Annotated in this window: 47 protein-coding genes and 6 pseudogenes (2 of these 53 cut by a window edge); 26 read left to right on the forward strand and 27 right to left on the reverse strand. The window is 68.8% G+C overall.

Annotation, left to right across the window (positions count from 1 at the left end; all coding sequences use genetic code 11):
* Together IM697_RS22110 and IM697_RS22115 are read left to right on the forward strand one after the other, a co-directional pair.
* Positions 1–1,318, forward strand: the 3' portion of a protein-coding gene (locus IM697_RS22110) for an ABC transporter permease (RefSeq protein WP_194049422.1). 1,220 nt of this gene lie to the left of the window's left edge; only the last 1,318 of its 2,538 coding nucleotides appear in the window; its start codon lies off the left edge, out of view; its stop codon occupies positions 1,316–1,318.
* Positions 1,319–1,592: 274 nt separating this feature from the next.
* The gene (locus IM697_RS22115; protein WP_194049423.1) at positions 1,593–1,955 is read left to right on the forward strand and encodes an SRPBCC family protein; all 363 of its coding nucleotides are present in this window, start codon (positions 1,593–1,595) and stop codon (positions 1,953–1,955) included.
* A 1,204-nt stretch (positions 1,956–3,159) separates the two neighbouring features.
* On the opposite strand, the gene IM697_RS22120 is transcribed toward IM697_RS22115, so the two are convergent.
* The gene (locus IM697_RS22120; protein ID WP_194049424.1) at positions 3,160–3,687 is read right to left on the reverse strand and encodes a DinB family protein; all 528 of its coding nucleotides are present in this window, start codon (positions 3,685–3,687) and stop codon (positions 3,160–3,162) included.
* 268 nt (positions 3,688–3,955) lie between these two features.
* Here IM697_RS22120 and IM697_RS22125 point away from each other — a divergent pair, with 268 nt between their 5' ends.
* Complete coding sequence (locus tag IM697_RS22125) at positions 3,956–4,423, forward strand: DUF2690 domain-containing protein (RefSeq protein ID WP_194049425.1); 468 nt, start codon at positions 3,956–3,958, stop codon at positions 4,421–4,423.
* 903 nt (positions 4,424–5,326) lie between these two features.
* Here IM697_RS22125 and IM697_RS22130 read toward each other — a convergent pair.
* Entirely contained in the window at positions 5,327–5,824 is a 498-nt protein-coding gene (locus IM697_RS22130; RefSeq protein WP_194049426.1) for a transmembrane transport protein, read from the reverse strand.
* Positions 5,821–6,363, reverse strand: a complete 543-nt coding sequence (locus tag IM697_RS22135) for an RNA polymerase sigma factor (protein ID WP_194049427.1) — start codon at positions 6,361–6,363, stop codon at positions 5,821–5,823. The genes IM697_RS22130 and IM697_RS22135 overlap by 4 nt, the downstream gene beginning before the upstream one ends.
* Before the next feature lie 146 nt (positions 6,364–6,509).
* On the opposite strand from IM697_RS22135, the gene IM697_RS22140 reads away from it, so the two are divergent.
* The 3 genes from IM697_RS22140 (at position 6,510) to IM697_RS22150 (ending at position 8,182) form a co-directional block, all read left to right on the forward strand.
* Positions 6,510–6,863 carry a hypothetical protein gene (locus IM697_RS22140; protein ID WP_194049428.1) on the forward strand — a complete coding sequence of 118 codons (354 nt, stop codon included), beginning with the start codon at positions 6,510–6,512 and terminating at the stop codon, positions 6,861–6,863.
* A 3-nt stretch (positions 6,864–6,866) separates the two neighbouring features.
* Positions 6,867–7,205, forward strand: a complete 339-nt coding sequence (locus IM697_RS22145) for a hypothetical protein (RefSeq protein ID WP_194049429.1) — start codon at positions 6,867–6,869, stop codon at positions 7,203–7,205.
* A gap of 110 nt (positions 7,206–7,315) precedes the next feature.
* Complete coding sequence (locus tag IM697_RS22150; RefSeq protein WP_194049430.1) at positions 7,316–8,182, forward strand: alpha/beta hydrolase; 867 nt, start codon at positions 7,316–7,318, stop codon at positions 8,180–8,182.
* On the opposite strand, the pseudogene IM697_RS44745 reads toward IM697_RS22150, so the two are convergent.
* A pseudogene (locus IM697_RS44745) lies at positions 8,158–8,526 on the reverse strand (transposase); the annotation flags it as partial. The gene IM697_RS22150 and the pseudogene IM697_RS44745 sit on opposite strands and share 25 nt — an antisense overlap.
* A gap of 185 nt (positions 8,527–8,711) precedes the next feature.
* Between IM697_RS44745 and sigJ the strand changes: the two are divergent.
* On the forward strand, positions 8,712–9,602 hold the full coding sequence (gene sigJ, locus IM697_RS22160; protein ID WP_194049431.1) for an RNA polymerase sigma factor SigJ: 891 nt from the start codon (positions 8,712–8,714) through the stop codon (positions 9,600–9,602).
* Positions 9,603–9,762: 160 nt separating this feature from the next.
* A complete protein-coding gene (locus IM697_RS22165; RefSeq protein ID WP_194049432.1) occupies positions 9,763–10,683 on the forward strand; it encodes an NADP-dependent oxidoreductase in 921 nt (306 codons plus the stop codon).
* Here the strand turns inward: IM697_RS22165 and IM697_RS22170 are convergent.
* From IM697_RS22170 to IM697_RS22185, 4 genes are all read right to left on the reverse strand, one after another.
* A complete protein-coding gene (locus tag IM697_RS22170; RefSeq protein WP_194049433.1) occupies positions 10,670–10,861 on the reverse strand; it encodes a hypothetical protein in 192 nt (63 codons plus the stop codon). The genes IM697_RS22165 and IM697_RS22170 overlap by 14 nt on opposite strands.
* Positions 10,862–10,868: 7 nt before the next feature.
* Complete coding sequence (locus tag IM697_RS22175) at positions 10,869–11,138, reverse strand: hypothetical protein (RefSeq protein ID WP_194049434.1); 270 nt, start codon at positions 11,136–11,138, stop codon at positions 10,869–10,871.
* A gap of 194 nt (positions 11,139–11,332) precedes the next feature.
* Positions 11,333–11,782, reverse strand: coding sequence for a hypothetical protein (locus IM697_RS22180; RefSeq protein WP_194049435.1), 450 nt, complete (start codon positions 11,780–11,782; stop codon positions 11,333–11,335).
* Positions 11,783–12,536: 754 nt separating this feature from the next.
* The gene (locus IM697_RS22185) at positions 12,537–13,214 is read right to left on the reverse strand and encodes a helix-turn-helix domain-containing protein (protein WP_265582731.1); all 678 of its coding nucleotides are present in this window, start codon (positions 13,212–13,214) and stop codon (positions 12,537–12,539) included.
* A 279-nt stretch (positions 13,215–13,493) separates the two neighbouring features.
* Here IM697_RS22185 and IM697_RS22190 point away from each other — a divergent pair, with 279 nt between their 5' ends.
* Both IM697_RS22190 and IM697_RS22195 read left to right on the forward strand, forming a co-directional pair.
* Positions 13,494–15,011: an alpha/beta hydrolase gene (locus IM697_RS22190; protein ID WP_194049437.1), complete on the forward strand. Its 1,518-nt coding sequence runs from the start codon at positions 13,494–13,496 to the stop codon at positions 15,009–15,011.
* A gap of 420 nt (positions 15,012–15,431) precedes the next feature.
* Complete coding sequence (locus tag IM697_RS22195) at positions 15,432–16,085, forward strand: hypothetical protein (RefSeq protein ID WP_194049438.1); 654 nt, start codon at positions 15,432–15,434, stop codon at positions 16,083–16,085.
* 1,076 nt (positions 16,086–17,161) lie between these two features.
* On the opposite strand, the gene IM697_RS22200 is transcribed toward IM697_RS22195, so the two are convergent.
* On the reverse strand, positions 17,162–17,758 hold the full coding sequence (locus IM697_RS22200) for a hypothetical protein (protein WP_194049439.1): 597 nt from the start codon (positions 17,756–17,758) through the stop codon (positions 17,162–17,164).
* 1,156 nt (positions 17,759–18,914) lie between these two features.
* Here IM697_RS22200 and IM697_RS22205 point away from each other — a divergent pair.
* The gene (locus tag IM697_RS22205; RefSeq protein ID WP_194049440.1) at positions 18,915–19,541 is read left to right on the forward strand and encodes a class I SAM-dependent methyltransferase; all 627 of its coding nucleotides are present in this window, start codon (positions 18,915–18,917) and stop codon (positions 19,539–19,541) included.
* 252 nt (positions 19,542–19,793) lie between these two features.
* Here IM697_RS22205 and IM697_RS22210 read toward each other — a convergent pair.
* Positions 19,794–20,141, reverse strand: a pseudogene (locus IM697_RS22210) (hypothetical protein).
* A 140-nt stretch (positions 20,142–20,281) separates the two neighbouring features.
* Between IM697_RS22210 and IM697_RS22215 the strand changes: the two are divergent.
* Both IM697_RS22215 and IM697_RS22220 read left to right on the forward strand, forming a co-directional pair.
* Positions 20,282–20,782 carry a hypothetical protein gene (locus tag IM697_RS22215; RefSeq protein ID WP_194049441.1) on the forward strand — a complete coding sequence of 167 codons (501 nt, stop codon included), beginning with the start codon at positions 20,282–20,284 and terminating at the stop codon, positions 20,780–20,782.
* A 190-nt stretch (positions 20,783–20,972) separates the two neighbouring features.
* Positions 20,973–21,953, forward strand: coding sequence for a threonine ammonia-lyase (locus tag IM697_RS22220; protein ID WP_194049442.1), 981 nt, complete (start codon positions 20,973–20,975; stop codon positions 21,951–21,953).
* Between the two features lie 282 nt (positions 21,954–22,235).
* Here the strand turns inward: IM697_RS22220 and IM697_RS45465 are convergent, their stop codons facing one another.
* A complete protein-coding gene (locus tag IM697_RS45465) occupies positions 22,236–22,364 on the reverse strand; it encodes a hypothetical protein (RefSeq protein WP_265582764.1) in 129 nt (42 codons plus the stop codon).
* Between the two features lie 257 nt (positions 22,365–22,621).
* On the opposite strand from IM697_RS45465, the pseudogene IM697_RS22225 reads away from it, so the two are divergent.
* Positions 22,622–23,322 (forward strand): annotated as a pseudogene (locus IM697_RS22225) (IS5 family transposase).
* Positions 23,323–23,331: 9 nt separating this feature from the next.
* Here the strand turns inward: IM697_RS22225 and IM697_RS22230 are convergent.
* The gene (locus IM697_RS22230; protein ID WP_194049443.1) at positions 23,332–23,877 is read right to left on the reverse strand and encodes an FAD-dependent oxidoreductase; all 546 of its coding nucleotides are present in this window, start codon (positions 23,875–23,877) and stop codon (positions 23,332–23,334) included.
* Between the two features lie 61 nt (positions 23,878–23,938).
* Between IM697_RS22230 and IM697_RS22235 the strand changes: the two are divergent.
* Together IM697_RS22235 and IM697_RS22240 are read left to right on the forward strand one after the other, a co-directional pair.
* Positions 23,939–24,237: pseudogene (locus IM697_RS22235) on the forward strand (ATP-binding protein); the annotation flags it as partial.
* A 79-nt stretch (positions 24,238–24,316) separates the two neighbouring features.
* Positions 24,317–24,808 (forward strand): hypothetical protein, encoded by a 492-nt coding sequence (locus IM697_RS22240; RefSeq protein WP_194049444.1) that lies wholly within the window; start codon positions 24,317–24,319, stop codon positions 24,806–24,808.
* Between the two features lie 166 nt (positions 24,809–24,974).
* Here the strand turns inward: IM697_RS22240 and IM697_RS22245 are convergent, their stop codons facing one another.
* From IM697_RS22245 to IM697_RS22265, 5 genes and pseudogenes are all read right to left on the reverse strand, one after another.
* Positions 24,975–26,588, reverse strand: a complete 1,614-nt coding sequence (locus IM697_RS22245; RefSeq protein WP_228044847.1) for an ISL3 family transposase — start codon at positions 26,586–26,588, stop codon at positions 24,975–24,977.
* 472 nt (positions 26,589–27,060) lie between these two features.
* Positions 27,061–27,487, reverse strand: a pseudogene (locus IM697_RS45935) (carbohydrate kinase family protein); the annotation flags it as partial.
* Positions 27,488–27,568: 81 nt separating this feature from the next.
* Positions 27,569–29,032: a glycoside hydrolase family 32 protein gene (locus tag IM697_RS22255; RefSeq protein ID WP_194049446.1), complete on the reverse strand. Its 1,464-nt coding sequence runs from the start codon at positions 29,030–29,032 to the stop codon at positions 27,569–27,571.
* On the reverse strand, positions 29,025–30,404 hold the full coding sequence (locus IM697_RS22260; protein ID WP_194049447.1) for a glycoside hydrolase family 172 protein: 1,380 nt from the start codon (positions 30,402–30,404) through the stop codon (positions 29,025–29,027). Before IM697_RS22260 ends, IM697_RS22255 begins: the two co-directional genes overlap by 8 nt.
* A gap of 91 nt (positions 30,405–30,495) precedes the next feature.
* On the reverse strand, positions 30,496–31,473 hold the full coding sequence (locus tag IM697_RS22265; RefSeq protein ID WP_265582732.1) for a LacI family DNA-binding transcriptional regulator: 978 nt from the start codon (positions 31,471–31,473) through the stop codon (positions 30,496–30,498).
* A gap of 471 nt (positions 31,474–31,944) precedes the next feature.
* Between IM697_RS22265 and IM697_RS22270 the strand changes: the two genes are divergently transcribed.
* The 5 genes from IM697_RS22270 to IM697_RS22290 all read left to right on the forward strand — a co-directional run bounded on the left by IM697_RS22270 (position 31,945) and on the right by IM697_RS22290 (position 36,572).
* Positions 31,945–33,285 carry an ABC transporter substrate-binding protein gene (locus IM697_RS22270; protein WP_194049449.1) on the forward strand — a complete coding sequence of 447 codons (1,341 nt, stop codon included), beginning with the start codon at positions 31,945–31,947 and terminating at the stop codon, positions 33,283–33,285.
* Positions 33,286–33,346: 61 nt separating this feature from the next.
* The gene (locus IM697_RS22275) at positions 33,347–34,222 is read left to right on the forward strand and encodes a carbohydrate ABC transporter permease (RefSeq protein ID WP_194049450.1); all 876 of its coding nucleotides are present in this window, start codon (positions 33,347–33,349) and stop codon (positions 34,220–34,222) included.
* Positions 34,219–35,124: a carbohydrate ABC transporter permease gene (locus tag IM697_RS22280; RefSeq protein WP_194049451.1), complete on the forward strand. Its 906-nt coding sequence runs from the start codon at positions 34,219–34,221 to the stop codon at positions 35,122–35,124. The genes IM697_RS22275 and IM697_RS22280 overlap by 4 nt, the downstream gene beginning before the upstream one ends.
* A 45-nt stretch (positions 35,125–35,169) precedes the next feature.
* A complete protein-coding gene (locus IM697_RS22285) occupies positions 35,170–35,364 on the forward strand; it encodes a hypothetical protein (protein ID WP_194049452.1) in 195 nt (64 codons plus the stop codon).
* A 26-nt stretch (positions 35,365–35,390) separates the two neighbouring features.
* A complete protein-coding gene (locus IM697_RS22290) occupies positions 35,391–36,572 on the forward strand; it encodes a NosD domain-containing protein (protein ID WP_194049453.1) in 1,182 nt (393 codons plus the stop codon).
* An 81-nt stretch (positions 36,573–36,653) separates the two neighbouring features.
* Here IM697_RS22290 and IM697_RS22295 read toward each other — a convergent pair whose 3' ends face one another.
* From IM697_RS22295 to IM697_RS22320, 6 genes are all read right to left on the reverse strand, one after another.
* On the reverse strand, positions 36,654–39,449 hold the full coding sequence (locus IM697_RS22295; RefSeq protein WP_194049454.1) for a ricin-type beta-trefoil lectin domain protein: 2,796 nt from the start codon (positions 39,447–39,449) through the stop codon (positions 36,654–36,656).
* A gap of 296 nt (positions 39,450–39,745) precedes the next feature.
* Complete coding sequence (locus tag IM697_RS22300; RefSeq protein WP_322734570.1) at positions 39,746–41,962, reverse strand: exo-beta-d-1,3/1,6-glucosidase; 2,217 nt, start codon at positions 41,960–41,962, stop codon at positions 39,746–39,748.
* Positions 41,963–42,137: 175 nt separating this feature from the next.
* Positions 42,138–44,453, reverse strand: a complete 2,316-nt coding sequence (locus IM697_RS22305; RefSeq protein WP_194049456.1) for a glycosyl hydrolase family 65 domain-containing protein — start codon at positions 44,451–44,453, stop codon at positions 42,138–42,140.
* Between the two features lie 108 nt (positions 44,454–44,561).
* On the reverse strand, positions 44,562–45,449 hold the full coding sequence (locus IM697_RS22310; RefSeq protein WP_194049457.1) for a carbohydrate ABC transporter permease: 888 nt from the start codon (positions 45,447–45,449) through the stop codon (positions 44,562–44,564).
* On the reverse strand, positions 45,446–46,405 hold the full coding sequence (locus IM697_RS22315; protein ID WP_194049458.1) for a carbohydrate ABC transporter permease: 960 nt from the start codon (positions 46,403–46,405) through the stop codon (positions 45,446–45,448). The genes IM697_RS22310 and IM697_RS22315 overlap by 4 nt, the downstream gene beginning before the upstream one ends.
* Positions 46,405–47,742: an ABC transporter substrate-binding protein gene (locus IM697_RS22320; RefSeq protein ID WP_228044848.1), complete on the reverse strand. Its 1,338-nt coding sequence runs from the start codon at positions 47,740–47,742 to the stop codon at positions 46,405–46,407. Before IM697_RS22320 ends, IM697_RS22315 begins: the two co-directional genes overlap by 1 nt.
* A 527-nt stretch (positions 47,743–48,269) precedes the next feature.
* Between IM697_RS22320 and IM697_RS45940 the strand changes: the two are divergent.
* Positions 48,270–48,338: pseudogene (locus IM697_RS45940) on the forward strand (hypothetical protein); the annotation flags it as partial.
* 99 nt (positions 48,339–48,437) lie between these two features.
* Positions 48,438–49,268: a substrate-binding domain-containing protein gene (locus IM697_RS22325; RefSeq protein WP_228044993.1), complete on the forward strand. Its 831-nt coding sequence runs from the start codon at positions 48,438–48,440 to the stop codon at positions 49,266–49,268.
* Between the two features lie 231 nt (positions 49,269–49,499).
* On the opposite strand, the gene IM697_RS22330 is transcribed toward IM697_RS22325, so the two are convergent.
* The 4 genes from IM697_RS22330 to IM697_RS22345 form a co-directional block, all read right to left on the reverse strand.
* Complete coding sequence (locus IM697_RS22330) at positions 49,500–49,853, reverse strand: hypothetical protein (protein ID WP_194049460.1); 354 nt, start codon at positions 49,851–49,853, stop codon at positions 49,500–49,502.
* Positions 49,850–50,854 (reverse strand): MmgE/PrpD family protein, encoded by a 1,005-nt coding sequence (locus tag IM697_RS22335; RefSeq protein ID WP_194049461.1) that lies wholly within the window; start codon positions 50,852–50,854, stop codon positions 49,850–49,852. Before IM697_RS22335 ends, IM697_RS22330 begins: the two co-directional genes overlap by 4 nt.
* A gap of 172 nt (positions 50,855–51,026) precedes the next feature.
* Positions 51,027–51,746, reverse strand: coding sequence for a GntR family transcriptional regulator (locus IM697_RS22340; protein ID WP_194049462.1), 720 nt, complete (start codon positions 51,744–51,746; stop codon positions 51,027–51,029).
* 76 nt (positions 51,747–51,822) lie between these two features.
* A complete protein-coding gene (locus IM697_RS22345; RefSeq protein WP_194049463.1) occupies positions 51,823–52,797 on the reverse strand; it encodes a LysR family transcriptional regulator in 975 nt (324 codons plus the stop codon).
* Between the two features lie 161 nt (positions 52,798–52,958).
* Here IM697_RS22345 and IM697_RS22350 point away from each other — a divergent pair, with 161 nt between their 5' ends.
* The 3 genes in view from IM697_RS22350 to IM697_RS22360 are tightly spaced (each overlapping or abutting the next) and all read left to right on the forward strand, a layout consistent with a single transcriptional unit that may run on beyond the window.
* Positions 52,959–54,110, forward strand: a complete 1,152-nt coding sequence (locus IM697_RS22350) for a tartrate dehydrogenase (protein ID WP_194049464.1) — start codon at positions 52,959–52,961, stop codon at positions 54,108–54,110.
* The gene (locus IM697_RS22355; protein ID WP_194049465.1) at positions 54,107–55,762 is read left to right on the forward strand and encodes a hydantoinase B/oxoprolinase family protein; all 1,656 of its coding nucleotides are present in this window, start codon (positions 54,107–54,109) and stop codon (positions 55,760–55,762) included. The genes IM697_RS22350 and IM697_RS22355 overlap by 4 nt, the downstream gene beginning before the upstream one ends.
* A protein-coding gene (locus IM697_RS22360; RefSeq protein WP_194049466.1) for a hydantoinase/oxoprolinase family protein crosses the window boundary here: on the forward strand, positions 55,759–57,671 show its 5' portion. It continues 175 nt past the right edge of the window; 1,913 of the gene's 2,088 nt are visible here — the first part of the coding sequence; the start codon lies at positions 55,759–55,761; its stop codon lies beyond the right edge, outside the window. Before IM697_RS22355 ends, IM697_RS22360 begins: the two co-directional genes overlap by 4 nt.

The following is a 57,671-nucleotide window of genomic DNA, read 5'->3' on the forward strand; positions in this document are numbered from 1 at the left end:
GATCAAGCCCGGTCAGGCTCTCACCGAGGCGTCGGTGGAGCGGCTGCGGCCGGGCGTGATCCGTACGGTGCTGGGCCTTGGCGCCTTGGCCGGCGGCGGGTTCCTCACCGTCCTGGCCGCCCGCTCGGCCGGCGAGGACGCGGCCAACGCCGCCCTCGGCGTCGTCATGCTCTTCATGCTCGCCGTCGCCCTGCTCGGCCCGCTGGTGGCACGGCTGTGCGCGGCGCTGTTCGCCCTCGCGCTGAGCGGCGGCGGTGCTCCGGCCTGGCTCGCGGCCGCCAACTGCCGTACGAACGCCCGCCGGCTGGCCTCCGCGATCACCCCGATCGTGCTGGCCATGGCCTTCACCTCGACCCTGGTCTTCCTGCACACCAGCAACAGCCACGTCGCCGCACAGCAGCTGCGCGACGGCATCATCGCCGATCACGTCATCACCCACCCGGCCGGACTGCCCGCCGACAACGCCGACGCCGCCGCCCGCGCCCCCGGCGTGCAGGCGGCCGTGGGCCTGCTCGAGACACAGGTGCTGGTGCCCGTCGGCTCCGGCGCCGACCGGTGGCTGCAGAACTCCGCCACCCAGGCCATATCCGGTACCGGCGGACAACTCGCGCAGGTACAGGACCTCGACGTGCGCAGCGGCAGCCTGGAGCGGATCGGCGAGAAGCGCATCGCCATCGACACCACACTCGCCACCTCAGCCAAGGCCCAAGTCGGCGACACCCTCCCGGTGTACCTTCCGGACGGCACCCAGACCCGCCTCGAGATCGCGGCCGTGTACGGCCGTGGACTCGGCCTGGCAGCCGTGACCATGGACCGCGCCCTGCTCGCCGCCCACGTCACCTCCGGCTTCGACAGCACGCTGCTGGTACGGGGCGGACATGCCAAGAACCTCACCGCCTTCGGCGAGGTCACCGACGCCGCCGGCCACACCACCGCAAGCAGCACCGAGCGCGAGCTCAACGCCTGGGCCAACTACACGATGGCCGCCGTCCTCGGCGGCTTCGCCGCTGTCGCCGCCGCCAACACGCTCGTGATGACCGTCCTCGATCGCCGCCGCGAACTCGGCATGCTCCGCCTCGTCGGCACCACCCGGCGCCAGGTGCTGCAGATGCTGCGCTTCGAAGCCCTCCTGGTCGCCCTCACCGGCACCGTCCTGGGCACGGCCATCGCCACCGCGACACTGATCCCGATGATGCGCGGCCTGACCGGCCAGGCCCCCTACGTCCCCCCGCTGCTGTACGCGGCCTTCGCCGGGGGAGCGGTGGCCTTGGGCCTTGCGGCAGTGACCCTCCCGGCCAGGGCAGCACTGCGGCACTGAAACCGCGGGCCGGGGGCCGGGGGGCGGGGGGTCGGCCCGGCCTCGGGCGAGGCTCACCCCTCACTGTGATGTCTCCGCGCAGTTGTTGCGGTGGGAGCAGCTCTGCGACCCGCCATGCTGGAGATCGAGTGCGACGGCTGTCCAGTGCTTCGACCGGGAAGGTCTGCCGGATTCGCGGCTCCTGCGCGCGCGGCCAGGCGTTGTTGTACCCCCGGTGTGGCGTCGGAGCCGGAGGCACCCGGAGCTCGACGGCTCGGGGATGCTGCGCGGTGGTGTGTCCGGCCCCGTGGTCTCGGGCGTCGGGGACGTCTTCGTGATGCGGATGCACTACGAGCGCTTTGGCGACTATGAGATGAACAACCACGTCGTCGAGTACGAGCCGGACCGCCGCATCGGCTGGGAGCCGAGGCCCGGTCGCCGGCACCCGGACGCCACCGCGCCCGGGGCCGTGTGGGGCCACAGATGGATCTTCGACTTGCTCCCGGACGGGGCCGGGGCGACGGTGGTGACCGAGATCTTCGACGGTTCGCGCATGCCGGAGGACAAGCGCGCGGAAGTGGACAGGGGGCGCGCCTGGTGGCTGAAGCAGATGGCGAGCACCCTGGAACGCCTCGCTGAACTGTGCGCCGCCCGGTGAACCCCGAACTCGGTTCGCTCAGGGGTGCCCTGGACCGCCGACGCGAGCACGTCGTCGGGATCCTCGAAGGGCTCTCGCCTGGCGAGCGGTCGGCGGCATCACCCCGATCATGTCGCCAGAGCGCGACCCGACCAGGGCAGTTGGGCCAGAGTCTTCATCGACGACGCCCGCTTGGCGCGCGCATGGTCCCACCAGGAGCAGCTAAAGGCGAGCATGAAGCGCTGAGTCACCCTCACCTCTCTCAGAGGCCGACGCCACTGCTTCACGGACACGGCCTGTTGGCGTTCAAGTCGCATGCCAGGAACCAGAAGTAGACGAGGGCAGCTGCCACCGCCGTCACTCCACCCACCGGGGGCACGTCCAAAAGCGCCGTTGCGTGGGTCGGAGAGCACGCCGCGGTCAACAGGACCACGCACTCCCAAACCGTCGTACAAGGAGTACGACGCCAAGGACGCCGAGAACTTCGTGCGCCACCACATCGGCCGCCCGAGCGACAGACTGGAGGATCGCAGGCTCTACACCGCTCGCGAGATGGCCGAAGCTTTCTGGGATCAGCGGAGACACGATTGTCAGCGGACGCGGCAGACTCCCCGACGGCGGTCAGGTGGCCTGCCTGCTGGCGGACACGAAACCTTGAACGGGGAGCCACCGGAAGGCAGCCGAGCTGGCTGGCTGCGACTACCAAACGGTCCGGCGATATCTCCAGTTCCGGGCCAGGGGGCCGACCCGATCCAACGAGCCGGCAGGTCGAAGCTGATCTACGACTTCCTGCCGAAGGTGGAGTAACTCGTCGAGCGGTCGCGGGCGAGGTCGGCGCCGACGCCGTTCACAAGAAGATCGTCGCGATGGGGTCTACCGTCGCGGACCGGACGGCCCGCCGGGCCGTGGCTGCGGTGAAGGAGTCCTACCGCGCAGGGAACCATAGGGTGTTGGGGCCCTGGATACCGGAGCCGGGGGCATGTGGATGCAGCGGGGTGGGAGCGAGGCCCACGGATCGGCGGGCGTCGCACGAGCCTAGGGTGCCTGTGGCTGGCTTGGTCCAGCTTCCGGCTGGTCATCCCCGTATTCGACAAGACTCTGCCGATGGTGGTGGCCTGGCGTTCGACGCCGCAGAGCAGCCCGAGGAGATACGCACGCGCGACGGCCCGGGGCATTGGGTTCCGCAGGCGACTTCGACACGAGGAGCGCGAAGCTGGACCGGGATTCAGGCCAGGACCAGCCAACGGTGGCCGTCGATCAGCTCTCGGGCTGCGTCGAGGTGGCCGGCGTGGCACGCAGTCTCGGTGATGACATGCAGCAGGACGTCGCGCAAGTTGTGCAGGTGCGGTTCACCGAACAGGTCGTGGGGCCACCAGGCCAATGCAGCGTCGGCAGGGGTGGCGGTGATGACGGCATCGGCCAGTTCTGCCTCCCGCCGGTATAGGTCGAGCACGTCGATGGCCGGCACTTCCGGGGCCACCTTCCACGCATCGTCGCCGCTCGTCAGGACACGGATGACCTCCTCGTCCCCGGCCAGGACTGCGCGGAACCAGAACCGCTCCACATCCAGCGCGAGATGCTGGACCAGGCCCAGGCAGTGCCATCCGGAAGGCAGCACGGGCCGTCGCAGATCCTTCCCGTCGAGCCCGTCGAGGATGCCGAGAACGTGGCGCCGCTGCCCGTCCAGGACCCGAAGAAGCGCCCTGACCTCACTGCTCGGAGCTGCTTCGCTCAAATTTTCGGTCACGGTCACCCAGGATCCCCGAATCTCTGCGGCCGCGCAGGGAGTTACCCCGATATCCGGGACACGCAGCCGACTGAAGTCCGGTACCGCGTCCTCTGACCGTAGATCACGAAGTCGCACTGGAGTACGGGGTACTAGGAGGAGCGCAATCCTCGTACGCCGTGTTTCGGGCACGGCCGAAACACCTGGCCGACTGAGTGAACCGCCCGTCAAGCTGCCTGGGCGGCGACCAAAATGGGTCCGCGCTCGCGGATCCACCGTCAAACGGGGAGGAATCATGGCACGTGCCCGCCTGGCGATCGCAGCGGCATCGCTCACACTGGCTGCCGGATCGCTCGCTCTCGCACCCACCGCTACCGCAGCCGAGCAGGCACCCACCGGCGGATGCTGGAACTGGGGATGCGAGGGCAAGAACCCCGCGGCCTACTGCGGCGGTGACGCCCGCACCGTCGACAGCCTCCGCCTCGGCGGCAGGAACGGGGCTCTGCTGGAGCTGCGTTACAGCCCTTCGTGCGAGGCGATCTGGGCCCGACTGTCTGACGCCGCCTTCGACGAGATCAACGCAAAGGCCGGAGACGCCAAGGTCGTCCGCAATGGGTCCGGCAAGGACTACTGGTGCCAGGTGCCCGTCAACGGCTCGTCCTGCTACACGGAGATGCTGGCCGACCACAACATGACCGCGTACGCCTGGGGCGACTACGACACCTCGATCCACTACTACAAGGGGCGCACGGGCTCCTACTGACCTCTGGCCCGCGCGCACCGCCATGGCGCTCCGTCCGCGATGTGAGGGCGGCGGAATCGGCATCAAGGCCGGCACCAACTGCGCCAACCTCTCACGCGGAGATCTCCGAGCCGTTCGCGCGAGCGGACCAACACCCATGGGGTGCGTGCGGTCCGTGTGCGGGGGCTGCTGTGTAGTACTACCTCGCCAGCGCCGACAATGCGTACGCCTCGCGCAGGCACCGTGCTTACCTGCGCCGAGTCGGGATCCGCGTGCCGGTAGGGGTGACGAAACCGAGGATGTACTCGTGGACACCGTCCCCGGCACAGCGGTTGCCCGGCTCGAGGATTCTTCCTCACCGCATCAGCAGATCGATTCAACATGCATCACAGCCATACGATCGCGAGCACGACCGTGCGACGTGGCCCAGGGCCCCGGCGCACCGTCTGCTCGTGGCTGGCCGGCCCGGCCGATGCGGCCGTGCATTGGTGGGGATCGCGTCGGCGCTGGCGGTCGGCCTCGCCCGGGCGTCGTGGCGAGACCGGCCGAGTGCATGCGGATCAGGCTTTGCTCAAAGCAGGTCCCGTTCTATGAAGCCGTCCGCCTCATCCCAGTCGATGAAGCGACAAGACCCGGTCGTCAGACCGATCCACTGCGACGGGCAGGTCCCGCCGAGTGTGACCCCGCAGGCCGACGCCGCCAACGCGCCGTCCACCGGCAGCACTTGGACGGCACCACCTTTGACGACTGACTGCCCCGCTCACCCGACAGCGGCAAGCCGACCCCAACCGGCCATCCGAGCACACCACGGCCATCCGAGCACACCACGGCCATCCGAAGCGGCTCAATGGTCAACTGAAGCACCCAGTCACAGTGGTGGCTGAGCATCGCGCCGATGATTCCGAAACGGACTCGCTGTGTACCTCAGTCGGCTTCTTGCTGCAGGGCATCGCGTCGCCGCAGCAGTTCGCGGCGCCGGGACCGTGCTCGCACCAGGGCGAACCCCGCAGCCGTGACAAGAGCGACCGAGACCAGGGCTGCGACCAGTGCCTCGACCATCGTGCCGCGAGCCACGGCCAGGGCCGTTCCGCCCGCGCTGGTCGCCACGGTGGCCGCGAACGCGATGAGGGCCCCCAACACCCGGTCCCGGGCGAACAGCGGACGGCGCCGGCTCAGCACCCAGCCGGCGAAGCCGGCCCAGGCCAGCCCAATGGCGATCAGCCCGGCGAAGGCGACCTGCGTACGGGCCGGGAGCGGCTGCGGCTCGGTGACCCACAACACGGCGATCAGCACCGCGGCACAGCCTCCCGCCAGCCCTGCCGCCAGGTACCGCATCCGTGAGCGCAGCGACGTCTCGGCGGCCAGTACACACTCGAGCGTCTCGGGCACACCCCGTCGAGCTGCGGAGTTCTGCTCGCTCATGCCTCGTGTCCCCTCTCGGTGAGAATGTCGCGCAGCATGCGTCGGGCGCGGTGCAGCCTGCTCTTGACCGTGCCGGGCGGTACGTCGAGCACCTCCGCGCAGGCGGCCAGGGAAAGGTCCTGCAGATGGAAGAGGATCAGTACCTCGCGCTCCAGGGGCGGCAGCCGGGCAAGGCCGGCCTCGATCTCCAGCGTCGTCAGAACGCCGTTGAGCGAGTCGTCACCGATGCCGACTTCCGCCTCCTCCACGGCTGTTTCGAACCCTTTGTAGGACTGTCGCAGGTGATCGGTAACCGTCCGCCGGGCGATAGTGAACAGCCACGGGGCAAACCGATCCGGTTGCCGCAGGCGCGGCAGTCCGCGCACCACGGCGACCCAGGCCTCCTGGGCGAGATCGTCCGCGAGGTGATGCGAGCCGACCATGCCCCGCAGGTACCGCCACAGAGGTGCGTGCCAGACGCGCACCAGCTGCGGGAACGCATCGCGTTCTCCCAACTGGCAGCGCACCACCAGCAGCTCATCGCGCCCGTCGCCGCTCACAGCACCTCCCTGTTCCCATCACGTGTCACGAGAACAGTCGGCATTCGCGGCGAGAAGGTTCACGCAAGCCCACACGGGCTTGTCGCATCGACGCCGAACGCGATGGCGTCCGCCATCCCAACTGACGCAAAAGTAGACTCGTGTCCATGGATGCGTTCTTACCGTTCCTGGTCTTGATCGGTGGCCTTGCCGCAGTCCTGGGCTTCTTTGCGTGGCTTGCCGCGCGTATTCGACGTCGGGGCCTCGCAGGCGGGGCCATGAGCGCGGCCCTGGCCTCCTATGAGGAGGCGTTCCGCATCACTGCTCACGAAGCCCACGTGGAGATCCAGGCCCAGGCAGAACGCAAGGCGCCGCTCCTGTCGCCTGACGATCACTGGGGGCGAAGCCCTGGCGAGACCGGCCCACTCGGCGCAGCGGGCAATCGACCGCATCAGAGGCGTCCTCGCCGCTCACGACGGGCCCTTGGCCGGTGGGCCAAGCGCATGAAGTCCGGACGCTGACCCGTGCACACGGTGTTGCAGGGTGCAGGAGGAGTCGTTGCGCTGGGCGTCTTCGTGCTCCTCGCGGATCGTGTTCTGCTGGCGATGGAGGCCAGGGGCTGGATCTACTGGCGTAAGACCAAGAGCCTCTCGTCGATCGGTGTCGACCTGATCCAGGAGGGCGACCCCGGGGCCCAGGCAGTCAAGCGGGCCATGGAACAGGAGCGCGTACGCAAGAACGTCAGGCCGGCAGAGGATCCACCGTTCCAGGTGGACCTGACCGCCGGCACAGTGCACATCCGCCGCACGCGAGTCGACGGGCAAGAGGCATCGCGACGGCGGCAGCCACCGGATCTGGCATGACGCTCAGGAGAGAAAGGCCGGCCGCGGAGACCCGAGGCGGCAGCACAGAAGTGGTGGGGTGGTCATGAACCCCGTTGAGACCGTTCTTGATCTCTCCTAGGTTGGCCCGCGTGACGATCGAGGTGCCCTACCAGCCGCTTCCGATTCATCAGTCAGATGTGCGCTACGCCCATGGCCCCGACTCCGCCGTGCAGCCCGGCGTGCCCGCCGGCGAGACGATCGAGTTCGACTGGAGGGACAGCGCGATCTACCCGGGAACGTCACGGAAGTTCTGGGTGCATGTGCCCGCGCGGTACAACCCGTCGGAGCCGGCGTCGTTGATGGTGTTCCAGGACGGATGGTGGTACCTGGACCCTGAAGGAGAGGTCCGCGGCGCGATCGTTCTGGACAATCTCGTCCACCGCGGTGACATCCCGGTCACCATCGGCGTGTTCGTCGACCCGGGTGTCTTCCCAGATGCTGAGGATCGGAAGAACCGCAACACCGAGTACGACGCCTACGACGATCGGTACGTCAGTTTCCTCCTGACCGAGATCATCCCTGAGGTCACGAAGCACTACTCGATCGCCGAGGACCCGGACCGGTGGGGCATCTGCGGTGGCAGTAGCGGCGGGAACTGCGCCTTTACCGCGGCGTGGCTGCGCCCGGACAGATTCCGCCGGGTGATCGGGTACTTGTCCAGCTTCACGCAGATGCCAGGCGGCAACCCATACCCGGAACTCATCCCCGGCGTCCCTCGCAAGCCGCTGCGCGTCTTCATGCAAGCGGGCCATCGTGACCTGCGCTGGAACGAGCCCGAGGCAAACTGGCTCGCCAACAACCTGCTCGTCGCGGCCGCGCTCGCGGAAGCCGGCTACGACTTCCGCCTCGTCCTGGGCGATGGCGGCCACAGCCCCAACCACGGCGGCGTCCTGCTTCCCGACGCCTTGCGCTGGTTGTGGCGGTCGGACGATCACCCGGACCAACCGGTGGGCTGAGGCGCGACGACTTCGCAGAAGCGGCCGTCCCGGATCAGGGCCCACAAGACGTCGACTCTGTGCCGGGCGGGGGGGGCGATTACCGCCTGGGAGTGGCGTTTGCCCTCGGCGCCCTTACGGTCGTAATACGTCCGGGAGTTGGGTCGTAGCGCGCGCTCATCAGGGCGGACATGCAAAAGAGGCGCTGGAGACCCCGGTGGTAGTGGCGCGGCCGGTGCAGGTTGCCGTTCCGCTTCCCGGAATCGTGCGGTGCCGGAGCCAGGCCGGCGAAGGCCGCGAGCCCGTCCGGACTGGCGAAGTCCGAGAGGTCGTTGCCGATCGCGGCGAGGAACCCGGCCCCTCCGAACGAACTGGGCGATCACAGTTTCGCCGGGCACGATGGCGTGCTGCCGCTCTGCGGCCTCCACAGCCTTCTTCGCAAGCTCCTGTGGACTGCGTACGCCAGGCGTGCGTAGGCATCGGGTGAGCCGCCCGGTCCCGAGTTCGGTGGCTACGCTGGATCCGCAAGCTGGAGGAGGCCGCGATCTGTATGGGTGACGGGCACGGGTCCGGACGGTCTGAGCAGGAGGACTCCCTCCGAGCCGGATGGGAAGAGCACCGGCCTGCGGTTTTCGGTGTGGCCTACCGGCTGCTGGGGAGTGTGGCCGACGCCGAGGACGTGACCCAGGATGTGTGGTTGCGGGCCGCCGGAGCGGATCTACAGGGCATCGGTGATCTGCGGGCTTGGCTGGTGACGGTGGCCGCGCGGCGGTCGTACGACATTCTCAAGAGTGCCCGTTTCCGCCGGGAGACCTATGTCGGGCCGTGGCTGCCCGAGCCGCTGTTGACGGGGCCGGACGCGTCGCAGCCGGTACTCGTCGATGAGTCCGTCAGTTCGGCGATGCTGCTGGTCATGGAAGAGCTGAGCCCTCCGGAGCGGGTGGCTTTCGTCCTGCACGACGTCTTCGGTCTCGAGTTCGGCCGGATCGCCGACTTGCTGGACGTCTCTGCGCCGGGTGCCCGGCAGCTCGCCTCGCGAGCGCGACGGCGGGTGGCCAAGCCGAAGCAGTCCATGCCGCAGGCGTCGAAGGCGGAGCGTGAACGCGTCCTCGCGGTCTTCCGTGCCGCGTACGAAGCCGGGGACCTGGCCGGCCTGGTCAGGCTTCTGCACCCGGACGCGGTCTACGTCACCGACGGCGGCGGCAAGGCTTTCGCGGCACGCAAGCCCATCCACGGCGGCGAGCGCGTCGCCGAGGTCATGGTGCGTGTGGGGCGCCAGTGGCGTCCGGACCGCATCGACTTCGCCGAGGTCGGCGGCGAGCTCGCGCTGGTGTTCCACCGCGAAGGCCGGGTCTACTCCGTGGACACGGTCCAGATCACAGACGGTCTGATCACCGCGTACCGCCGGGTCATCAATCCCGAAAAACTCGTGCGCGTCTGAGCCGTCACACTCGCAGGGGCCACCTCGTCTCCCTGGTGAGAGAGCCAAACAGGCGACGAAGGAATGCGCCAGCGGATGAGATCGATCCGATGACGATCTGCTCTGACCCGGCGTGTGAACGGGCTGTGCGCTCCAGTCGCCCCTCCCAGTAAGGACCTGTATGCAAGCCATCACTGTGCGAGACCCTGACGCCGGCCTTGCAGGGATGTCCCTGACGGACATGCCCTACCCCCAGGCGGCCGAGAACGACGTCATCGTGCGGGTGCACGCCTCCGGCTTCACCCCTGGCGAGCTGGACTGGCCGGGAACGTGGACCGATCGCGCCGGCCGCGACCGGACACCGAGCGTGCCCGGGCACGAGCTGTCCGGTGTCGTCGTGGAGCTGGGGTACGGCACCACCGGCCTGAGCGTCGGACAGCGGGTGTTCGGCCTGGCCGACTGGACCCGCAATGGCACGCTCGCCGAGTACACCGCGGTGGAGGCCCGCAACCTCGCCCCGTTGCCGGCGGACATCGACCACACCGTGGCCGCCGCATTGCCGATCTCCGGGCTGACCGCCTGGCAGGCCCTGTTCGACCACGGCCGCCTCACCACCGGCCAGACCGTCCTGATTCACGGCGCCGTGGGCGGCGTCGGCTCGATCGCGGTACAGCTCGCCCGCGAGGTCGGCGCCCGCGTCATCGGCACCGGCCGCGCCCCCGACCGGGACAGGGCACTCGCCCTGGGCGTCGACACCTTCCTGGACCTGCAGGCCGAGAAGCTGGAGGACGTCGGCGAGGTCGACATCGTGCTCGACGTGATCGGCGGCGACATCCTCGACCGCTCGACCGCCCTGGTGCGCGCCGGCGGCACGCTCGTCACCATCGCCATGCCGCCCAAGGTCCAGCCCGAGAACGGGCGGGCGGTGTTCTTCGTCGTCGAACCCGACCGCGCCCGTCTCGCCGACCTCGCCCAGCGGGTGAGGGACGGCCGCCTCAAGCCGGTCGTGGGCGCCGTGCGGCCCCTTGCCGAAGCACCTTCCGCGTTCGCCCCCGGCACGCGCACTCCCGGCAAGACGATCATCCGCGTCACGGAAGACTGAACAGGAGACCGACCCTACTCACCGCAGACCAGGTCTCGGCAATCGCTTGGTCGGCAACCGTGATGAACCATGCAACCGCGTCGCGACCACCGCCGATGTCACCCGTCGACAGCCTGACCTGGACGGTGACACCGGTGGTGATACGGGCTGCCGAAGCCTCCACCATCGTGAAGGTCATAGTGGAATCAGCCGGGCGGCTCCTGTGGGCTGCCTCGGCGCACACAAGCTCGGAGACATCCGACCGGCGGACATGCATGGGGAACGGCCAGGGGAGCCAGGTCAAACCCCTTGACCATGTCGAGGCGGAAGGCGCCGTACGGGTTGACGTAGGAAGTCGGCTTCTTCGCCCACCCCGTCTCGGCCAGGGCCTGCTGGGGCAACAGCGTGTCGACGTGCACGAGGCTGGCCTGGAGCAGGTCCGCCGTCCCGAGCCGGAGCGCGGTGGCGTACTTCACGATCTGGTCGTACTGCTGCTCGATCAGGTGAAGGCGAGCCCGATCACGCTCGCGCCGTGCGTATCGCCGTGGTTGGACTCGATCTCGGCGTCCGGTCTGCGGCCGCAGTACATGCCGTAGCAGCGCCTCCGGACTCAGGTTCCGCCCTTGAGCCCTGATGCTGACGGGCCTGTCAGGCACCACAACGACCAGCTTCAGCCAGTGTTCCCAGACGCGGCGACACCGCTGGCGCTTCCAGGGATCGCGCGCTCTTGGGCACGGATCCTTGCGAGTTCGTCGTAGAGCTGAGCCAAGGCTTCGGAGCGTTGGTCAGGAGGCAGGACGGCAACGCGGTCAACTCGATCGACGAGGCTGGTGTAGCGGGCTCGCATGTTGAGGTGCCAGCGCCAACGGGACCCGAAGTCGAGGGCACGCAGCAGTGCGATGAGGAACGTGGCCACGCCGGACGCCACGCGGGCCCAAGTGGAGAAGTTGGACGGAAGAATGGTGGCGGCGGTGGTCGCGGCCAGGGCGAGGCCCGTTCCCGCGTTGTGCCAGACCGAGTCGATGCGTGCTGCGCGGGCATGCGGCCGTGCGGCCCCTTGCACGGTGGCGCGCAGATTGTCTGCGGCTTGAACGAGTCCGCCTTCGTCGGCAGCGGCCATGTGGCCCTCCCCGTGGACATCGATGGATGGTGTTGGCAGTGGTCTCCGACATACCCAGTTCTGGCCCTGTCAGCTACGGGTGAGGTCGGCGGCGTAAGTGGCGCGGTGCGCACGAGTTGTTGCGGTCATAGAAAATCTTGAACGGTTTCGGTACCCGGTACGGCCCGCTCGCCCGATGTATGGGGGTGAGGCGAGTTCGAGGAGCGGGGCGGTGCAGAGAGTGCAGCTGGCCCGCGAGCGCCGCCGGGAGCGTGATCAGGCACTCCTGGCCAAGATGGTGGCCGAGGTCGCCGACGGACAGCGCGAGGTTCGTGTCCACCATGGTGGTGCAGGCGGTACCTGGTCGCTGACCGGCTGCGTCACGGATGCTCGGCGCCGCGGCGGCGCAGGTCTGGCGAACGGCGGGGCTCGGCGCCCTTGGGGAGGGTGCTGGGTGGGAGGCGGCCGAGCTCGTCCACCGGGCTGGCGCGGCCGACTTCCCTGATGGCCCGCCGGGCGACTCCGGCGCTCGCGCCTGCAACTGCGCACGCATGGCCGACTCAGTCTTCGCCGCGGTCGAGGCGACGGACTCCAGCGGCGAGATGATCGAACGTATCGCCCCGGCTGGGCTGACCCGGAGCTGCTCGCGGCGCTCCCGGTGTCGATCCGGACGAACTCGCCGAGTGTTGCGGGGTCATGTGCACCAAGCGCGACGGTCGAGCCGCTCCGTCTCCGGGCCTGGGGCCTGAACCTGGGCCGGGGCCGCGTAGCGTCGTCACTTCCCGGCAGTGTCGTCCTGCGAGAGCAGTGCGTGCACGTGCCGTAGGACGTCGAGTTGAGCCTCGTTGTAGAACTCGCTCAATGCCTGCCCGAGAACCGACCGGGTGGTCGCTCCGTCCCGGCGGGAGGAGACTTCCAGGTCACGCAGGAACGGGTGGTCCTCCTGCTGTTTGCGGGCCTCGGGCGCGAGGCGTTGTGCGAGCTGTCGCCGCACGTCCTCGGGCGCGTCCGCAGGGAGGGCCTCGAACTGGGCGGCGACGTCGCTGCGAGGTCCTGAGAGCTGCTGCTGGATCGCGGACATCGCCGACGGGGTGAGAAAGCTGGAGTATGCCAGCAGGAGGGAGCGCTGCGCCTCAGGCAGGTCGTCGGTGAGTGGCTTCAAGCCCGTCGGCAGGTCGATCGAGGCCCGGTTGTCCAGGATCGCCGCCAGTTCCCGTCGTATCCGCTGCTGGCGTTCGATGCTCGCCGCGAGTTCTGCGTCCAGGGCGCGCAGGATCCGCTCCCCCCTCTCGTCGGAGGCCTCGAGCGAGGGGACGTCCGACAGCGGCACACCGAGGTCGACCAGCCTGCGGATACGCAGCAGGCGGACCAGGTGCTTGATGCCGTACTGCTTGTAGCCGTTGGCCGCTCGTTCCGGCTCCTCCAGCAAGCCGATCTCGTGATAATGCCGCACGGTTTTCAGTGTCGTGCCGGCGAGTTCGGCCAGCTGGCTTGTACTCCACGCCACCGACAGGCCCTTTCTGGGGTGCTGCGTTCCTGACCCGCCGTCGGCGTCCTGCCGGTCGGCGAGATCGTCGCGAGGCAGTCCATTGAAGACCATGCCCTTGGGGCATGGTCAACCCTCGGCCGCGCCGGTCCTTCACGCCGGCGCAACGGTGTTGACCATGCCCCTGGGGCACGCAGTGCGATGGGTGGCGACCGCAGCCGCGAGACGGGGTTTGGGAGACTGGACATGAAACGACAACGCAGGATCGGCCGGCGCTCGGCCCTGGCCGTCGCCCTCGGCCTCAGCGGCTCGCTGGCCGCGACGCTGGCCGTCGCCGACGAGCTGGTGGCACCGCAGGTGCGGTGGGGCACCTGCCCCAGGGATGTCGTGGCCGAAGCGGCTCCGACCGAGCTGCAGTGCGCCACCGTGGCCGTGCCGGTGGACTACGCCAAGCCCGAGGGCACTCAGATCGACCTCATGATCTCCCGGCTGGCCAGCAAGAACCCGGACAAGCGGCGCGGAACACTCATGCTCAATCCGGGCGGGCCCGGCGGATCCGGGCTGACGCAACCCGCACTGCTGGTGTCCCGGGGCCTGCCCGCCGGCGTCCTGGACAGCTACGACGTGATCGGCATGGACACCCGTGGCATCGGGCGCTCCGCACCGGTCAGGTGCGGGTTCACGGAGGACGGCCCCTACACCTCCAACATTCCTCCCTACGCGGTCGACGATGCGGCGGTCACCGCGCGGGCGAAGGTCGCCAAGCAGGCCGCCCAGCAGTGCGCGCGCCATGACCGCAACGGGCTGTTGCGCCACCTGACCACCGCGAACACCGCCCGCGACCTGGACCGTATCCGGGCCGCGCTCGGTGAGGAGAAGACCAGCTACCTGGGCTACTCCTACGGCACGGCGCTGGGCGCCGCCTACGCGTCGATGTTCCCCGAGCGCTCCGACCGGATCGTGCTCGACAGCAACATCGGCGGTACCCACCTCGACCGCGAGGGCATGCGCCGCTACGCCCTCGGGATGGAGCAGTCGTTTCCCGACTTCGCGAGGTGGGCGGCCGCCCGGCACGACAGCTATGGCCTGGGCCGCACTCCAGCGGCGGTCCGCAGGACCTACTTCACCCTCGCCCAGCGACTCGACAAGGCTCCGGTGGCCGGCTTCGACGGCAACCTGTTGCGGCAGTACACCTTCGGCAATCTCTTCAAGAAGACGCAGTACCCCAAGCTGGCTCAGCAGTGGCAGGCACTGGCAGCCGGCCACGACGCGGTCCACGACGCGGTGGCCCGCCTGCCGTCGCAGAACGTCACCGCGGGCAAAGCGTCGTCCGCAATCGACAACCCGCTGGCGGTGTTTGCCGCGGTGACCTGCAACGACGTCGAGTGGCCCGAGAACGTCGACACCTACCGGCACGGAGTCGCCAAGGACCGCGGGCGCTACCCGCTGTTCGGCGCCGCCGCCGCCAACATCACGCCCTGCGCCTTCTGGCCGCACACCCCGGCCGAGCCGCCGGTCGCGGTCAACGACGACGGACCGCGAAACGTGCTGCTCGTGCAGAACCTGCGCGACCCGGTGACACCGCATCAGGGCGGGAAGATGCTGCGCGAGAAGTTCGAAGAACGATCCCGGCTGCTCAGCGTCGATGACACCGGGCACGGCGCCTACGTCCTCGGCGACAACCCCTGCGCGTTGAACACCACCACGCGCTACCTCGTCGACGGCACGATGCCCGGAAAGGACACGCTCTGCCGCGCGGGCTGATTCCCTGACCGGTTGGCGCGCGGACGGTCCACGGCTGTGTCCGCTCCGCCGCGTCCATCACCAGTGGGTCTGTGGAGACTCACGTGGGCCGAGGAAGGTCTGGGGGTCGGGCCGCTGGTGCGGTCGACCGGCAGCGGAACCTCATTGGCGGGCCGGTCCTTGGCCGCCATCGGGCCGTGCGGATTCTGGCCGGTCAAGCCGGTCAAGCCGGTCGAGCCGGTCGAGCCGGTCGAGCCGCCGGCCCGGACCGGCGGCCGGAGCCCGCCGCGCGGAACGAGCGCGACCCGGGTACGCCCCTGACCGGCACCGAGAAGCTGCGGCGGGCGCTCGCCGCCACGTCAGCGTTCCTCCCACCGGACAGTGCCCGTCACAGGGGCGCACCTGCGCGGCCAGGCCGAGCAAGCAAACAGGAGCAAAAGCATGATCAAAGAGTGGCGGCGGCGTCGGGCCGTGCAGCGTGTCAAGCCCGGGGACGGGCGACCGTTGAAGTGTTTCCGCTGGTGGCAATTGCCCTTCCGCGCGCTGTTCCATCTTCGGCTGACGAGCGACGGCGGCAGGCACACGGTCTACGCCGTCGACGTCAGGCACTGGCAGAACCACTCATCCGACAGCCTCAAGGCCCACCTGTACCGTGAGGGCAGGCTGCACGCCATGTCCACACTGCCCGCTGCCTTCCCCGTCCCGGGCGGCACCGTCGAGGTGAGGATGAGCGCCTTCGGGGTCAAGCGCTGCCACTACGTCACCGACAACGGCCCCCAGTACCAGCTCGTCCCGGACCCCCACTCCGCCGAGGGGCGCCGTGCGCGCCTCGAACGCGAGCGCCCCGCGCTGAGCCGCGCGATCGGTCTCCTCTCGCTGTGCGTGCTCGTCGCCGCCCTGGCCGTCCTCATCCCGCACGTCGCCGAACAGCTCACCAAGTCCGAGGGCATCGCCCAGCGCACCGGGACCTTCACCTCGCCCATCGATCTGCCGAGGTGGGGCGACATCGCGCTCGGCTTCGCCGCGGTGGCAGCCAGCACCGAGCGGGCGTTGCGGCTGCGCTACAGCTGGCTGCTCGACGGGGGAGCGGGATGAACACGCCCTCTTCCCCGGCCGTTGGGGGACTCGAGAATCGTTGGCCCGAGGCGCCAGCGGGACAACGGCAGCCGGGCCGCCCCGAACCCGGCCCTATGCCTGCGCACGGGCTGTTCCGCGTGGCGCAGCTGCCTGTTGCCAATGCCGTGGGCGGTGCTGATCGCTGTGGCCGCTCGGCGCGGTCGCTGTCGCGGTCGCGGTCGCTGTCGTGCTGGTGATGCCGGGCGGACTCGAAGCATTAGCAACCGGCGTGACGATTGCTGGATCCCGGTTCACTCTCGCCGCCAAGATCGCGGTCCCGTGCTCAGGGTGACATCGGACCGTCCGGGCTCGCCCTGTGCGCCGGGCCTGCGCAACCGTCCCGTTGGGCGTATGTGAAGTACGACCATCCCCCTCGCTGGCCGGGTAGACCCAGAATGTGGCTGCTGGCCGGACAGTGGGCACCGGGGCGGCTGTCGCGGGCGCTGCGGTCCGGGCCTGCGGATACCTGCTCAGAAGGCGGGGTCGTGCCCGGGGGATGGCCCTGGATGGCGCAGGAGCTGTCCCTCCGAGGGAGATGGCCGAGGTGAGCGAGCCGGGCGACTCCGCGTGGAGTGTCCGCCGGGACGCGCGGGATCCTCAATGACGGCCCCGTCCGAGGAGGAGTTCGATGCCCTCGTTCCGCCAGTGGTACCGGCCTCTCCTGGCCCAGTCGATCCTCGTCTCCGGAGGGCGCCGCACCCTGGGCGTCGACACGGTGCAGGAAGCGTTCCTGCAGTACTGGGAGCGTTGGAACGCCCCGCACCTGGAACCAGTGAGGGCCTGGCCCGCGTGGCTGCGCGTTGAGTTACGGCCGCCCCTCGGTCAGCCGGTTAACCCGCCTACCCTCTCGGCCGCCCGAAGGGCCAGGGTGCGGCATGGTCGTGAGTGGGAGCCAAACTCGCGGAACCCGCACTGTAAGCAGATCAGCCGTCTTCGGTCACGATCCCGCGGAGGGCCCGGAGCGGCCTGGTCCTCGGCATGCCGGCTCGCTCTGGCTTGTTCCTGGCCGTGCATGAGCCACGAACGTGAGGTGCTGTGCTCCCGGGACGGCCGGTTCAGTGGTCGGCGCTTTCGGGTTGACTGCCGGCCGAGGGTGCTGCGGCAGGCGGCTTGGGGGCGGTGTAGAAGACGGAGGTGCCTTGCTTGTTGCGCTGGGCCTCGCTCTTGGCCACAAGGCCTTCGAGTGTGACGCGCACGACCTTCGTCTTGATGCCGCGTTCGGGGTGGGCTTGGTCGAGTGCTGTGGCGACTTCTGCGGCGGAGCGCGGTTCGCTCTGCTCGGTGAGGTGGCGGCGAATGAGCTCGACCAGGGTGGGCCGGGCCGTCTTCGTGGTGCCCGCGGCCTGGGCCGCGGTCTTCCTCGCGGTCGGCTTCCCGGGAGACCTGGTGCCGCCTTTCTGCCGGGGAGGGGGCACTGGGGCGCTCTCGGGCGTGACCGCGGGCTCGGCTGGTGCAGGAGCGATGCCGAGTGCCTGCTGCATGTTCACCAGCACGGTGTGGTCGTGCTGCAGGGCGGTCAACTGCTCTTGGAGGGAGGCGATTTCGGCGCCGATGCGTTCCTGCTCCTTGATGTTGCGTTCGAGGTCGTCCGTCACCTGGGTGATGTACTGCGATGCCAGCTCGCTGGTGGGCGTGGTGGTGGTCTCGGGCATGGTGCTGACCTTTCCTCGGTGTGCGGCCTCAGCCTCCGCGTGTGCCGTGAGAGCGCCTCCGGGCTCGGGTTCCGCCCTTGAGGCCTGATGCCGACGGGCGTGTCCGGGCACCGCAACTGCCGCACAGGACCTTGGGCAGAGATGGTACGGACAGGCGGGGCCGGTCGTTGCTCTCAAGTCGCTACCTTCTCCTCGGCGTCGGCTCAGGGCTGCGGTCTCTGGTGCTGTCGAGGCCATGGCGCGGGGCGGGTAGGTCCCTGCGGCTGAGGCGGCTGCCCAGGACACCTCGCCGGTATCCCGGTTGCGATGCCTACAAGGGTGCGCGTGGTCACCGGTCGTTCGAGAGGTTCTGCGGCCCTGCTGCGGACGGTGCCCGGCGCAGGCGGGCGAGGATGCCCATGTCGGGGGCCGGTTGGAACGCTGTCAGTGCGCCACGAGGCGCTGTTGTTCGGACGGAGGTGGAAGATCACCGTCGCTTCGCCGTCGTAGCGGCGAGGTGAAGCTGGAGGCAGCCTCGAAGACCTTCTCGCCGACCGGGGTGAGGCTGTACCCGTGATGGGGTGCTCTCGCCGACGTCCAGGCCGAGGAAGACGCCCTTCATGCTTCATGTGGTGGCGGACAGGGCGCTTGCGCCGTTTGCGCGCGGCATGCGCCAGGCCAGGCGGTAGTCGGACCTCTGACTTGTTGAATCGGACCGGGCCTACGCCCACCTTGATACTGAGGCCTTCCACGCGGCCTATCTGCACGGCCTTTTAGCCCCCGGCATCCGTCGACTCGCCTGTTCTGCCCGGCTCGCCGCTGTTGGGGCCCTGGCCAGTGTCCTCGCTCTGGTCCTGTTCCTCGACCTCGGTACCCGTGGTTTGCCAGGCCCGGAGCGCGGAGGGTGGGTGGGCCCCGGAGGGAGGGCGCGCCGATGCGGCCGGGCCGTCAGGAGCCGTTTGCCGGCGTAAGGATCACACCAGGCTGGGGTGCGCGGGGTTTGGATCGGACAGGTGCACTGCACACCCCGACCACGTTGGGGAGGCGGGTCGGCGGCCGCCTTCCCGGCACGGACCTCGGCAATTATGGGGAAGGCTGCCACATGCGACGATCAATGAGTGAGCTGTGGGCGCCGCGCTCACTCCTGTACCAGGGCCGACCGGGAGGTACGCAGGATATGACAAGGCAACGCGACCGCTGGGCGGAGCTGACAGGCGGACAAGCCGGAGAGGAGTACGCCCGACGGTTCGCGCAACTCGCTGAATCAGGCCACGATGTCCACGGCGAGGCCGCCTTCTGTGCCGCACTGTTGAAACCCGCCGCCCGGATACTCGATGCCGGCTGTGGCACCGGGCGGATCGCGATCCGGCTCGCCGAACTGGGGCACGACTGCACCGGTGTGGATGTCGACCGCTCCATGCTCGCCATCGCCCGCCGCGACGCCCCCGCACTGGCATGGCTCCACGGTGACCTGGCCCACCTGGACAGCCTTGCCCTGGAGCCCGGCTTCGACCTGGCGCTCGCTGCCGGAAACGTCATCCCGCTACTGGCCCCCGGCACCGAACCGGCTGTTGTCCGGCAACTCGCCGCTGTGCTGCGCCCCGGCGGACTGCTGATCACCGGCATGGGACTGGACGCAGAACACCTGCCGCTGCCGGAACCGACAGTAACGCTGAAGGATTTCGACCGCTGGTGCACGCAGGCCGGACTGACCCTGCGGCAACGCTTCGCCACGTGGGGCGGCGACCCCTACCACCAGGGCGGCGGCTATGCCGTCAGTGTGCACTCTCGCCCCATCACCTGAATCCGAGCCCCCGAGACTCTTCCGCCGCTGCTCCCCAGCCTCCGCCACCCAACCCACACGCGGTCGTCCATATCGAGAGGTTGACCTGGATCGGTCTCATCGGTCATGCCCTGAACAACGATCCGCGCGCCCTCAATTGACCACCGATGTCCGGGTCGTGTACGCCGAAGCCGCGCCGGCCACACCGCCGAAGGCTTGTCCCGCAAATGATCTAGGGCGCATGCCAGGTGCTCGGTCGTCGACATCGAGCTGTCACCCGGTGAGGGTGAGGTTGTGAAGCCGGGCGATGCCGAGCATGGCGTGGTGGACGCCATCGCCCTTCAGGCAGCAGTCGCCGAGGATCTTCCATGTCTTCATGCGGCCGCGTTCTTCGCATGCTCGGCCACTGTGTGGTCACCTTCGCATTGTCAGGTTCATACGCCAGCACGCCGTCACCAACAGAACTCGATCCGACAGGGGCAGGCCCCAGGGGCGTCCCCGGCGTGCCGTCTCGGCATCCTCGCGCCGCAAGGCGGGCACCAGCTTGGTGAAGCGGCGCGGGCTCAGTCCGGTGAACGGCGCTGTCCAGGATGGCTCCGACACCGTGATCACACCCAACATAGGAAGATCATCCACCCGCCGAAGCGCCACCGTCCGGGATCACCGATCGGAAAGAACCAGGATTGACGCCGATCGTCCATCCCAGGACGCTGGTGGTCCGATGACAGGGCTGTCGCGAGCCCGATGAAAGGTGACAGTGCGTGGGAAGTCTGTTGAAAGGCGTCTCTGGCGTCCGCTGGGGACAGCTGCGCGACGCGCGACAGCTCACCGCCGGGGACATCCCGCCGCTGCTCTCCCGGATCGCGTATGGAGGCGAGGACGCTGCCCGCCTCGCGATCGACGAACTGGGGGACCGTGTCTGTGCGTTGGGGTTCGTGGTCGGCGAGGCGACTGCCTTGACGGTCCCATTCCTCCTGGAACTCGCCGAGGCCCCCTATGTGCCCTGCAAGGCCGAGCTGTTCGATCTCCTGCAGAGCATCTACCGGACCGACAACTGGCACTCTTCGGCCGCGGCAGCTGGCGGCCCGAAGCGCACGAGCTTCCGGGAGCAGCCTGCCTGGGAGGCGGCCGCCAGGGAAGCCGTGCGTGCGGGCCGACCGGTCATCGAGGGCCTCGCCACATCCATGCGACCGGAAGAGGCCGAACCAGCACGGAAACTGCTGTTGACGATGGACGAGGCGCCACCGTTCCCGGACCTCTGAAGGGCAGTCGCGGCTCCCGAACCGCACAGCCTCGGAAGAGCCCAAGGACGACGCTCAAAGATCATTGAGGGACAGGCCTTAAAGGGTGTTGCAGAATGCCGTGATCAAGCAGCTTGAGCTGGGGCGGCTCTCCTGAGATGAGCTTGCCGGTCAGGCCAGGACAGCGCCGACGGCGCTACGCTGCCGCGTCATGCAGGAGACCCGCCTCGACACTGCTCGGATCCGGGAAGCTCGCCGGGTAATCGACCCGATGTTTCTCGACACTCCGCTGTACCGCTGCGAGGCGCTGGAGCCCGGCCTCGGGTGCACGGTGAGTATCAAGCTCGAAACGGCGAACCCGGTCCGCAGCTTCAAGGCCCGCGGCACTGAGATAGCCGCGAGCCTGCTTGCCGATCATGGCTCGCGAGCCGTGGTGTGCGCCAGCGCGGGCAACCTTGGCCAAGCCCTCGCCTGGTCCGGCCGCGGCCGGGGACTGGACGTGACCGTCGTGGCCTCCCGCTTCGCGACCGTGGCCAAGCTTGACCGCATCCGCGCATTGGACGCCCGGTTGGAGCTGGTGGACGGCGACCACGAGATGGCCCGTGAGCGGGCGGCGGCCATCGCCCGGTACGACGGTATCCGGCTCCTCGAAGACAGCCTGGACATCGAGACCTGCGAGGGCGCGGCGACCATCGGCCTGGAACTGGTGGACACCGCGCCGTCGTTCGACACCGTCCTGATCGCTCTCGGCGGCGGGGCGCTGGCCACCGGCGTGGGTCATGTGGTGAAGGAGCTGGCACCCGAAGCCGAGGTGATCTGCGTCCAGCCGCTGGGCGCACCGGCGCTGACACACTCGTGGCGCCGGCGACGCGTCGTCACCACCGACGCGACCAACACCATCGCCGACGGCGTCGCCGGCCGGTACCCCATCCCGGCCGTCCTGGACGACCTCCTCCTGGTCGCTGACGACGCCGTCCTGGTCCAGGAGGCGTCGATCATCGCGGGCATGCGGATGCTCCTCGACCACGCCGGCCTCGTCGTCGAACCGTCGGCCGCGCTCGGCATCGCGGCGGTCCTGGAAGACCGTGACCGCTTCGCCGGCCGACACGTAGTCACCATCGTGTGCGGCAGCAACGTCGACGTGGACGCCTATCACCGCTGGGTCGGTGCGGCACCCCTCCACCGGTCTTGATGCTCAGGCCAGGAGTTCGTAGCTGTGCTGGTTGGGCCGGGAGCAGAGGCGTTCGCGTTCTCTGCGAGTGTGGAAGGTCCAGTACTGAGTACTGCGGAAAGTCGCCGTTGCTGATGAGGGCCCGCAGGGTCAAGGCGGCTTAGGCGCCAGCCACGCTCCACGGGCCGCCGGTGATATCGAGGTCGTCGGCCACCAGATGACGTGCTGCGCCTTCGACGATGCCGCTGGCGATCGGCCATCCGGCCGCGAGGGCCTTGTCGTCGCCGGCCAGGATCCGGGCGGCTACGGCCTGGTTGGGGCTGTCGGCGCGAACCGGGTGACCAGGATGTCGATGATGCCGCCGCAGGCCAGGCACACGGCGAAGGTCTCGTCGTCGCAGTAGCCGAAGCCGGCGAACCTGGACTTCTGCACTGTGCTCGCCGAATGCTCCACCCCGAAGAGGCCGAACCGAGCGACGCTCCTTGGGCCCACTGGCCTGGACGACGGGCGACCGGCGACCGGCGACCGGCGACCTGCGACCTTGGCCATGCCTCGCGCTTGTGCACCGCGGTTGACCCGCTCCGCCTTCGACAGCAGCCCAAGCAGATGGGACGGGCACTCGCCCGGGGCTCGACTCGGCCGAAACGACCCGCGATCCGGGCCACGACTTTGTCGAACATCTCCCGCGGGTGGTGCCGCCGGCTCCGGGAACGACCACAGAGCGGGGGACGGCGCCGACGAGGTGACCGCGAGGTGTTGGCCGCGATCATCTTCGTAGCCACCTCGGGATGCACCTGGAACCAACTGACTCCAGGCTTAGGGCTGTCAGGAGTGACCGCCTTTCGCCGGTTCACCGAGTGGACCGAGGCCCGGGTGTGGGCCAAGCTCCACCGCCTGGTCCTGGACGAACTCGGTTCCCGTGGTGACCTGGACTGGTCCCGGTGCGCGATCGGCTCCGTCAGCGTCCGCGCCCTCAAAGGGGGCAACTGACGGGACCGAATCCGACCGACCGCGGCAAGAATGGATCGAAAATCCACCTGATCGTCGACCGCCGGGGCCTGCCCCTGCCGATCGGCATCTCCGCCGCGAACCTCCACGACAGCCAGGCCCTCATCCCGCTGGTCCGCGGCATGCCGCCCATCCGCTCCCGTCGTGGCCGCCTGCGCCGACGGCCCGGGAAACTGCACGGAGACAAGTGCTACGACTACCAGCACCTACGACTCGAGTCCTCCCGACGACTGGGACGGCACCGCTGGGTCGTGGAACGAACCGTGTCCCGGCTGTCCGGCTGCCGGCGACTCCACCGCCGCTACGAGCGCGGCCCGAACACTTCCTCGCCTTCACCGCCATCGCCGCCATCCCCATATGCCACCGCAGACTCACCAACTGAAATGGCCTTTTAGGAGCGATCGAACAGAGTGACTACGCTCTGCGGTGCCTCCCGGCCGAAGAAGACCTCCAGATTCTGCGCCGAGCGGTCGGCGGCGTCGCCACTACGCGGGAACAGCCGCTCTTCGTAGGCGGTGAGCGCGGCCTCGATGTCGCGTTGCTCAACCAGCTTGCTCGCTAGGTCGGCGCCGTCGTACATGGCGAGGGTTGCGCCTTCGCCGGCAAAGGGCGACATCAGGTGCGCGGCGTCGCCGACGAGCGTGACGCCGGGCACCCTGTCCCATTCAAGCCCGACGGGAAGGGCGTAGATGGGTCGGAGCCACGGTTCCGCGTCGCTCTCTGTCACGAAGGCGGTGAGCAGCGGCGACCAGCCGTCGAACTCTTCGGCGACTTGACGGAGGCCGGCGGACGGGTCGCCGAGGTCGATCGACCTCATCCACGTCTCGGGTTTGTTCAGCGCCACGTATCCGCGCACGTGCCCGTCGGCGTAGCGATGGGCGATGATGCCTTTGCCCGGCGCGACCGCCACCAACGTGCCGCTGCCGATCGCGGCCACGCTCGCCCGGTGGTTCTGGCCGCCCGAGGTGAGGGCGGTCTCGAGGAAGCAGGTCCCGCACCTCGAACTGGACCGCCGTGGCGCCGAGATGCTCTTCCAGGTCCTCACGGAACGTGAGGAGAAGGACAGCATCGCGATCGCCTCCAACGAGGCTTTAACCGGATGGAACCGCACCTTCACCGACCGCGGCTCTGCGCGGCGATCGTGGACCGGCTCACCTTCAACGCCGCCCTCATCGAGACCGGAACCGAGTCCTATCGCCTGGCCAAGACCAAGGGCCGAGGCCGGGCCGACACGCCGGGCACCAGCGGCCGAGCCGCTTACCCGCAGACTCGGAAAGCAGCCGCGGCGGACGGATGAAGACGCTGGTCCCGGTCCAATGTCAGTGGCTGCCCCTACGCTTCCGCGCGATCACTGACGAGCATGGGGAGAGGCTGCCGTGACCACCGAGGACAAGACCATGAAGCGCATCGAGGAAGCCATGACACTGCAGCACACAGGCGACCTCGACGGTGCTCGGCAACGATTCACCGAGATCTGGGCAGAGATCGTCTCGGACGGCGACCCGTTCCACCGCTGCGTCCTCGCCCACTACATGGCCGATCTCCAGCAGGATCCGCAGGACGAACTGGCCTGGGATCTGCGCGCCTTGGACGCCGCAGGGTCGGTGACCGACGACCGGGCCAAGCAACACGACTCGTCCTTGGCCATCCGCGGTTTCTACCCGTCCCTGCACCTCAACCTCGCAGCGGACTTCCACAAACTGGGAGACACCACGCAGGCCCGCACGCATCTGGCCCAGGCCCAAGAGCACCTTGATGCGCTCAACGACGACAGCTACGGCCAGGGCATCCGATCAGCAATACAGCGGCTCGCCGGCCAGCTCGCCGCGGAAGATCCCACGAAGCTGAAGAGCGCCGAAACGAAGTAATTCATCACGCCACAGTGCCTCAGGTGGTCCCAGCGCAAGCCAATCCCGGGGCCACTTGAGGACGTCCAGACGGCCCAGGATCTTCACCAACCGGGGCCGCTGGAAGCCAACATGCCGGGGCCGCTGAACGGCTCTGTCACAGATCTTGTGGAGCGGTTGCTGAGCGTTACTGAAGCAGGATCATCTTGCGGAGCAGTTCGAATCCGGCTCGCCCGTACAGCTGCCTCTTGATCTTTTTCACCCTATTTACGGCGCCCTCCGTGCCGCCGGAACTCCAGTGCACGGTGAGTCCGGCGATCACGGCTTCGAGGTCGGTGGTGAGTCCGTGAGCGAAGCCGGTCATCCCCGGCAGCCGTGCGGCGCGGGCGGTGCTGATCCAGTCCGGCAGGTCGGCGCCGGTGCGACGGGCGAGCATTTGGGCGAAGTCCCGTACGAGGGTGTGGGTTTGATTCAGCTCGGGGCAGGCGTCGAGGACGGCCTTGAGCTGGGTGGTTTCGTCTTCGGTGAGGGTGTCGGGGTGGCGGGTGATCCAGCCGACGACGGTGCGCACGGACGGCGCCGCAGCGGCTGGCACGGGTGCATCGGGCCACTCCAAGCGGCTGCGGGCCCAGTCTCGCAGGCTGCTGTAGGGCACTTGGTAGCCTCGCGCGGCGAGTTCTTCGCGCAGGTCCTTGATAGTGATCTCGCCGTCGGTGTCGTCGATGCGCCGTTGCAGGTAGGACTGGTGCATGTCGAGGTGGCTGGAACGGGTTCGGCGTCCGGTGACCATGTCTTGCCAGCGGGCGGCCCGTGCGTATCGCTGGACGGTGTGCCGTCCCCAGCCCAGGTGGCGGGCGATGGCCCGCAGCCCCATTCCCTCGCTCAACAGGCCGTGGACCAGGGCATGGTGGGCGCGCATCCGCTCGGCCCGGCGGCCGGCGGGTACCACGGTGACGGGCAGCTCGATCTCGTTCTGGCCGGTCTGCGTACTGGTGGTCGCAGGATCCGGTGGTGGGGCGGCGGTGCGCAGGCAGTCGCGATGAGCCGCGACGCACTTCTCGACGGCCTGGTTGAGGTTCTGGAGAATATGGAACCGGTCTGCGACCTGCAGCGCGTCCGGGGCACCGAGCGCGGCGCCCTCGGCATACGCCCCCGCACGGTCCCTACAGATCACTTCTACTCCTGGATGCGCCCTCAGCCAGGCCGCCAGCGGCGCCGCCTCGCGGCGGGGCAACACATCGATGGGGTGGTGGCGTTCACCGTCCGTGATCACGGTGGCGTACGAGTGGCCGCGGCGGGTGGCGAAATCGTCGACCCCGATCACCCGCGGCGTGTTGAACGGAGGATCCGGCAAGGCCATCACCCGGCGCAGAAGCGTCATCCGCCCGGCGCCGAGGCCCAGTTGGGCCGCCATCCGGGCGCCTGCCCGTCCGGCCAATGCGAGCCCGATGTGCTCCAGGAGACGGCCAAGCCGGGTGGTGAAACGCGAGTACGGGCAGGTCAGCCACGCGAACGATTCGACGAACGTGCGCCGCGGACAGGTCCTTGCGTCACAGACGAAGCGCCGGACCTTCAGCAGGATCACTACGCTCCGCTCACCGAGCGGTAAATCCCGCAGTCTGCGCTGGTAGGAGCCGTGCACGCGCTCTGAGTGGCGACCGCAGCCAGGGCACGTCGCACCCGTCGTGCGGCCTTTGGCCACGATGTCGATCGTCCCGAAGGCGGCGGTCACCTTCTCGACGTCCAGCTCGTCGACCCCGTCGAACACGAGCGTCTTCCAGAACAGCGCGTCGGTCTGCATGACCGGCACCGTCACTGGCGGCCGCCCCGGAGCGCGGAACTCCGCACCGACTTGATGGAGCGTCAGCAACCGTTGTGCGGGGGCACGGCGCACGCGGTCTCACGAGACAGCGGCCCTCCACAATCGAACACCGCAGTAACGCTCAGCAACCGCTCCACAAGATCTGTGACAGAGCCCGCTGAACAACGTCAGAGCCACCGACAGCCGCCGCGACCAGCTCGGCGCTGTCGTTGGGCGTGGTTGTCCGAGTGCTATCCGAGTGCTACTGGAAAGTGATGGCACTGACTCGCCGGCCCGGGCCGTTTCCCGCCGGCGGGCAGGCTGAGCCGGGGCGCTGGGCAGGCGAGTGAAGATCACCCGCCTGCCGTGTCCACGGTCGGCCAGGCTGCCGCACTGGTCCACCTGGCGCCGACGCCACGACCAGGCGACAGCCCGACGCAGCCACCGCCGACGACGAACCCGACGAGCCTACTGGACAGATCACGAAACCAGCGTGGGGTGAGGCTGCGGCGAGGAACTCCTCGACGGCCGCCGAGCGGGGTTCTTGGACCAGTGCCAGGGAGCCGGTGTGCACACAGGCCGGCCGTCTCGGTCAGGTCCGCCTTGGCCAGTTCTTCCGGGGCCACGGCCAGTCGGCGGTGTTCTGCGCGTGGGAGGAGAAGGCGGCCTGACCGGTGGCGTCCAGTTCGGCCACGGCCAGTGTGCTGGGTTCGGGGGCGGTGACGGCGTACGCAAGGTCGACGCCGGACGCCTCGAGGTGGGTCTGCCACGGCGACCGCAATGTTCGCGGGTCCGCCGCCGGGCGGTACTCGCAGGGTGAGTTCGTTCGAGGTGGTCGTTGGTTCGGTGACGGCATGGGCGGCGCACTCTCCCAGGCCGGTGACGTGACGCGGGCTCATGGACTGCTCTTCTCCCAGGAGGTAACGGGGCTCGGGGCGCTTCGCGGACTTGCCGCTGGTCCGAGGCATCTCGTACCGGTGTCATGCGCAGGTGGGCCGGCCTTCGCGCTGTCCGGGCGGTGTCAGGTCCCATGCGCCGACCGTGTACGCGGCCTCGGCGCGGCCCGTGGCACCCATCTGCACGCGCCAGGGACCGTCGCCGACGGGGTAGAAGCGCAGGGTGAGCGTGCGGCCGGCGGCGGTGAAGATCTCGGCGACCGAGTGGTCGAGGAGGATCCGCAGGGTCGTGGTGGATCCCTCGGAGGGCAGACGCCAGCTGCCGCGCTTGGCGCGGGAGTCGAGGGAGGCGTGATCGCGGTCGACCACCACTTCGCCGGTGACCAGGTGGTGCACGATGTCGAGGTACTCGGTCCCGTCCGGTGAGGTGAGCAGCCGGAGGCGTCCGCCGCGTTCCAGGTTCAAGGTCAGGTCGGTGGCCCGTGCCACTTCGCCGAGGACGACCGGCTGTTCGGCGCTCGCCTTGCCGGCGGCGGCGATACGGCGTTCGCCGCGCAGGGCAAGCAGTTCGCGGGCCGGTTGCTGGATGAGCTCGCCGTCCGAGCCCGGTGTCAGTTCGCGGGGCACTGACAGCATTCCGGCCCAGCCGGCCTCGTCGGTCCAAGTGCTGGGGGCGCCGACGCGTTCCTCGTCGCGGGCCTCCCAGACCCAGGCCCACATCAGCCAGCGTCCGTCGGGTGCGCGGAGCAGTGCGGGAGCGTAGAAGTCGGGCCCGTGGTCCAGGAGCCGGGGGCTTCCAGCGTGGAATGCGCCGTCCTGTGCGCGGCCCGGCCAGTAGATCGCGCAGCTTGCCCCTTCCTCCGGGTTCCAGGCGCTGGCGAGGACCGCGCCGGTGCCGTCGGGGAAGGCGGCGTACTGGGCGCACTCCCAGCCTGCCTCGGTGTTGCGGCCACCGGGGAGGGGATGGGGTGGGCGGGCTAGGAATATGCCCTGGTAGGACCAGTCGTTGAGGTCGTCGGAGGCGTACTGCAGGGCCGCGCCGCGACCGTCGGCCAGGGCCGCGCCGACCAGCATCCGCCAGCGGTCACCGTCCCGCCATACGTACGGGTCGCGGAACATGGTCGTGCCCTCGGGCGCGTCCGGGATCAGCAGACGGTCGTGCTTGGAGAAGGTCGTACCGCCGTCGTAGGACACCGCCGCGGTGACCGGCTGGTGCCGGCGGCCGGGATGGTGGGCGGAGTAGAAGGCGGTGAGGCGGCCGTCGTGCGAGACCGCGTTTCCCGACCAGATGCCGCCCTCGTCGTGGCCGCCGGGCGTGGGGGCCAGCGCCACGGGCATCGGCTCCCAACGAACGAGGTCCGGGCTGCGGAAGTGGCCCCAGTGCATGTCGGCGTGGCGGGCACTGTGCGGGTTGTACTGGAAGTAGACGTGGTAGTGGCCGTCGTGGAAGACCAGGCCGTTGGGGTCGTTGATCCAGTGCGCCGGCGGGCGGAGGTGGACCGCCGGGAAGTGGGAGTCGAGCGTCACCGCCTGTCGCATGTCAGTCATGGGCCCGCTCGTCGTAGCGGCGGCGGACGGCGGCGGCCTGCCTGACGTTGGCCTCGGACTCCTGCAGCGAACGCTCGCCGCGTCGGCGGGTGCGCTCGGCGAGGCGTTCCATGTGGCGCTCGAAGCGGGCCTGGTATCGCTCGCGCATCACGGCGATCTCCTCGGCGACCGCACCGGTGCGCGTGGCGGGAACCGGCATCGGTTGTCCGGCCGGGCGCACCGGCAGGCGCTGCTCCAGCGGCAGGATCGTGGCCTTCGGAGAGGGAAGGGTCTGGTACCAGTACGCGGTCGAGGCCCAGTCGTCGGCGAGGTGGTTGCCGTGGCCGTGCTCGATGGAGACCCTGACGCGTTCCTCGAAGCGGATCGGATCGGCCACATGGAGGCGGTAGTTGACGGAGTAGCCGGGGACGTCGGCCTCGTGGACGATCGCGCCGTGGTAGAGGTAGGCGTTCTTCTGCATCCCCCAGGCGTGGTTGAAGTAGTCCTCGGTACCGGTGCCGTGCAGGGAGGGCGGCCAGCTGGTGGAGCCGTCGGGCAGGAAGTCGTCGTCGATCCAGATCATGTCGTTGCCCTCGCCCCACCAACTGCCCTGGCGGTGGTGGACGGAGAGGTTGCAGCCGACGTAGTGGCCCTTGCCCTCGGTGTCGAGGATGACGTAGTTGTCCTCGCCGGTGACGTCGACGATGTTGACCTCGGGGCTGTTGGTCTGGATGTCGGGTGCCCAGCCGTTGCAGGGGTTGCTGCGGCTCCAGCGGGCGTGGAAGTAGAGCGTGTCCTCGGGAAGCTCCTCGTGAAACAGCTCGTAGTCGATGTAGAAGTACTGCTGGATCGGCAGGTCGTTCTCGTTGACCAGCTCGATGCGCGCCCGCTTGTTGAACGGCATCGGAGCCCAGCAGTTCAGAGCCGCGCTGCCACCGAAGATCAACGACTCCTCCGGCTTGGCGGAGACGGTGAACAGGGCCGACTGGTAGCTGTTGGGCATGCAGTGGCCGATACCGAAGAAGTCGCCGAGCGGGACGAGGACGGCGGGTTCCTCCTCGTCGTCCCAGGTGATCCGGATGAGGACCTTGCGGTAGTAGTCGGGGTCCGGCTCCTCCCAGTTGACGCCGAGCGCGTTGTGGATCTCCATCACCGGGGCCACGGTGTCTGCTTCCAGCGGGTCGATCAGGGCGGGGCCGAGGGTCTTGCGGCAGAACTGGGTCATCCAGATGTGCGTGATCCGGCCCGGACCTTCCAGGTCGGCCAGGACTCGCGAGGAGTGTGCCGGGGTGGTCCAGTAGTCCTGGTTGCGGCCCCGCTGGTCCCAGCTGGAGACACGGGCGGTGCGGGCCCGCGTGGGGCGAGTGAGGTGATCGAGGGCATGCAAGGACATGGGAGACTGACCCCTTCAGTGATGGTTCGCTGAACTCGGGCGGCGGGAGACTGGACCTCTCCCGCCGCCCCCTTGATGTCGTGGATGTGGCTCAGGCCGGGCAGCCGCAGGACTCGCGGTAGGTGATCTCGGGCTCCAGGCGGACGGTGCGCGGGCGGGACGTGAGACTGCCGTCGATGCGGCGGAGCAGCAGCTCCATCGCCGTGGCCCCGATCTCGTGGGCCGGCTGCGCGACCGCGGTGATACCGGGGCGGAACAGATCGGTGTGCGGGAAGCCGTCGAAGGTGGCGAAGGCGAAGTCCTCGGGCGTGGTCAGGTCCAGCCCTTTCGCCGCCGCCAGCACGCCCACCGCTGTCTCCGTGCTGGCGGCGACCACCGCCGACGGCCGCTGCCGCCGTAGGACACTCGTCATGCGCTCGCGGGTGTCGCCCGCCCGTCCGCTGCCGGTGACGATCAGGCTTTCGTCGACGTCGATTCCCGCCTCGTAGAGTGCCTCGAGGTAGCCGCGCCGCCGCTCGGCGATGGTGGACACAGCGGTGTCGCCCGCGGCCAGGGCGATCCGCCGGTGGCCGTGCCGTTCCACCAGGTGCAGCACCAGCTCCCGCATGGGTGCGGTGTTCTCGACGCCCACCTGGTCGGCCTTGGCTCCGTTGAGGCGGTCGATCAGGACGACCGGAGTGCCCTGGTCGATGACCGCGGTGATGGCCTCCAGGTGGGACCGGGCGACCGGCGCGATGAGCAGGCCGTCGACCCGCCGCTCGGCGAGGACCTCCAATGCCCGGGCCTCCAGCTCCGCGTCCTCGCCGGAGTTGGCCAGCAGCACGGTCAGGCCGGCTCCCATGGCTTCCCGCTCGACACCGCGGGCCATCGCCGCGAACGCCGGCTCGGACACGTCCGTCAGGATCAGCCCGATGGAGTCGGTGCGTGAGCGGCGCAGCGCGCGGGCCAGGCTGTCCCGCCGGTAGCCCGTGGCCCGGATCGCGTCCTCGATCCGGGTGCGGGTCTCGTCACGGACCGGCCGTGTGCCGTTGATGACGTGGGACACGGTGGACGTGGAGACGCCGGCCATCCGTGCAACGTCGGTGATCGTGGCCACTGCTGCTTCGCCGCCTCCTCGTGTCGTCGGACCCGATCCGCGATCCGGTCCGTAACTGCATAACTCGATACGGCCCACCGGTCCATGTGGTTCGCCGGTTCGCCGTCCACTCGTTCCGCTCACCCAGAGGTTAATCGAAACGATTGCGCAGACCATCGCACGCCGCGGCTTGGAGCGTCAATGGCCGTGGCCAGCACAGGGCGTGCCACCGTGAAAACTCATCTGGCACACGGTATTGACACGCAAGGTCTCCCAAGGCACCTTTCATCGAAACGTTTGCGCCTCGACCGCAGAGCCGCCCTTATGCCGAGCCGAACATTCGAGCGCACCGGACCATCCGCGCCGGAACAGGCGGCCTGCGCCCATACCGAACATCTCCCCGGAGCCCTGTCACCCCCACGCCGGTTCCGCCTCCCCATCCAGTTTCCGGAAGGCAGCAGCACGATGGCGACCTCCCCACAGCCCGCGCCCCTGACGTCGAGACGGCACTCCGGCATCTCGCGCCGACTCCTGCTCACCGCCACGGCGAGTGCCCTGTTCGTCACCGCCACGGCCTGCGGTTCCGCGGTGAACACGGCGGACGGATCCTCGTCGGACGGCCTGATCACGCTGTCCATGCACAACCCGGACAGCAAGACCCAGGACCCGGCGACCTGGCAGATGGTGCAGGAGTTCAACAAGAAGCACCCCGACATGAAGATCAAACTGGAGGGCCAGCCGGTCGACCAGCACGAGCAGCGGATGACCATCGCCGCGCAGAGCGGCACGCTGCCGGAGATCTTCTGGGTCTACGACTCGCTCGCCAAGACCATGGTCAAGAGCGATGACCTGCTGGACCTGAGTCCGATCCTGGCCGAGAACGATCTCAAGGCGAAGTTCGCCCCGAGCATGCTCGCCGGTTTCCAGCGGGACGGCGTCCAGTACGGTCTCCCGTACCAGGCACTGGTCACGGGCTTCTACTACAACAAGGCCATCCTGGACGAGCACAAGATCGCCGTCCCGGAGACCTTCGAGGACCTGCTCGCCGCGGTGAAGAAGCTCAAGGCGGCCGGCGTGGTGCCGATCGCGCAGGGTGCGAACAACTCCTCGTTCAGCGTGTGGGCGTTCCTGACCATGCTCGACCGCTTCGGCTACGAGTCGAAGTACCAGGACATCCTGTCCGGCAAGGCGAGCTACGACAACGCCGACTTCCTGCGCCTGTACCAGCACGTGCAGGAGCTGGCGAAGGCCGGCGCCTTCCCCTCCAACATGAATACCCAGACCTACGCCCAGGCCGTCGCCTCCTACACGGACGGCAAAGCGGCCTTCCTGGACGCGGGCGTCTGGGAGGCGGCGAAGATCCAGAAGAGCACCGTGGGCGAGGACACCGGCTTCTGGGCCGGGCCGACCTTCTCCGACGGTGTCGGCGAGCAGAAGCTCGTGATGAACGTGCCCTCGGCGCCGTTCGTCGTCAGCGCCAAGGTCAAGGACGACAAGAAGAAGTACGCCGCGGTGAAGGCGTTCATCCAGTTCTACTACAGCGACGCGGGCCAGAAGATCCTCGTCGACAACGCCCAGCCGCCGGTGACCACATACGAGCCGGCCGTCGACGCCGAGAAGAACTCGGTCTTCGCCGCCGTCCTGGCGGAAGCCTCGAAGCCCGGCTGGAAGAGCCCGAAGGCCCAGCCCGACCTGGTCGTCTCCGCGGCCACCGCGAGCGCCATGTACGACAGCTTCTACGGCGTGATGGGCGGCAGCCTCAGCCCCGAAGAGGCCGTGAAGAACGTCCAGAAGACCATCAAGTAGTCACGCTGCCGGCGCCCGCGTGCCGCACGGGGCGGCCGCGGGCCCGGACGACGGGAACGGCATGAACTGGCTCACCACGCGCCGGCACTTCACCCTCATGGTCGCGCCGGCCCTGATCATCTACAGCCTGTACATGATCTATCCGATCCTGTACTCGCTCTACTACAGCTTCACCAACTTCGACGGCGTCTCCGCAGGCGGCTTCGCGGGCCTCGACAACTACCGGCAGATGGGCCAGGACGACGCGTTCTGGACCTCGATGCGCAACACCGGGATCATCCTCGGCATCGCCCTGTTCCTGCTGATCCCCCTGGGCTTCCTGCTCGCGATCCTGCTCAGCGGCCGGGTGAAGGGCAGTGGTGCGATGCGGGCGCTCGTCTTCGCCCCCGCGATCATCGCGCCCATCCTCGTCGGACTGATCTGGATCTTCATTCTGGACCCGAAGATCGGCCTGGTGAACGCCTTCCTGCTGGCGATCGGGGTGCCCGCGCACCCGCAGTGGATCGGTGGCCCCACCCTCAGCCCGTACTCGATCGGCTTCGTCTACCTGTGGCAGCAGATCGGGTTCGTCCTGACCATCTTCTACGCGGGCCTGCGCATGCTGCCCCGTGACGTGATGGAGGCCAGCAGCCTGGACGGCGCCAGCCGCTGGCAGCAGCTGCGGCACATCCAGATCCCGATGATGCGCGAGACGTTCGGCATAGTCACCGCCCTCGTCGTCACCGGCGTCTTCAAGGTCTTCGAACTCGTCTACGCCCTCACCGGCGGCGGTCCCGTCCACCTCTCCGAGGTCATGGTCAGCTACATGTACCACATCACCTTCACCACCCAGCAGTACGGCTACGGCATGGCCCTGGCCGTGGTGGTGTTCGTGGTCGGCGCGCTCGCCTCCGCGGCCACGTTCCTCGGCAACCGCCGCAAGGGAGAAGTCCGTTGAGCATCGACACCGAGGTCAAGGTGCCGCTCGCGTCCCCGGCGGCTGCCGGCGGGACTCCGAGCAGGCCGCGACGCCGCAGCCGCGGCAGGATCGTGGTCTCGGCGGTCGCCTACCTGATCACCTTCGTGATCCTGTTCCCGCTGCTGTGGATCGTGCTGCTGTCGTTCCAGACCAACGACAACATCCTCAACGACCCGTTCTCGCTGAGCAGCCTCACCCTGGCCAACTACCAGCAAGCCCTGGAGACCCTGAACCTGCTGGTGATGTACAAGAACACCCTCATCCTGGCCGTCGTGTCGGTCACGGTCGGGCTGGTCATCTCCTACATGGCCGCATTCGCGCTCACCCGCATGGTCTTCCGCAGCGGTCGGCGCCGCACGCAGAACACCCTGCGCTTCTACTTCCTGGCCGGGCTCGCCATCCCCGTCTACATCCTGCTGTTCCCGGTGTACCGGCTGGACATCGCCTTCGGCCTGTTCGGCACCTACTTCGCGCTGATCCTGCCGTACATCGCCGTCACGATCCCCTTCAACATCCTGCTGCTGACCGGCTTCCTGCGGGACTTCCCCGAGGAGATCGAACAAGCCGCCGTGATGGACGGGGTCGGGCTGTGGCGCATGGCCTGGAAGGTCGTCTTCCCGCTGATGCGGCCGGTCATCGCCACCCTCGCGATCCTGAACGTCATCTACGTCTGGAACGAGTTCCCCTTCGCGGTCACCCTCATCAACGACCCGAACATGACCACCGTCTCCCTCGGCGTCTCGCAGTTCCAGGGCGTCTACAGCGTCAACTACGGCGCCATGATGGCGTCCGCCACCCTCGTCCTGCTGCCGCAGCTGGCGATCTACGCGGCCTTCCAGAAGCAGGTCATCGCGGGCATGACCGCGGGCGCCGTCCGCTGAAGCCTTCTCGCGCCCACCCCCTTTCCGCTTTCCGAAGGAGCCGCCATGCACCCTGCCCAACCACCCGCCCCCTCCCGCCGCACCCTGCTCAGAGGAGCCGCGGTGACGGCCCTGACCACCGTGGCGTTCCTGTCCGCCGCACCGCCTCGACCCGCCGCCGCTGCCGTCCCGGAGAGGCCCAAGCCGGGCAGGCACGACGCCGAGGCCCGTCCGTACACCGCGATCGTCGGCCTCCTTTGACCCGACCACCAACCGGAAGGACACCCGTGACCAACACCGTCTACGACGTCACCACCTTCAACGGCACCGTCTCCCCGCAAACCGACATCGGCAAGGTGATCAACGAGATCATTGCCGACATCAAGTCGAAGCAGACCAGCCAGAACACCAGACCCGGCGCCGTCATCTACATCCCGCCGGGCCACTACGACCTGCTCACCCGCGTGGTCATCGACATCAGCTTCCTGACGATCAAGGGCTCGGGCCACGGCTTCCTGTCCCGGGCCATCCACGACGACACCTCTGACACCAGCAACTGGTTCGAGGTGCAGCCCGGCTCCAGCCACATCCGGGTCAAGCACACCGACGGCAACAACGAGGCGTTCCTCGTCCAGCGCTCCGGGGCACCCGCCGAGGTCGGCCGGCTCAACGGCGTCGTCTTCCAGGACTTCTGCATCGACGGCGTGGCGTCCACCAAGCCGTACGTGGAGGGCAACCACAAGATCGGCATCTCGGTCCAGTCGGACAACGACTCGTTCCGCTTCGAGGGGATGGGCTTCGTCTACCTCACCCAGGCCATGGTCGTCCGGGGCGCCGACGCCTGCGGTTTCACCAACAACTTCGTCGCCGAGTGCGGCACTTCGATCTCCCTCACCGGTGCCTCCCAGGTCGCGAAGATCACCAACAACTACCTGATCAGCGCCTGGGCGGGCTACTCGGTCTTCGCGGAGAACGCCGAGGGCATCCTCATCTCCGGCAACACCGTCCTGTGGGCCTGCAACATCACCCTCATCAACTCCAACCGCTGCACCATCTCCGCGAACAAGCTGCTGAGCAACTTCCCCAGCATGATCGCCCTGACGAACGGCAGCTCGGAGAACCTGATATTCGGCAACCACTTCCGCCGGGTCTACGGCGACGGCACCAGCACCCGCTACGACGACCTCTTCGGCCTCGTCCACATCAACGGAAGCGACAACGCCGTGACCGCCAACCAGTTCTCCTACTCCGTCCCAGCCGCCGACATCACACCGTCCGGAGCCGCACCCACGATCATCCTCGTCGCCGGCGGCAACCGGAACTACCTGGCCACCAACAACATCAGGGCCAACCTCGACGTGAAGGTCGTCCTCGACTCCTCCACCACCAAGACGAAGCTCCTCTACACCGCCAACGGCGACCAACTCCAGGCGCACACAAACGACTACGCGCTCGTAGCCACCCCCTGAAGGGGCCACCAGGTCCACCCGGAGCGCGCCTCGGGGCTGTGCGGCACCTGATCGGGGTGCCGCACAGCCGCGGCTGGAGCCTCAGGATGGCAGGCGCCACTGTTGGCTGGTGCCGCCGTTGCAGGTGTCGATCACGAGCCGGGTGCCGTTGCTCGTGCCGCCGCCCGAGGAGGTGAGGCACTTGCCGAGGGCTTGCAGCTCATCGGTGTCCTGGTCGTACGTCCACTGCTGTGAAGGGCTGCCGTCGCAGGTGTGGATCTGCACGGGTGTCCCGTCGGCGCCGGCGTCGTCGCGCACGTCCATGCACTTGCCCGCGGCCATCACGGTGCCGTTGCCGGGACGCGTCCAGTCCTGCGCGACGGTGCCGTTGCAGTCCCAGATCTGGAGCGGCGTCCCGTCACTGTTGTCGCCCCACTGGATGTCCACGCAGCGACTGCTGTCGTCGGCCGGGGTGATCGGCCCGGTGCAGCTGAACGGCTGGGGCGTCGAAGTCGGATGCCGGGTCGGGATCTGCAGCGGCGCGGCGGCGGTGACCCGATGCAGGGTGCCGGCGCCGTCGCGAACCGCCACCGGAGGGCCGGAGCGCAGGGTCAGCGTCGTGCTCCGCTGTCCGACGGAGATGTCGAAGGTGCTGCCGTGCCACTTCACCCCGGTGACATCGACGCCCGGCAACTGGGTCGGCAGGAACGGATCGACGGTGACGGCGTCGGTTCCCCAGCGCAACCCGGTGAACCCGTAGAGGAATTCCTGGAGGTAGCCGCCCTGGCCGGTGGTGAAGTTGAACGCTCCGCCGTTGCGGGTCTCGTACCACTGGTTGAACGGGGCGGCCTGGTACGGATCCACGCTGTGGCGGAGGTAGTCGTAGACCTGGCAGCCGGGCGATCCGAGGGCCGCGCTGTCGATGGCGGCGATCGCGTCCGTCATGGACGGGCCGCCCGGATCGGTGCGCCCCTTGTAGTAGTCGAGGTCGTTCTGGGCCAGGCTGGGCGACATCGGCACGGCCCAGGGGTACTGCAGCAGTGTGACGTCGGCCTGCTTGACCGTCTGTCCGTTGTAGCCGTCGAACTCGGGGTGGATGTTGAGTGCCGTGTCCACCGGGATCTTCAGGCCGTCGGCGACCTTCTCCCACGCCGGGTCGGCGGTCCGGCCCACCAGGTGCGCGGCGCGGATCGCGATGCGCAGTGACGCCTGTGCGCCGGCGTTGGTGGTCACGCTGTTGTCGACCGGGTAGTGGTACTCGTCCGGCCCCATGACGTCGTTGATGTCGTATCCGCCGGAGGAGTCGGGCACGGCGCGGGTGGCCCAGTAGTCGGCGATGCCCTTCAGCACCGGCCACGCCTTGTCCCGCAGCCACGCCCTGTCGCCGGTCACCTGGTAGTACTGCCACTGCGCCAGGGCGATGTCGGAGTTGATGTGGATCTCGTACGTGCCCCAGGGGTCCGGGGCCGTCTCCTTGCCGGTCAGCGCGCTCTCCCAGGCGAACTTGGCGCCCTTGATCGGCTGGCTGGGCGTGGACAGCTTGGCGGCGTTCTCCCGCGCCACGGACAGCGTCCTGTGCCGGTAGGAGTTCGCCCCGGCCGCTATGTCCGGGTACTGGGCCAGCAGCGCCGGGTACATCCAGGTCTCCATGTCCCAGAACACGTGACCGTCGTAACTGTCCGCGGACAGCCCGCCCGGACTGGTGCTCCAGTCGACACCGGCGCGCATGCTGGCGAGCAGGTAGAACATGGACGCGTGGATCTGCGCGGTCATGGCGGTGTCACCGGGGATCGAGATGTTCGCCTGCCACAGGCGCGCCCATGCCTGGTTGTTGCGGGCGAGCGCGCGCTGGTAGCCGCCCTTGGCGGCGCGGGCCGCGGCGATCGCGGCGGCCTGCTGCGGGCTCGCGGCTGCAAGCTTCCGGTCGGTGTCGACACTGGAGGCGATGCCCACGAACTTGGTGATCTGGATCGGGCGGCCGGCGCGGACGGGGAAGGCCGCGCTCTGCCCGGCGGTGCCGTCGCCGGCTGCCGCGATCGCCTGGGTGGGCACGGTTTTGCCGTTGACGCGCAGGACGGAGTTCAGCCCGGCGGTGACCAGTTTCCCGTCGGTCACGACGGTTTGGGACAGGGTGCCGGTCCTGCCGTTCACGTGCGACTTGGTGGCGGAGGCGTGGTGGAGTCCCCGGCCGTCGAACTCGTCCACGGCGGTGGCTGTCCCGCTCCAGTGCGGCACGACCCGCAGGCTCACCGTGCCGAGATGCCCGTCCGCGCGGTTGGCGTTGACCTCGTAGTCGAAGCTGGTGGTGTCGCCCGCGGGTGAGGTCCAGTCGTACGACGTGGTCAGCACTCCGGTGCGCAGGTTCAGCGACTGCCGGTAGTTGCTGGTGGTGCCGTCGGTGGTCGGGTCGATCGTCGTCGGTGGCTGGGCGTCGCCGTCGGTGCGGCCGAAGCGGAGCGTGGTCCAGGTCGGCAGGCCGGCCCGTTGCTCGTTGTGCTCGGTGCCCTCGGCGTAGAAGCCGGCCAGCTGGGACTGGGTGACGATGGGCGTGCTGCTGTATCCGTGACCTGCCGCGGGCACCCGCGCGGCGAGATAGCCGTTGCCGACGAACGTCGGTGAGTAGTTCCTCGACGGGTCGTTCGTGCTCAGCACCCAGCTGTCGTCGCCATGGTCCTTGCCCGGTTCGGATGCGGGCGAGGCCGGCACCGCGGCCGTGCCCAGGAGCAGGCAGCCGAGGGCCAGTCCGATGGGCGTTCTCCTCCAGGTCTGGTGTGAGCGGGCGTGCGGATGGACGGTCGCCGACCGCCCCGTGGACTCCGCAGCGCGGTAGCGGCCTCGGGTGCCGGATCCGGCGCGGTCACTCGGCCGGATCACCATCGCTACCGCAGCAGTCGCCACGGCCGTTAAGTGGCACCAGGCCGACCTTCGGTGTGAGGGACCGAGCCTCACTCCTACGTCGCCCAACGCCTCGCCGTACTCCTTCATGGGAACGCCACCTCCTCGTGGTGGGAACGCGTGGCTGTGTCACGACGGCCTGCCGATGCCGCTCACGGAGCGACATGGGTGGTGTGTGGCGCAGACCACAGGGGGGAGCTGTGGGATGGGGATTCTGGCCAACCGCGACGGGACGATGCACTTGGCGAAGAAGTCGTAGCTGCACCGCAGCTCGCTGAACCGTGGCAGCGCGGCGGATGTCATGGCCGGCTGAGGGTGAAACGGGCGCGAAGCAGGTCGGCGGCGCGTGAGCTGGGGCCGACGAGCAGGTCGAACGCTCCGGGCTCGACGATCCGGCGCCCTTCGGCGTCGACCAGGGAGCATGCCGCGGCGGGGATCGCCAGCCGGACCCGCACGCTGTCACCGGGTGGGACCGTGACCTGCCGCCAGGCCTTGAGTTCCCGCTCCGCCCAAGTGACGCTCGTGACCACGTCGCTGATGTAGGCCTGCACGGTCTCCAGTACCGGCCGGGCGCCGGTGTTGGAGACGGTTACCTCGGCGCGCACCACGCCGTCCCATGCCACGACGTCGTCGAGAACGGCCAGGTCGGAGTACTCGACCGTGCTGTAGGACAGACCCTCCCCGAAGACGAAGAGGGGTTCCTGGGTCAGGTCGGCGTAACGGTCACCATGCTGGCCGCGCACCTGGTTGTAGTAGACGGGCTGCTGCCCGACATGGCGTGGCACGGACAGGGGCAGGCGTCCCGACGGCTCGATGAGACCGAGGACGAGCTCGGCCACCGCCTGACCGCCTCGCATGCCCGGGTTGAACGCCTCGATCAGCGCTGCCGCCGCCAGCACGGCGTCGGGGAGCACCGAGGGCTTGCCGTGGAGCAGCACCACGACGACGGGTGTGCCGGTGGCGACGAGTGCCTCGAGGAGGACGACCTGTCCGCCCTGCAGCTCCAGGGTCGCGGTCGAGCAGGTTTCACCCGTCAACGCGACGGTGTCCCCGACGACGGCGACGACGTAATCAGCCGCGCGCGCGAGGCTCACCGCCTCCGCGATCTGAGCCTCGTCGACGGGCGCGGGCGCGAACAGGGGCGGACGGGGCTGCCCGTCGGGGTACACCGGTCCTTGCGGGTCCGGCACGAGGCGCCCGATGTCGGCGCCGCGGGCGTAGGTGACCGTCCAGCCGTCAGGGACGGCCGCGCGGAACCCGTCGAGCACCGTCGTGATCGTCTCGCGCGGGTGCCCGTCCGGCATCCAGTCCACCTGACCGGATGCGCCGGCCCAGTCGCCGAGCATGGCCTGCGGGTCGTCGCCGTTGGGACCGATCACGGCGATCGTGCGAGGGGCCCCGGCGGTGACGGTGTGACCCTGACCGTCTACGGCCTGTCCGCCGTCGAGGGGCAAGGTGCCGTCGTTGCGCAACAGCACCAGGGATCTCCGGGCGACTTCGAGGTTGAGGGCGGTGTGCTCGGCGCACCCGATCACGTCGGCCTGGCGTGCCCGGTCCGGCGCGCGGGGGTCCTCGAACAGGCCCAGTTCCAGTTTCAGTTTCAGGATCCGCCGGACCGCCTCGTCGATCTCCTCCTCTCGCAGTCGCCCCTGCGCGACTGCTTCCTGGGCGCCCCCGAAGAAGTCGGGTGTGGTCATCACCAGGTCGTTTCCGGCCTGCACCGCGACCGCCGCGGCCTCCACGGCGTCCGCGCAGACCTTCTGCTCCCACACCATCCGGCCCACGTTGTCCCAGTCGGTCACGAGCGTGCCGGTGAACTCCCATTCGCCCTTGAGGACATCGTTCAGGAGCCACGTGTTCGCCGTGATCGGGACCCCGTCCATCGCCTGGTAGCCGAGCATGAACGTGCGGCAGCCCTCGCGAGCGACCCTCTCGAACGGCGGCAGGAACCATGAGCGCAGCTTGCGCCGACTCAGGTCCGCCTCGCTCGCGTCGCGTCCGCCCTGCGTCTCCGAGTAGCCCGCGAAGTGCTTGGCGCAGGCCAGAATTGCTGTCGGGTCGTCCAGTCCCGCTCCCTGGTATCCGCGGACCATCGCGGCGCCCAACTCCCCGATGAGCAGCGGGTCCTCGCCGAAGGTCTCGTTCACACGGCCCCATCGCAGGTCGCGGGTGACGCACAGCACCGGCGAGAAGGTCCAGTGGATACCCGTCGTGGCGACTTCGACCGCGGTGGCCCGGGCCATGCGCTCGACGAGCTCGGTGTCCCAGGTGCAGGCCATCCCCAACTGCGTGGGGAAGATCGTGGCACCCGGCCAGAACGAATGGCCGTGGATGCAGTCGTCAGCGACGAGCAGCGGTATCCCCAGCCTGGTGGCTGCCGCCAGCTCGACGGCAGCGTGCATGCGCTCGGGCGAGGCATGAAGGATCGACCCGGCCAGCTTCGTGGCCACGATGTCTTTCAAGTCGCCCCGGGCGTCCAACTGCAGCATCTGTCCGACCTTTTCCGGCAGCGTCATGCGGGCGAGCAGATCCTCGAGGCGTTCCTCGAGCGGTCTCGAAGGGTCCCGGTAGGGCGGCGCGGTCGCGGTCCCTGACCCCGCAGGGTGATCTGGGCGGGAGGAGAACTCTGATCCTGACCCATGGCACGCGGTTGCCGGGTTCCGGTGTGCTTCTGAACTCATGAGTTCGACCTCACGCTCTCCTCGACGCGTTGCCGGCAAGCTCACTGCTGGGCAGCAGGTCAGGCCGGCGGGTCGGCAGGATCAGCGGCGCGCCCTGACGCAGTGGGTGTGTCGCGCCCGCGATCTCGACTGTCGTCGGGAGACCTCCGGTCAGCGTGATCGTGGTGTCCTCCGGGCCGATCGCCACGTCGAACTCGCGTCCCTGCCACACCATCCGGCGCAGGGTGAGGCCGTCCAACTGAGGCGGCAGGGTCGGGTCGAGCCTGAGCCGGTCCGCACGCCAGCGCATCCCGCTGAATCCGTAAAGGAACACCTGGAGGAAACCGCCCTGTCCGGTGGTGAACGTGAACGCGCCTCCGTGACGCTGCTCGGCGAACTGGTTGAACGGCCCGCGTATGAACGGGTCCACGCTGCGCCGCATGAAGCGGTAGGCGGCGGACCAGGGCGTACCCAGTGCGGCGTGGGCGATGGAGTGGATGGAGTCGGTCATGGACGGGCCGTCGGGGTCGGTGCGCGGCACGTAGTAGTCGAGATCGTTCCGCGCGACCTCGGCGGGCATGGGGTGCTCCCAGGGGTACTGCAACATCACCACGTCGGCCTGCTTGACGGTGTCGCCGTCGTAGCCGTCGTACTGCGGATGGATGCCCAGATCGTCGTCGTACGGGACCCGCAGGCCGTCGGCGACCCGGTCCCACTCGGGGTCCGCGGCCACGCCCACGACCTTTGCCGCCCGGGTGGCGATCCGCAGGGTCTCCGCGGCCGCGACGTTGGTGTACACGCTGTTGTCGACCGGGAAGTGGTATTCGTCCGGACCCATCACCTGCTTGATGTCATAGCCGCCTTCGTCATGAGGAACGGCGGAGCTCACCCAGAACTCGGCGGCACCCTTCAGCACCGGCCAGGCCTTCTCGGCGAGCCAGCCGCGGTCGCCGGTGGCGAGGTAGTACTGCCAGTGGGCGAGGGCGACGTCAGCGGTGATGTGGTGCTCGAGGTCCCCCATTTCGAAGCCGGGTGGAGTCTGTTCGTCTCCGTGCAGCGCGCTCTCCCAGGGGAACCTCGCACCCGCGAACCCCGTTCGGGTCGCGTACTCCTGGGCCGCGGCCAGACGCTGCTGCCGATAGGTGTTCACACCCACCGCGATGTCCGGATGCTGGGCCAGCAGCGCTGGATACATCCAGGTCTCGGTGTCCCAGAAGACGTGCCCGTTGTAACCGTCGCCGGACAGGCCGCACGGGGACAGGCTCCAGTTCACCCCGGCGCGGGTACTCTCCAGCAGGTAGAACATGCTCGCGCGGACCTGCAGCTGCAGCACCGGATCCCCCAGGACCTCGATGTCGGCCCGCCACAGGTCGGCCCACGCCGCCTCGTGCTCGGCCACCAGCTCCCCGTACCCGGTGTCCGCCGCGTCCGCTGCGGCGGCGCGAGCAGCCGACAGCGGGTCTGCGGAGTCTTGGGAGTCGGCCACGCCGACGTACTTGGTGACCGTGTACGTGCTGCCGGCCTGCACATCGAAGGTTGCCTGCACACCGACCGATTGGACCTGGTCGGTCTCGAACTCGGCGACGTGTGCCGCCACCCCGGTGGGCAGTTCCAGCCGCGACGCGAGCGCTGCGGTGATATGCGTGCCGAGCGTCGTCACCGTCTCGTACGACTCGGCCGCCGTACCGTCGTAGCCCTTGCTCGACCGCTCGGTCAGCCTTGCGCTGGTCCCGTCGAAGATCCCAAACACACGCGCGCCGCCACTCCAGTGCGGTGTGAAGGTAAGCTGGACCGCGGCCACCCGGTGCCGGGCCTGGTGGACCAGTACCTGGTACGTGAGATCGGTGCGGCGGCCCGCCGGTGAGGTCCACGTCGCCTGTGTGGTCAGCAAGCCGGCCCGCAGGTCCAGTGTCTGCCGGTAGTTGCTCACCGCTCCCTGCTCCCGGTCATCCTGTTCACCTGCCCGTGCCGCCTGTGGCAGCCGGCCGTAGGTGCCCGACTCGTCGGAGAACGCGAGCGTGGACCAGGTCGGGAGGTTCGCGTACTTCTCGATCGGGCCGTCCTGGGCGAAGAAGCCGGCCAGGTGCGCTTGGGTTTCGATCGGCGTCGTCGCGTATCCCGTCCCCGCCGCGGGGATCCGGCCGCCGAAATAGCCGTTGCCGAGGAAGGTCGGCGCGTAGTCGTCGTCGGTTTCGGTGGTGCTGAGCGTCCACTCGGTGTCGGGCCGGGACTTTTCTGTGGCGGTGGTGGTGTGGTCGTCGTGACCGGGAGGATCGTGCTGGGACCGCGCGGGTGCCGGGTCGTGGGTGGGGTTGTCCTGGTCGGAGAGGTCTCCGTGGGGGGTCATGCGTGCCTTTCTCGGATGGGTGTTGTCGTGGGGTTCGTGGGCGGGGAGCGCTGGGTGGCCTGGGCGTAGCCCGGAGTGGAGGGAACCGGCCTTACGCACGTGCGTGACTCAGGACTTGGAGCCCGACAGGGCGATGCCTTCGACAATCTGGCGTTGCGCGAACGCGAACACGATCAGCATCGGTGCCGCCAGCAACGTCGTGGCGGCCATCAGCGCGGGCCAGTCAGAGACGTACTGGCCCTTGAACTGGTTGACCAGCAGCGGCAGCGTGAACTTGTCGGAGCTGTTGAGGAAGATCAGCGGGAAGAAGAAGTTGTTCCACTGGGCGAGGAAGGTGAAGATCCCCAACGCCGTGAGAGGGGTGCGCAGCAGCGGCAGGATGATCGTCACGAACGTGCGGACCCGGCCGGCGCCGTCGAGCTGGGCGGCTTCCTCCAACTCCCGGGGGATGCCTTTGATGTACTGGCGTAGCAGGAAGACGCCGAAGGCGTTGAACAGTGCGGGCGGCACGATGATTGCGGCATGGGTGTCCACCCAGCCCAGCCAGCCCATGATGATGTACAGCGGGATGATCGTGAGCTGGCCGGGGACCATCATGGTCGCGAGGAAGACCATGAACAGCGGGCGGCGGCCCCAGAAGTCGATCCGCGCGAACGCGTAGGCGGCCATCGCCGAGGTGAGCAGGGAGACCGCCGTGACCGTCAGGGCGATGTAGGTGCTGTTCCAGAACCCGCGGACGAAGTCGGCCCCGCCCAGGGCGGTGCGGTAGCCCTGCTCGGTCCAGTCCTGGGGCAAGAGCTTGGGCGGCTGCATGAAGATCTCGCCCAGGGGTTTGAACGAGGAGAACAGCATCCAGGCGAACGGCAGCGCCATGCCGATGGCGCAGACGACGAGGACCGCGTGCAGCAGCAGTCTGCGACGGGCGGGTCGGCCGGAGCCGGAAGCGCCCTTGGCGGTCGTGACCGCGCGGCTGATGGGGTTGGAGAAAGTACTCATTCTGTGTAGTGGACCCATCTCTTCTGGGCTGCGAGCTGACAGCCGGTGACTACGAGCAGGGCCAGGAACAGGAGGAAGGCGAGAGCTGATGCCGCCCCGAAGTCGAACTCACCGAAGGCGATCCGGACCACCTCGTAGACGATGGTGCGGGCGGAGTCCGGAGCCCTGTCGTCGAAGAAGACGTAGATGTAGTCGAACACCTGGAAGGAGCCGATGATCGAGGTGATGGAGAGGAACAGGATGGTCGGGGACAGCAGCGGGATGGTGACGTGCCGCAGCTTCTGCCACTCCGAACAGCCGTCCAGCAAGGCGGCCTCCAGGAACGAGCGGTCGATGCTCTGCAGCCCGGCCATGAACATGATCAGCTGGTAGCCCAGGCCCTGCCAGATCCCGACGATCGCGAAGGCCGGAATGACGAACCGGGCGTCCTGCAGCCAGTTCGGCGCGGGCAGCCCGATCCCGCGTAGCGCGTTGTTGACCGGGCTGATGTCGGGGTTGAAGAGCCACAGCCAGATCGCCGCGACCGCAACCGAAGAGGTGATCACCGGGGCGAAGAACGCCAGCCGGTACACCGGGGTCAGCTTGCCGGCACGCTGCATCAGCAGGGCGAAGAACAATCCCGTGAGCATCAGTCCCGGCACCTGCAACACCGTGAACCAGACGGTGTTGACCGCCGAGCGCTGGACGCGCGGGTCGGACACGACCTCCGTGAAGTTGGACAGGCCGGCGAAGGACCGGGTGCCGAACCCGTCCCAGTGGTAGAACGCCAGCACCAGGGCGAACAGCAGTGGGCCGACCATGAACACCACCAGCCCCAGCAACTGGGGCGCCAGGAACAGGTATCCCGCGGCCGTGTCCCGGCCTCGCCGACGCCGGCTCCGGCGGTCCGGGTGGACGTCCGGGTCCGCGGACGTCAGCCGCGCCCGGGCCCGGGAACCGGCGCTGCTGACGGCCATCAGGCGCCCCCGTTGATCAGCTTGACCACCTTGCCGCTGAACGAACGCGGCGTCTCGTTGCCCGCCTTGAGCATCTTGTCCACCAGCACCGGGAGCTCTTTGGCGACCTTCGCGTTGCTGGCGATCGCGCTGGGGACGGCGTAGCCCTTGGCCGCGACGTCGTTGAACAGGCTGCCGTGCGCGGGCACGTTGCCCTCGGTGACGACGTCGTCCAGGCCCTTGATCGACGGCACCGCGTTGCCGCCGCCGGACAGGCGGAACCTCTGCCCCTCGGCGTTCAGGAAGTTGCCGAGGAACTCCAGCGCCTTGGCCTGGTTCTTGGACTTGGCGTTGACCGACAGCGCCGCCGTGTTGACCGGTACCGGCATGACGTCCTTACCGGACAGGGAGGGCAAGGGGGCGATGTCGAAGCCGAACTTGACCTTCTTCATGTTCGGCAGGATGACGCGGGGGTAGGTGAGGCAGGCCAGCTGGCCGGCGTAGAACAGCACGTCAGCGCCCTGTCCCTGCGGGAGGGCGCCGGAGTAGGTGATGTTTCCCGACTTCAACTGCTCGAACAGCCACGCCAGCGCCTCCTGGGACTTGGGGTCGGCGTCGAACACCGCCTTACCGGACTCGTCGAAGAGCGTCCCGCCGAAGGTGGACATCCAGCCGAACCAGTCGAACCAGTTGCTGCCATTGAGTACCAGACCCCTCTTCTTGGTGGAGCGGACCTTGTCGAGCAGGTCGGTCAGCGCGTCCTGGGTCCAGGTGCCCGCCTCGAACTGGGCAGCCGGGTCGGTGCTGACGCCCGCCTCGGCCAGGAGGTCCTTGTTGAACCAGAACACCAACGGACTGCAGTCCACGGGCAGCCCGAACAGCCCGGGGCTGCCGTCTGCGGGCCGGCACCACTGGTACAGCCCCTCGTGGAAGTCGTCGAGCTTGACCGCGGCGTCGCCACTGTCCAGGTAGTCGGTGAGGTCGAGCAGCTGCTTGGTCTCGATCAGCTTGGCCATGTAGATGTCACCGACGTAGAAGGCGTCCGGAGCAGCGCCGGCCGACAGTTGCGGCAACAGCTTGGAGAGGTAGTCACCCACGACCTGTTGGTAGGTGACCTTCACGCCCAGTTTCTCGGTCATCTTCTCGGAGAACCGACGGAACACCTCCGACTGGGGCGGCCCGTCCCAACCCGCCCACTTCAGTCCAGGTCCACCCGCTGCGGAACTGCCGCCGCATGCCGCGAGCGCGGGCGCGGCGGCCAAGCCCAGACCGGCGAACATGCCCGCCTTGAGGAGGTTGCGGCGGTCCACGGCCGTGGTGGCAGCCGCCTCCTTGATCACATTCCTGCGTCTGAACACAGTCGTCCCTTCCGCTGACGGTACGTCGCCGTAGAGCAGCCCTTGTGCGTTTCGCCGCGTCACGGCGCCTGGTCGAGCTTGTGGGCGCGGGTTCGCGGGCCCTCGGTGCCATCGATATAACTTCTGTGTTACCGATAAAACGGGGACCGTAGGGGCGTTTGCCGCAGCAAGTCAAGGGGTCTGCACGCACCTGGCGGCACCGTCGGAGCGCCGCCCGCCGTGGGGCATCATCGAGAGGGTCCCAGCATGCCCCTGACAACTTCGCGGACCTTCCACCAGGTCACGGGTGTTCTCAGCGGCGCGAGGCATACTCGTGACACACTCGAGGGACGCTCTACGACAGCCCGCAGCAATCCCGCGGCCTGATCGGCGCGACCATAGGGGCGGGCGGTCGAACATCCTTGACCGTCGCGCCTCCTGCCCACCAGAATGGGCGGATGGGTTTTACCGATCAACCATCGGCTCCGAGGCGCGGTCGGAGACCGGCCGCTGAGGGAACGTCCGGGTCGTCAAGGCCGACCATGGCCATGGTGGCGGCGCGGGTGGGAGTCTCCAAGCAGACCGTTCACTACGCCTTGAACTCCCCGGACCGTCTCAGCCCGACAACGTTGCGTCGGGTCCTCAAAGCGGTGGACGAGTTGGGTTACCGACCCAACCAGGCTGCGCGTTCTCTGCGAACGCAGTCTCCGCGGGCCGTGGGCTTTCGGCTGTGGCCGACCGCCGAACGTCAGTCGGGCGGGGTATGGGAGAGCTATCTCTACCAACTCTCGGTAGCGGCAAGCCGAGCCGACCACGCGGTCTTCTGCCACCCCGCCGCCACCGACGAGGAGGAGATCCAGGTCATCGAGGAGATCTTCAGCACGAATACCGTCGACTGCTTCGTGATCACTTCCACCCAGGACCACGACCCTCGTATCACCTTCCTGCGCGAACGCGGCATTCCTTTCGTCTCCTTCGGGCGCCCCTGGGGGCATCCCATGTCGGACACGTGGTGGGTCGACGTCGACGGCGCCGCCGGTATGGAGCAGGCCGTGGACCACCTCGCCGAACGCGGTCACCGGCGCATTGCCTACTTGGGCTTGGACGGGCCCAGCGGGTTCGGGGACGACCGGGAGTCCGGCTGGCGCCGGGCCATGCGTTCACACGGCTTCTCGACCCGTGAACTCGCGGTCGGCGGGCCCGACGAGATCAGCACGGGCCGGGAGCTCGCCGGTCGACTCCTCGACAGGAAGACGCCGCCGACAGGATTCGTGTGCGTCAGCGACACGATTGCGATCGGTGCGCTCCGAGCGTGCCGGGAGCGGGGACTGGCCGTCGGCCGTGACGTCGGCGTCGTGGGATTCGACGACAGCGTCGGCGCACGCCTCGTCGATCCGGGGTTGACCAGCCTCGCCCAGCCACTGGAACTGGTCGCACGACACACCATGCGCCTCCTCCTCGACCGGCTCAAGAACCCGGACGCCAAGGCCGAACAGGTCCTGCTCCGGCCCACCCTCGTGGTCCGGGAAAGCACCGTGCCCCTATGAGTTCCTAGTCAGGCTTCGCGGCCGTAGCGGGCTCCCGTCTCGACGCGCACGGAGTACTGGAGGTGCTCAGGCGGGCCTGCGTCCAGCTGCGCACCCGTCGTGGCCCGCGCTCGACTCCCGTCACGGGGCGAGGCCGGGCAGCTGGCGTCGGCGGAACTTGCCCGGTTCCTGGGCGTGCACGTGTCCTCTACAGACAGGGCCGGGTTCGCCAGGGCCAGGTCGTCCAGGAGGTCACGGAACGCCGTGTTCATGCGGACGACCGCGTCCCTCGCCGCCGCAGAGATCCCGGCGTACTTGAAGTAGCCGTGGGGGAGTGTCGGTTCCTCCCTGCGAGTCCAGGTCTCCCTTGACGAAGCCGCCGCCGTGGAAGAAGACGATGACACAGTCGTCGCGGGTGCCTTGGTAGAGACGGACAGGAAGGAACCGGCCCTTGAGCGGCGCGACGTCGTCACGCACCAGCGGATCGGCGACCGGGCGGTCGGCCGAAGGCGCGCGCAACGAGCGCAGGTCGGGTTCGATCTCGCCGCTGGTGAGTACTTCGGCGATCCGCGGATCGAGTTCGCACGCGACCATGGCGCGGTTCACCGGGCCAGGCATGCGGCGAGGAAGCGCCGCACCGCAGGCAGAACGGCGAAGTGGTCGTGAGCCGTGTGGGGACCGTGTCGAGGCGCGCGTCGATGCCGTGATCGCGCCAGTTGGCGTGGAGCGCGTGGATGCGCTCGACGCGGTTGCTCCCCGCCGGGGCGGGACCGCGGGCGTCGGGCGGCGCGAGTTCGGCGCTGCCCGTATCGTTCCGGCCGATGACCAGCTGGACGGGCACGCCGTGGAGGGCGGTGGGGTCGACCTCGATCCCGAACTGCTGCTTGGCGTCGGACGACCTGGTTCTTGAAGCCGGATTGGCCCTCGAAGACGGGGGACGGTCCGGTGAAGCCGTGCTGTGCGAGGCGCGCGGAGACGATGCCGTTGCGGGCGGCGTTGGGCGCGGAGCTGCCCTTCCACTGGGAGAGCGCCCCGGAGCGCACCTGTCGCATGGCGATGTGGCTGTTGAGGGCGATGTTGATCGCGTCGGTGAGTTGCCGCTGGGAGAGCCGCATCAGCCGGCCCGCCGCGATGGTCGAGGCCAGCAGTACGTAGTTGACGTGGTCCCACCCTCCGCGGTGAAGGTTCGCCGCGTCCTGGAAGCCGCACTGGATCTCGTAGGCGAGCACGATCGCCAGGAGGAGGTCCGCATCGGAGGAGCCCTCGGCCTCGGCGACAGCGAGGCACGCGGGGACGTTGTCGCTGGGGTGCCCGACTTCCTTGCCGATGTAGCCGTCGTTGAAGTCGAAGTAGCGCACCATCGTGCCGTTGACGAAGGCCGCGATGTCGGGCGTGGTGGTCTGCCGGGTGCCCAGGACCGTGCAGGCGGGGGAGAGGTACGCCTCGGCGAAGGCGCGGCCGTTGCGTACGGGCGTGGCGTCGAAGGCTCCGAGCCCGCACCCGAGGCTGTCGACGAGGCGTTGCTTGGCGGTGTGGACGGCGTGCGCGCTCAGATCGCCGTAGCTCAAGGACAGGGCGTAGGAACTGAGTTCCTCGGCAAGGGGCATGGACGGCTCCTGGGGCGTAGGGCCTGGGACTCGGACATCCCCGCGGACGAACCACGGGCGGTCCTGGCACCGGCGATGCCGGTGATCCCAGGTGATCCCAGTTGTTATTTGCTATAGCTTCCAGCAGGGACAGCGGCCTGTGAGGGGCCCGTGTCGTCGGTGCCCTTCGGTCTCAGGCCGGGAAGCGGCCCGAGATCAGGGAGTCACTGGACGCCTGACTGTGCGCGCTCATCAAATCCGCCGCCAGGCCCCCTTCGCCGGCGGCGATGGCGTCGAAGATGGCGCGATGCTGGCGGTAGCGCTCCTCCACGGCGCTCCGCCGGTCACCGCTGATCTCGGACAGCACCGTGCTGCGCCGTTCGTCGGCCCCGAAGGCGTCGACCATCTGCAGCATCTGCAGCAGTGTCGAGTTGCCGCTGGCCTGGTCGACCAAGGCGTGGAACTTCCGCATGCGGTGCAGGATCTCCTGGATCAGCTCCCCTTCCTCGTCGCTGCCCGGCTCACTGTCCGCGGCCCGGGCGCACAGTTCGTCGGCGCTGTCGAGCGCCGCGCGCATCTCCCGCCGCTGGCTGGCGGTCGACTTATCGGCCGCCAGGCGGGCCGCCAGTGCGCGGAGCGAGTCCCCGATCATGGTGAACTCCCGCAGCTCCTCCTCCGCGAACTTCGAGATACGGACGGAGCGCGGGCCCGTCCTCTCGACCAGGCGGTCCTGCTCCAGCCGTCGCAGCGCCTCTCGTACGGGCGTCGCGCTGATGTCCAGTGACTCGGCCAGGCCCCGCTCGGTCACCTTCTGGCCCCTTTCGAGGACACCGGAGATGATCGCCTCGCGGATCGCCGTGTAGGCCTGATCGCCGAGTGTCGCGGAAGCCGCGAGGTGCGGAAGCTGTCCCATGTGCAATACCGTATTTGCTACAGCATCATTCAATATGTTGCGGTCGGCCAGTTCGGACGGAGTCGGCCGCGTCGGCCTACTCAGCGGGGAGGACCCGGTCCCCCTCGGCCGGCTGGCGCAGCCGGCGCGGGAGCCGTGCGGCGAGGAAGTCGATGAGTCGGCTGACTCGCTGCGGAATGTGGGTGTCATCCGCGATCAGGGCGTAGATGTCGGCCGGCGGTGTCGGCACGTCCGGAAGCACCCGCACGAGTTCTCCGCGATCGAGATGCGGTCCGACGTGCCACTGCGAACGCATGATGATGCCTCGGCCCTCCAGAGCCCAGCCGGTCACCACCTCACCGTCGTTGCTGGAGAGGCTGCCATGGACGCGCAGGTGCCGGGTGCCCTCCGTGTCCCCGAACCGCCAGAGCGCGAAGTCGCTCTCGTTCTCCCGCAGCACGATGCAGTTGTGCCGGGCCAGGTCCTCGATGCTGCTCGGCGTGCCGTGCTCGGCGAGGTAGGACGGCGCCGCGCACGGCACGCGCCGGTTCTCGGCGAGGCGGCGCATGCGCAACGAGGAGTCGGGCGGCGCGCCCACGTGGACGGCCACGTCGAACTCCCGGCGGTGCGGTCGCAGTGGGAGCGCCGAGGTCTGCAGCCGGACGTGCAGGTCGGGGTGGGCTTCGGCGAACTCGCCGAGCAGCGGGGCGATATGGGTGCGCCCGAGGCCGATCGTGGCCTCGACGAGCAGGGAGCCGCGCAACCCCCCGGAACGATCGGTGATCGAGTCCTCGAGTTCCCGCACCTGGTCGAGGATGCTCTGCACGCGCGCCGCGTACTGCTCGCCCTCCGACGTCAGGACGAGGCGTCGGGCGCCGCGCTGGACGAGTCGGACGTCGAGGCGACGCTCCAGCGCGCTGAGGCGCTTGCTGACGACGGGGAGAGAGCAGCCGAGTTCCCGTGACGCGGCGGTGAGGGTCTCGCTCGAAGCGACCACCTGGAAGAACTGGAGGTCGTCCAGGGAGGAACGGTACGAGCCGCCGGGCTGTCCGGAACGACGGACGCTTTCCATGCGAGAAAGCCTACCTTGCCTGCCGCGGCCTTGTAGTGGCGATCGCAGCTGGCCAGGGTGTTCCGCAGGTCGCACGTCGGCGGGGCCCTGCAGACCCTGAGCGTCTCGCGCGTACCCCGTTCGACGTCCCCCCATCTGCTCGTGTGCTGAGGAGTGAATTCGTGCCGCAGAGTTATCGCATCGCCGCGATTCCGGGCGACGGGATCGGCCGTGAGGTCGTCCCCGAGGGCCTGAGGTGTCTCCAGGCAGCCGCCGATGTCCATGAGTTCGCGCTCGACGTCACCGAGTTCGACTTCGCCAGCGCCGAGTACTGGCTCAAGCACGGCAGGATGCTGCCCGAGGACTGGCGGGACGTCCTCGGCGGCTTCGACGCGATCTACTTCGGCGCGGTCGGATGGCCCGAGGTGGTTCCCGACCACGTTTCGCTGTGGGGCAGCCTCCTTCAGTTCCGGCGCGGCTTCGACCAGTACGTCAACCTGCGTCCGGTCCGGCTGTTGCGCGGCGTCCGCAGTCCTCTGCGTGATCACCGGCCGGGGGACATCGACTTCTGGGTCGTGCGGGAGAACACCGAGGGCGAGTACTCCAGCATCGGCGGCCGGATCTTCGAGGGCACCGACCGCGAGACGGTCGTCCAGGAGACCGTCATGACACGGACCGGCGTCGACCGGGTGCTGCGCTACGCCTTCGACCTCGCCTCCAGCCGCCCCCGCAAGCGACTGACCTGGGCGACGAAGAGCAACGGCATCTCGATCTCGATGCCGTACTGGGACGAGCGCGCCGCCGAGATGGCCGCGCGCTATCCCGACGTGACCGCGGACAAGGACCACATCGACATCCTGACGGCCAAGTTCGTGCTGCAGCCCGACCGGTACGACGTCGTCGTCGCCAGCAACCTGTTCGGCGACATCCTCTCCGACCTCGGGCCCGCCTGCACCGGCACCATCGGCATCGCCCCGAGCGCGAACATCAATCCGGACCGGACCTGGCCCAGCCTGTTCGAGCCGGTCCACGGATCGGCTCCGGACATCGCCGGCCTGGGCATCGCCAACCCCGTCGGACAGATCTGGAGCGGCGCGATGATGCTCGACCACCTCGGCGAGCGGGAAGCGGCCGCACACATCATGGCCGCCATCGAGAGCGTGCTCGACCAGCAGCCCGAGGCGGCCACCCCGGACTTGGGCGGCACGGGCACCACGGTGGGTCTGGGAAAGGCCGTCGCCGCACGGATCGCGGCAGGGCCGGACGGCAGCGGGGGAGCGGCGGCGGGTGCCAGGGCCGCTCGCGAGCTCGACGAGGAGGTCGCGGCGTCATGACCGTACCCGTTTGCGACCCGGTGGGTCTCGAAGTGCGGTGGGACCGGCTGGCCGCGGCCACGGACGAGGCGGCGTCCGCGATGCTCCGCACGGCGTTCTCGACGATCATCCGGGAGTCCAACGACTACACGGTCGTCCTCATGGACCGCCAGGGCCGCACGATGGCGGAGTCCCGGGCCGGGATCCCGGCCTTCGCCGCTCTGATGAGCTCGCTCACCGCTGTGGTCCTGGAGCGATTCCCGGCCGACGAGTGGCAGGACGGCGACTGCGTCATCACGAACGATCCGTGGATCGCCACCGGTCACCTGCCCGACATCGCCATGGTCACCCCGGTCTTCCACCAGGGCAGGCTCGTGGCCTACGCCGGCACCGTGGCCCACGCGGCCGACATCGGCGGCACACCCTCCATGGGCGCCACCGAGCTGATCTCCGAGGGCCTCCTGATCCCGCCGCTGCGCCTCCTGCGCGCCGGGCAGGTCGAGCAGGGCGTCAAGGACCTCCTGCTGGCCAATGTGCGGCTGGCCGACCAGGTGTGGGGCGACCTCGAAGCACAGGTGGCGGCGCACGACGTATGCCGACGGCGTGCCCAGGAGTTCCTCACCGACTTCGACGAACCGGACTTCGAGGACTTCGCCGCCCAGGTCCACGCGGTGACCGACGCCGCGATGCGTGCCGCCGTCCGGGAACTGCCCGACGGTGTCTACCGCTCCGCCCTGGACGCAGACGGCGTTCAGGGCCGTCCCACGCACATCGAGTGCACGGTGACCGTCCGCGGCGACGAGGTCGAGATCGACTACACCGGTAGCTCACCGCAGGTGCCGTTCGCGACCAACTCGACCCTGAACTACACGCGCGCCTACTCCATGTATCCGCTCAAGATCCTGCTCGACCCGTCCACCCGCACCAACTGGGGCTCCTACCGCGCCGTCCGGGTCTCCGCACCCGAGGGCACGATCGTCAACCCCGCCTTCCCCGCGCCGGTCGTGGCCAGGCACCTCACCGGGCACCTGCTCTCGTGCGCCGTCTACCAGGCGCTGGCACCGGTCCTGCCCGATCGCGTCATCGCCGACAGCGGAGGCGCGCCCGCCCTGCGCGTCCGCCTCGCCGGCGTCGACGACCGTGGCCGCCCCTTCAGCCTGATGCTCTTCGCCAACGCCGGCATGGGCGCCTCCCAGGAGACGGACGGGCTCTCCACGACTGCCTTCCCGACGAACTCCGGCAGCGGCAGCATCGAAGCCCTGGAGGCCGCGTCCCCGCTGCACTTCCTCCGCAAGGAACTGCGCGCCGGATCGGGCGGACGGGGCCGCCGCCGCGGTGGCCTGGGCCAGGACATCGAAGTACGCAACCCGACGAGCCGCCCGGTCCAGATGGTCCTGCTCGGAGACCGCGAGCAGTATCCGGCACTCGGCCTCGCCGGCGGCGAGCCGGGCGCCACCGCACAGGCCGTCCTGGACTCCTGTGAACGCGTCCCCCTGAAGTCTGTCACCCGCCTGGCTCCCGGTTCCTCGGTCGTGATCTCGTTCGCCGGAGGTGGCGGGTTCGGCGAGGCCGAGGAACGTGAGCCCGAACTTCTCGTAGCCGACGAGATCGCCGGCTACACCATTCCGCTCGCGCGGCACCAACACAGGGCACGTGAGGAGGCGGGGCGATGAGCGGCACGGTCCGGATCGGTGTCGACGTCGGCGGAACCTTCACCGACCTGGTGCTCCACGATCCGCGCCGCGGTCTGACGTGGCCGGGAAAACTGCCCACCACACTCCACGCCCCCAACGAGGCGATCACCGCCGGGATCGACCGTCTGCTGGAGGAGACCTCCACATCCCCCGGTGACGTCGCGGACATCGTGCACGGCACCACGCTGGTGACGAACACGCTGCTCGAACGCACCGGAGCCGTGGTCGGCCTGCTGACCAACAGCGGCTTCAGCGACGTGGTGGAGATGGGACGGGAGACACGGTTCGACACCACCGACCTGCACGCCCGGCCGGCCGAGCCGTTGGTGCCGCGTCACCTGCGGCGCGGTGTACCCGGCCGCATCACCGCCGACGGACGCGAACTCGAACCACTCGACGACAGCGCCGTCCGTACGGCGGTGGAGGACCTGGTGGGCCGGGGCGTCGAGGCACTGGCCGTGGCCCTGCTCCACTCCTACCGCAACGCCGGGCACGAGCACCGCGTGCGCGATCTGATCGCGCGGACGCACCCGGACCTCCCCGTCACCCTCTCCAGCGCCGTGGCCCCGGTCATCGGCGAGTACGAACGTGCCGGCACCGCCTGCCTGAACGCCTATGTCCAGCCCCTGATGTCACGCTACCTCGACGAACTGCGCGCCGACCTGGCCACCATGGGGATCGACGCGCCCCTTCGCGTCATGCTCTCCGGCGGCGGCATCACCACGGTCGAGGACGCCAAGGAGGTCCCCGTGCGGCTGCTCGAATCGGGCCCCGCCGCCGGCCTCATCGCCGCGGCCGCCCTGGCCCGGACGCTGGGGGAAGAGGATGTCGTCTCGTTCGACATGGGCGGTACCACGGCGAAGATCGCCGTCGTCCAGGAGGGCCGACCGCGACGCAGGCACGACTTCGAGGCGGGCCGGGTCGACAAGTTCAAACCGGGCTCCGGACTGCCCGTGCGCCTGACCGTCGTCGACATGATCGAGATCGGTTCGGGAGGAGGGTCGATCGCGGCACCCGACACGCTCGGGCTGCTCAAGGTGGGACCCCGCAGCGCCGGATCCGTGCCGGGTCCCGTGGCCTACGGCCGTGGGGGCGAGCGGCCCACCGTCACGGACGCCGGCCTGGTGCTGGGCCATCTCGACGCGGAGACCTTCCTGGGCGGCGAGATGCGACTGCACACGGCCGAGGTCCACAAGGCACTGACCCGTGAAGTGGCCGCTCCTCTGGGACTCGAACTCACCGACGCCGCTGCCGGGATCGTGGAGGTGGTCACCGAGAACATGGCGTCCGCCACCCGTATGCACCTGTCCGAGCAGGGCAGGGACCCTGCCGACTGCGCACTGCTGGCCTTCGGCGGGGCCGGACCCGCACACGCCTACGGACTGGCGAAAGCCCTGAAGATGTCCAAGGTGATCGTGCCGATGAGGGCCGGAGTCATGTCCGCCTGTGGGCTGCTGACCGCCGCACCCACCGTCGACGAGGTCCGCAGCCTGCCGTCACCTCTTGCCGACGTCGACTGGGACCAGGTCGCCACGCTGTACGACGCGATGATGACCCGCGCCACTGGAACACTCGGGCCGGGAGATCCGGAACCGGTGCAGGTGCGCCGCTCGGTCGACATGCGCTACCTCGGCCAGGGCTTCGAGATCGAAGTCGACCTGCCCGCACAGGACTTGGGCCCGTCCGACCTCGTGGCCATCCATACCGCCTTCGAGTCCACGTACCGTGCGGCGTTCGGACGTTCCCTCCACGGACCCGCGGAGGTCGTCAACTGGCGCCTCGCGCTGCGGCGACCCGGCCGCGAAGTGTCGTCGATGCAGAGCACGTACGCGCGAGGCCGGACGGCACGCCGCGGTGTCCGGTCGGTCCATTTCCCGGGACACGGAGT

It is taken from the genome of Streptomyces ferrugineus (assembly GCF_015160855.1).
Lineage (GTDB): Bacteria > Actinomycetota > Actinomycetes > Streptomycetales > Streptomycetaceae > Streptomyces > Streptomyces ferrugineus.

Excerpts from the sequence above, each read along its gene's own strand:
- IM697_RS22300 (WP_322734570.1), bottom strand. The coding sequence starts at position 41,962 with ATGACGCTGCCGGAAAAGGTCGGACAGATGCTGCAGTTGGACGCCCGG.
- IM697_RS22315 (WP_194049458.1), bottom strand. The coding sequence starts at position 46,405 with ATGGCCGTCAGCAGCGCCGGTTCCCGGGCCCGGGCGCGGCTGACGTCC.
- IM697_RS22165 (WP_194049432.1), top strand. The coding sequence starts at position 9,763 with ATGCAAGCCATCACTGTGCGAGACCCTGACGCCGGCCTTGCAGGGATG.
- IM697_RS22245 (WP_228044847.1), bottom strand. The coding sequence starts at position 26,588 with ATGCAGACCGACGCGCTGTTCTGGAAGACGCTCGTGTTCGACGGGGTC.
- IM697_RS22285 (WP_194049452.1), top strand. The coding sequence starts at position 35,170 with ATGCACCCTGCCCAACCACCCGCCCCCTCCCGCCGCACCCTGCTCAGA.
- IM697_RS22270 (WP_194049449.1), top strand. The coding sequence starts at position 31,945 with ATGGCGACCTCCCCACAGCCCGCGCCCCTGACGTCGAGACGGCACTCC.
- IM697_RS22355 (WP_194049465.1), top strand. The coding sequence starts at position 54,107 with ATGACCGTACCCGTTTGCGACCCGGTGGGTCTCGAAGTGCGGTGGGAC.
- IM697_RS22125 (WP_194049425.1), top strand. The coding sequence starts at position 3,956 with ATGGCACGTGCCCGCCTGGCGATCGCAGCGGCATCGCTCACACTGGCT.
- IM697_RS22195 (WP_194049438.1), top strand. The coding sequence starts at position 15,432 with ATGATCAAAGAGTGGCGGCGGCGTCGGGCCGTGCAGCGTGTCAAGCCC.
- IM697_RS22255 (WP_194049446.1), bottom strand. The coding sequence starts at position 29,032 with ATGACTGACATGCGACAGGCGGTGACGCTCGACTCCCACTTCCCGGCG.
- IM697_RS22140 (WP_194049428.1), top strand. The coding sequence starts at position 6,510 with ATGGATGCGTTCTTACCGTTCCTGGTCTTGATCGGTGGCCTTGCCGCA.
- IM697_RS22345 (WP_194049463.1), bottom strand. The coding sequence starts at position 52,797 with ATGGAAAGCGTCCGTCGTTCCGGACAGCCCGGCGGCTCGTACCGTTCC.
- IM697_RS22340 (WP_194049462.1), bottom strand. The coding sequence starts at position 51,746 with ATGGGACAGCTTCCGCACCTCGCGGCTTCCGCGACACTCGGCGATCAG.
- IM697_RS22265 (WP_265582732.1), bottom strand. The coding sequence starts at position 31,473 with ATGGCCGGCGTCTCCACGTCCACCGTGTCCCACGTCATCAACGGCACA.
- IM697_RS22275 (WP_194049450.1), top strand. The coding sequence starts at position 33,347 with ATGAACTGGCTCACCACGCGCCGGCACTTCACCCTCATGGTCGCGCCG.
- IM697_RS22190 (WP_194049437.1), top strand. The coding sequence starts at position 13,494 with ATGAAACGACAACGCAGGATCGGCCGGCGCTCGGCCCTGGCCGTCGCC.
- IM697_RS22220 (WP_194049442.1), top strand. The coding sequence starts at position 20,973 with ATGCAGGAGACCCGCCTCGACACTGCTCGGATCCGGGAAGCTCGCCGG.
- IM697_RS22130 (WP_194049426.1), bottom strand. The coding sequence starts at position 5,824 with ATGAGCGAGCAGAACTCCGCAGCTCGACGGGGTGTGCCCGAGACGCTC.
- sigJ (WP_194049431.1), top strand. The coding sequence starts at position 8,712 with ATGGGTGACGGGCACGGGTCCGGACGGTCTGAGCAGGAGGACTCCCTC.
- IM697_RS22170 (WP_194049433.1), bottom strand. The coding sequence starts at position 10,861 with ATGACCTTCACGATGGTGGAGGCTTCGGCAGCCCGTATCACCACCGGT.
- IM697_RS22310 (WP_194049457.1), bottom strand. The coding sequence starts at position 45,449 with ATGAGTACTTTCTCCAACCCCATCAGCCGCGCGGTCACGACCGCCAAG.
- IM697_RS22305 (WP_194049456.1), bottom strand. The coding sequence starts at position 44,453 with ATGACCCCCCACGGAGACCTCTCCGACCAGGACAACCCCACCCACGAC.
- IM697_RS22335 (WP_194049461.1), bottom strand. The coding sequence starts at position 50,854 with ATGCCCCTTGCCGAGGAACTCAGTTCCTACGCCCTGTCCTTGAGCTAC.
- IM697_RS22200 (WP_194049439.1), bottom strand. The coding sequence starts at position 17,758 with ATGCCCGAGACCACCACCACGCCCACCAGCGAGCTGGCATCGCAGTAC.
- IM697_RS22180 (WP_194049435.1), bottom strand. The coding sequence starts at position 11,782 with ATGGCCGCTGCCGACGAAGGCGGACTCGTTCAAGCCGCAGACAATCTG.
- IM697_RS22260 (WP_194049447.1), bottom strand. The coding sequence starts at position 30,404 with ATGTCCTTGCATGCCCTCGATCACCTCACTCGCCCCACGCGGGCCCGC.
- IM697_RS22205 (WP_194049440.1), top strand. The coding sequence starts at position 18,915 with ATGACAAGGCAACGCGACCGCTGGGCGGAGCTGACAGGCGGACAAGCC.